A 56,905-nucleotide genomic window follows, 5' to 3' on the forward strand; every position below is an offset into this window, starting at 1 on the left:
TGGCGGGCCCTACTCGACGATCCGGCCGCGGTCGAGGAAGACGACGTGGTCGGCGACCTCGCGGGCGAAGCCGATCTCGTGGGTGACGACGACGAGCGTCGTCCCGCCGGTCGCCAGGTCCCGGATCACCGACAGCACCTCGCCGACCAGTTCGGGGTCGAGCGCCGAGGTGGGCTCGTCGAAGAGGATGATCCCGGGCTTGAGCGCGAGGGTGCGGGCGATCGCGACCCGCTGCTGCTGGCCGCCGGACAACTGCCGCGGGTAGGCGCCGGCCTTGTCGGCCAGCCCCACCCGGTCCAGCAGGCCGAGGGCCAGCTTCTGCGCCTCCTTGGCGGCCAGTTGGCCGGTGGCCACCGGTGCCGCGGCGACGTTCTCCAGCACCGTCAGATGCGGGAAGAGGTGGAACGCCTGGAAGACGAAGCCGATCCGGCGGCGCTGCGCCAGGATCGCCCGCTCGCTCAGCTCCTTCAGCCGGGTGCCGTGCCGCCGCACCCCGATGAGCTCGCCGTTGAGGCTGACATGGCCGGCGTCCGGCTTCTCCAGGTGGTTGATCACCCGCAGCAGCGTGGACTTGCCCGAGCCGGAGGGCCCGAGTATCACCGTGACCTGCCCGGGGCGCAGCGCCAGGTCGATGCCGTCGAGCACCCGGTGCGCCCCGTACGCCTTGTGGACGCCGCGGACGTCGACGGCGGCGGGTGATGTGTCGGTGAGGGTCACAGCGCGGCCTCCTTGCGTATCCGGACCCGCAGATCGCGTACGCCGGCCCGCAGCCGTTGCAGCGGTGTCGGCGGCACCGCGCGCAGGGCGCCGCGCGAGTAGTGGCGTTCGACGTAGAACTGGACGACGGAGACGGCGCTGGTGAGGATCACGTACCAGACGGTGGCGACCAGCAGCAGCGGCACGATGTCGCCGGGGTAGGTGCTGCCCATGCTCTGCACGGTGCCGAACAGGTCGAGCAGCGAGACGTAGAAGACCAGCGATGTGCTCTTGACTAGGCCGATCAGCTGGTTGACGTAGGCCGGGACGATGGCGCGCAGCGCCTGCGGGAAGACGATCCGGGTGAACTGGTAGCGCCGCGGCAGCCCCAGGGAGGCGGCGGCCTCGTGCTGGCCCTGGTCGACCGACAGCAGGCCGGCGCGTACCACCTCGGCGGCGTAGGCGGCCTCGTTGAGGGTCAGGCCGACGACGGCCACGACGGTGTCGGTGGCCAGCCGCGACTCCCCGAAGCTGACGAAGGACGGCCCGAAGGGGACGCCGAGGCTCAGGCTCTGGTACAGGGCGCTGAAGTTGTACAGGAACAGCAGCACCACGATCAGCGGCACCGACCGGAAGAGCCACACGTACACCCAGCTGACGATCCGCAGCACGGGGCTGCGGGAAAGCCGGGCGAGCGCCAGCAGGACACCGAGGACCAGGCCCGCGACGGCGCTGTAGGCGGTCACTTCGAGGGTGATCTGCAGGCCGTCGAGCACCACCGGGCGGAAGAACCAGTAGCCGAAGCGGTCCCACTGGTAGAAGCGGTTGGTGGCCAGGCCGTGCACGATCTGGGCGACCAGGACGAGGACGGCGGCGGTGGCGACCCACCGCCACGGGTGGCGCAGCGGGATCACCGGCGGCGCGGCGGGGGCCGCTGCTGCGACGGCGGCGGGGCCGGTCGCGGCGGCGGGGTCGGGGTCCGGCGGGGGCTCGTCGGCCGGCGGCGGGGACGCGCCGGTGGCCAGGGCGGGGGGCTGGGGCTCGGGCATGGGGACTCCAGGCGGACGCGCCGCCCCGCGGCGCGCCGCACCGCCGCGGGTCGGGTCGCGGCAGCACGGAGCGTCGTCCGGGTGGGGGCGCGCGGGCAGGCGCGCCGGGGCGGGGGCGGGGAGGACGAACGGGGCGGGACGGCCTCGGCGGGCCGTCAGGGCGCGGGCGTGCGGGGCGCCGGGCTCGGGAACCGGCGGGACCTCGCCGGGGGCGGGTCCTGCGGGGGCGCGCCGTCAGGCGGAGCAGCGGGGGGCGCGGTCCGCGCCCGTACACAGGGCGCTGCAGACGCGGAGCAGGTCGATGTGCCGGGCCAGGTACGCCGCGACGCGGCCGTGACGCCGCCACGCGGTCATCCCGGGGCCTGCGTACATCGCGCCACCGTTCCCATTCCGGCTCGCGCTGGAGCCTCGTTCACACGTATGACCGTATCTAGCGCCGAACCGTAGAGGGCCTGCGGGAATGCTGTCAACGTCTCCGGCCTGCGAGCGCGCTCCCCGGCGTGCGCGCGTCCGGTGCCGGCGGGGGCGGCCTCCGCGCGGGCGAACATCGGATGACATCCGGCGTTTTCGCTCGGCAAGGGCCCGACGGTGGCCGGTTTCCCGCGGCCCGATTTCGCCCAATGTCGGCGCGCTGAGCGCTCGGCTGCTCGCCCATCGCTGAACATTCCTCCCTTTATGGGAAGTTGCTGTCGGCTCGTTCGCCGCCGGCTCGCCGGGCCGTCCGGTGCGGCTTTGCACGCCTGTCGAACAAACGACGGCATCACATGCCCCAAACAGACCTCATACGGACATAGTTTCGAGAAACGTCGGAGGTATTGACCCCTCCGAGCTTCGGTAGTTGAATCGCCGCGCGCTGACGCCCCGTCCGCCGGGGCCCGGCGCCGCGGCCGGGAGCGCCGCGGACTTCCCCCCACCGCAGCCCCGCGTATCGGAGTCTTCCCCATGGATGTGTCTCGTCGTAGGTTCCTCAGCACCGTCGTCGCGGGTGGCTCGGCCACCGCGGGCCTGGCCGCGCTCGGGGCGAACGCCCAGAGCGCGCGGGCCAGTTCGGCGGTGGCCGCGCCACAGGCCGCCGTCCCGGCCGCGAGCGGCGCCGGCGACGTGGTCGGCAAGGTCAGCGTCGGCTACCAGGGCTGGTTCGCCTGCGCGGGCGACGGCGCGCCCATCAACGGCTGGTGGCACTGGAGCCAGAACTGGGGCCAGGCGCCGTCCCCGTCGAACAACGCGATCAAGGCGTGGCCGGACATGCGCGAGTACAGCAGGACGTACCCGACCGCGTACCCCAACTTCAACGGCGGTGGCGCGGCGACGCTGTTCTCCTCGTACGACCAGCAGACGGTGGACACCCACTTCGGGTGGATGAAGACCTACGGCTGCGACACCGCGGCCCTCCAGCGCTTCAACCCCAACAGCTCCGAGGGCCCGACCCGGGACGCGATGGCCCAGAAGGTCCGCAACTCCGCGGAGGCCAAGGGCGTCAAGTTCTACATCATGTACGACATCTCCGGATGGTCGAACATGCAGTCGGAGATCAAGACCGACTGGACCAACAAGATGAAGGCCCACACGGCGAGTTCGGCCTACGCCAAGCAGAACGGCAAGCCGGTGGTGTGCATATGGGGCTTCGGCTTCAACGACAACAACCACACCTTCTCCGCCGCGGCGTGCCTCGACGTCATCAACTGGTTCAAGGGGCAGGGCTGTTACGTCATCGGCGGGGTGCCGCGCGAGTGGCGCACCGGCACCGGCGGCTCGCGCGCCGGCTACGGCGACGTCTACCACGCGCTCAACATGATCTCGCCGTGGATGGTCGGCGCCATCGGTAACGCCGGTGACTCCGACAACGCGTACACCACCTACACCGTCCCCGACCAGGCCGACTGCAACGCGCACGGCATCGACTACCAGCCCTGCGTGCTGCCCGGTGACGTCTCGGCCCGGCAGCGCGCCCACGGCGACTTCATGTGGCGGCAGTTCTACAACGTGGTGCGGGCCGGCGTCCAAGGCGTCTACATCTCGATGTTCGACGAGTACGGCGAGGGCAACCAGATCGCCAAGACCGCCGAGAACGCCTCGCAGGTCCCCGCCGGTTCGGGCCTGTACGCGCTGGATGAGGACGGCACGCCCTGCTCCTCGGACTACTATCTGCGGCTGACCGGCGACGGCGGCCGGATGCTCAAGGGCCAGCTGGCCCTGACCGCCACCCGCCCGACCCAGCCCGTGGTGGGCGCCCCGCCCAGCGGCGGCAGCGGCACGGTGGTCAGCTTCCGCTCCCGCGCCAACAGCCAGTACGTCACCGCGGACGACGCCGGCGCCTCGCCGCTGATCGCCAACCGGGCCGCCGTCGGCGGCTGGGAGCAGTTCGACCTGATCGACGCCGGCGGCGGCAACGTGAACCTGCGGGCCCACGCCAACAACCAGTTCGTCTGCGCCGACAACGCCGGGGCGTCCCCGCTGATCGCCAACCGGGCCGCCGCCGGGCAGTGGGAGACCTTCCAGCTCGTCCACAACTCCGGCGGCACCGTCAGCCTGAAGTCCCTGGCCAACAACCTCTACGTCACGGCCGAGAACGCCGGCGCCGCCCCGCTGGTGGCCAACCGCACGAGCATCGGCCCCTGGGAGCAGTTCGACCTCATCACCTCCTGAGCGGCTCGGGGCGGGGCAGCCGTCCGCCGTCCACGAAGAGGTCGACGTGCTCGTTGTAGAAGGCCACCAGGCCTGCGATGGGCGCCAGTTGGCGGGTCGGGAAGTCGTAGGCCCATGCGAGGTCGCGGTGGACGGCGGTGTCGGTGCGCACCGACCAGTAGCCGCTGGTCGTGCCCTTGTAGGGGCATGCGGTGACGGTGTCGGTGGCGGCCATCCGGGTCCAGTCGACGTGGACGCGGTCGAGGTAGTAGCGCGTGGGCAGCCCGGTCTCGAAGACCATCACGGTGGACGGCGCGTCCGCGACGACCGCGCCGTCCACTTCGACCCGGACCGGGCGGCCCGACCGCAGGGCGTCCACCCGCGTGTACGGATTGCGCGGGTGGACGAAGACCTGCTCGTCCTCCTCGAACCAGGCGTCGAGCGCCTCCCAGCGGAAGCCGGCGTGTCCGCGGATCTGCTCGGGCGCGGTGTCGTCCCACACCCAGCCGGCGCCCGGCCGGGTGACGTCGCCGACGGCGAGGTCCTGCCGCCGCCCGCCGCCGATGCCCAGCGGCATCGTCGCGCCCCCGTCGGTCAGCAGCCCCTCGGCGACGTCCCGCAGCGGGATGCAGTACTGCGGGTAGCCCGGCCAGGACCAGACGTACTTCGCCCGCGTGGTGTCGAAGACGTAGCGGCCCGCCACGAGCCCGCGCAGCCGGCGGGGCACCGGTTCGACGTGCCCCACCGGCACGATCATGCCGGGGTAGTTCCTGCTGGCGTCGTCCATGGCCGGGGCTCCCGCCGTCCTGCGGGGCGCCCGTGCGCGCCCCCGCTCGTCCCAGACCACCACACCGGGCCGCCCGCCGCACCCACAGGCCGGCCGGGCGGCGGCCCCGCGGCCCGGCTCAGAGGTCCACCACCAGCTCCGGCGTACGCGAGCGGCTGCAGCACAGGGTGACGGCGGTGTTGGCGCGCTGCTGGGCGGGCGACTGGAAGACGTCGCGGTGGTCGGGCTCGCCGCGCAGCACGGCCGTCAGGCAGGTGCCGCACACGCCCGTCCCGCAGGAGGTGCGGACCGCCACCCCGTGGTCGCGCAGGGTCTCGGCGATGGTGCGGTCGGCCTCGACGCGCGCGGTCACCTTGCTGCGGGCGGCGACGACGGTGAACGGCGTGCCGGTGAGGTCCACGTCGTTGGTGAAGTTCTCCTCGTGCAGCAGCTCGGCCGGCACCCCGGCGCGGCCGGCGGCTGCCGCGACGTGGTCCATGAACCCGCGCGGCCCGCACATGTAGACGTGCGCGCCCGGGCCGGCGCGGCGGATCACGGCCTCCGCGTCGAAGTCCGCCGCGCCGCCGGCCGCGTCGTCGGTGTAGCAGGTGACGCGGCCGGGCCCGGCCAGCTCGGTGAGCTCCGGCGCGAAGGCCAGCCGGCCCCGGTCCCTGGCCCGGTAGTGGACCTCGAAGGAGCGGTCGAGCCGGGCGAGTTCGCGTGCCATGGCCAGCAGCGGGGTGACGCCGATGCCCCCGGCGAACAGCACGCTGCGGGGTGCGTCGGCGACCAGCGGGAAGTTGTTCTTCGGCGGGCTCATCAGCAGGAACAGGCCCTCGCGGATCCGGGTGTGCACATGCCGTGAGCCGCCCCGGGAGTCCGCGGTGCGCAGGATGCCGAGCCGGTAGCGGGAGGTGTCCGCGGGGTCGCCGCACAGCGAGTACTGCCGCACCTGGCCGTTGCCGAGGTGGAGGTCCACATGGCTGCCGGGCCGGTACGGCGGCAGCGGGCGCCCGTCGATCCTGGCCAGTTCCAGCGCGAGGACGCCGTCGGCGACGGGGGTTCGCCGGGCGACCACGACCTCCAGCAGCCCCGCCTCGCCGTCCAGGCCTGCGAGGCCGTCCGGCAGCGCCGGCCCGCGCGCCTCGGCGGCCTGCGCCGCCGCTCCCGGCTGCGCCGCCGCTCCCGCCCGCGCGGCTCCGTCCGCCTGCGCCGCTCCGTCCGCCGTCCGTGTGCCCACGCTCACCGTCCACCTCGTTCCCGGGCCGAGCCCGCCATCGCGTACCGGTCCGGGTCCGCCGCGGCCGTGCCGCCGTCCGCGGTCTCCGGGACCAGCCGTACCTGCGCCGCGGCGATCGACAGCCGCACCGCCGTCCCGTCGGGCAGCGCCAGGTGCCGCTGGGCGTGGCACTCCACCGTCAGGGCGCCCACCCGGATCTGCTGCCGGACCCGCTCGCCCTCGAAGGCCGTCGCGACGACGACCCCGTCGAAGGTGTTGTGCCCGGCGCCGCCATCGGCCGGGGCGCGGTCGGCCGCGGCGACGGTGAAGTCCTCCGGCCGCATCAGCACCCGCACCCGCTCCCCCGCCGCGAGCCCGCACCGGGCCACCGCGATGGCGCCGGCGTCCGAGGCGACCCGCGCCGCGCCGTCCGCGACATGCTCCACGACGCCCCGCACCAGGTTCGGCGCGCCGACGAACTCGGCGACGAAGAGCGAGGCCGGCTGGTCGTAGACGTCCTGCGGGGGCGCGCTCTGCTCGATGCGGCCCTGCGACATGACGGTGACGACGTCGGACAGCGCCAGCGCCTCGGCCTGGTCGTGGGTGACATACACCATCGTCACCCCGGTCTCGCGCTGGAGCCGCTTGAGCTCGAACCGCATCGACTCGCGCAGCCGCGCGTCGAGGTTGGACAGCGGCTCGTCGAGCAGCACCAGCGCGGGGCGGGTCACCAGGGCGCGGGCGACGGCCAGGCGCTGCTGCTGGCCGCCGGAGAGGTTGGTGGCCTGGCGTCCCGCGTAGTCGGCGAGCCCCACCGCGGCGAGCGCCTCCTCGACCCGTGCGCGCTGCTCGGCGCGGGTCAGCCTGGGCGCCGTCCGCCCGGGTCTGCGGACGGTGAGCGGGAAGGCGACGTTCTTGAAGACGTCCATGTGCGGCCAGATGGCGTAGGACTGGAAGACCATGCCGAGGTCGCGCCGGTCGGGCGTGACGTCGATGCCCTGGTCGGAGGAGAACATGGTGGTGCCGGACAGGGTGATGGTGCCGCTGTCGGGGCGCTCCAGGCCGGCGATGGAGCGCAGCAGCGTGGTCTTCCCGCAGCCGGACGGGCCGAGCAGGGTGTGGAACTGCCCCTGCTCCACCTCCAGGTCGATACCGCGCAGCGCGGGCGCGGTGACGGGCCCGCCGTCGGCGGCGCCGGGCCCCGGGGCGGGGGGTTTTCTTCCGGCGGGGATCTTGGGGGTACGGCCGCCCGGGGCGGTGTAGTCCTTGGTGACCTTCGCAATCGACAGCACGACTGCCTCCTCAGGGTTACGGGGTGGTGCGGGACGCGCGGTGGGGGTGGCCGTGGGGCCGGGTCACTGCAGCCGCACCCCCCTCCGGCCGCCGATCAGCGTGGCGAGCCCGACGAAGACGCACAGGATGAGCACCATCAGCACGCCGATCGCGGCCACCGACGACAGCCCGCCGTCCTGGTACTCCTCCCACACCAGCACCGAGACGGTCTCCTTGCCGGGGCTGTAGAGCAGGATGGTGCTCTGCAGTTCCCGGAAGCTGACGATGAGGACGTAGATGAAGCCGGCGACCATGCCGGGGCTGGTGAGCGGGAGCAGGATCCGCCGGATCGTGGTGAGCCAGCCGGCGCCGGAGACGTACGCCGACTCCTCCAGCTCGGCCGAGATCGACGTCATCGCCGAGGAGGCGTACCGCATGCCGTACGGCAGGAAGCGGGTCAGGTACGCGATGAGGATGATCCACAGCGTGGCGTAGATCGGCAGCCGTACGTGCAGGTAGACGAAGCTGATGGCCAGGCCCAGTACGAGCCCGGGCACGATCACCGGGGAGAAGGCGAGGGTGTCCAGCAGGCCGCGCCCGCGCATCCGGGTGCGCACCACGAACCACGAGGTGACGGCGGACAGGATCATCACGCCGAGGGCCGCGCCGACCGCGACGAAGACGGTGTTCTTGAAGGCGCTGATCACCGTGGGGTCGTCGAGGATCCGGAAGTAGTTGTCGAAGGACATCTGGGAGAAGGCGTGCGCGCTCGGCGTCTGGTAGAAGGGCAGCAGCGAGGCGTACAGGAGGATCGCCAGCGGCAGGACGACGACCGTCAGGAAGTACAGGACGATGAACGCCCCCGCCCACGGCCGGCCCTTGCGCAGCGCGACCCGGCGCGGCCGGAACGCCTTGCCGGAGACGGTCGCGGTCTGCTTGAGCGAGCCGCCGGCCCGGCCCACCAGCAGCACCCCGAGCGAGGCGACCACCAGCAGCAGGACGCCGAGCGCGCCCACGGCGTGGAAGTCGATCGGGTAGGTCTGGAAGAGCTGGTAGATCTGGCTGGTCACGACGTTGATGTGGGCCGGCATGCCGAGCAGGGCGGGGATCTCGAAGACCTCCAGGCTCTGCACGAACAGGATCAGCCCGGCGCTGGCCAGGGCCGGCTTGGCGAGCGGCACCGTGACCCGGGCGAGGACGGCCAGCCGCCCGGCGCCCGAGGTGCGGGCGGCCTCCTCCAGCGACGGATCGCTGTTGCGGAAGGCGGAGTTCATGAACAGGAACGCGATCGGCGCCACATGCAGGCCCTGCACCCACACCATGCCGCCCATGCTGTAGACGTCGAAGGGCCGGGCGCCGACGAGGTGGTCGGTGATCTCGTTGAGCAGCCCGATGTCCTTGCTGGCCAGGAAGACCCACGCGGGGGCGTACAGGATGCTCGGCACGATCAGCGGGATCACCGAGGAGACCTGCACCAGCCGCCCGAGCGGCGCGTCGGTGCGGGTGGCGAGGTAGGCCAGGACCGAGCCGAGGACGAGCCCGAGGGCGGCCGAACCCACCGCGAACAGCAGGGTGTTGCCGAGGGTGGCGCCGATGCCGGACTCGCCGAAGGCGCGCCGGAAGCCGCCGAGGGACAGGCCCGTGCCGTCGTCGGTGAAGGCGTCCCGCAGCAGGTACACCAGCGGCGCGCCCACCAGGTAGACGACGACCACCGCGGTGGCCAGCAGGACCAGGGTGCGCGGCCGGGGCACCCGCAGGGCGCGGGGGCGGCGGGCGGGCCGGGGCGGCGGGGTGAGGGCGCTGTCGCGCCGGGTGTCGATGGCGGTCATGACGCTCCCTTGGGGAGGACGGGCCCCTTGCCCGAGAGCAGGTTGTCGTAGGCGGCCGACCAGGCAGGGCCCGAGGTGAGCAGGGTCTGCCAGTCCTCGACGACCTCGTCGTCCGCGGCCAGCGGTGCGCGGTAGCCGGGGATGGCCGAGGGGTTGGTGGGGATGCCGCTGACGTTGTTCAGCAGCGGCTGCGCGTCGGTGAGGTAGAAGTCGGACCAGAGGGTGGCGGCGGCCGGGTGCTCGGCGCCGCGCATCGGGACCGCGCCGAGGACCTGGAGGTTGACCGGGCCGACGGCCGGCTTGTAGTCGACGGCGCCGGGGGCCTGGCCGGTGACGTAGTGCAGGAAGTCGGTGACGAACACCGCGTACTGCCCGGACTTGAGCAGGTCGTGCGAGGTGAGGTGGCCGCTGACGGGGCGGGCGTTGGCGGCGATGCCCTTCATCATGGTGGTGAAGTCGGCGTCGCTCATGCCGTGTTGGTGGAAGTAGCGGTAGACGCTCAGATACCAGTTGTCGTCGTTCTGCTCCAGCGCGATCTTCCCCTTCCAGCGGGGGTCGGCCAGGTCGCTCAACTGCCGTGGCGCGTCGGCGGACTTGACCAGCCGGCTGTTGTGCACCGGCAGGGTGGCGATGAAGTAGGCGCCGGTCATGAACGGCAGCCGGGCCCGTGTGTCGACGCCGGGGACGTCGGGCCGGTAGGCGCCGAGCAGGTGCTTCTGGTTGAGGATCGCCATCTCGATGTCGTTGGTCTCGACGACGTCGTTGAGCGGCCGGCCGGCGTCGGCCTCCTGGAGGATGCGCTGGCGCAGGGTCTCGGTGGTCGCGCGGTAGACGGAGACGGTGATGCCGTACTTCTTCTCGAAGGCGGGCGCGACGATGTCGGAGACGGCGTCGCTGGTGGTGTAGACGATGACGCTGCCCTCCTTCTTCGCCTCCCGCACCAGCGTGTCGTGCCTGCTCTGGCCGCTCATGGCGTTGAAGCGCGCGTACGCCGCCGAGTTGTCGATGGGGTCGAGCGAGGAGGGGCGCCCGCACGACACGACCAGGACGAGCGCGGCGAGGGCGCCCACGAGCGCGGTGACCCGTCGTGCGGTCCGCAGGGCAGGGGCCGGCACGCGTCAGCCCGCCGCGGCGAGTTGGTTCTTCACGACCTGCCAGGCGGACAGCGCCAGCAGGGGGTGCGCGCCCAGTTCCACCAACCGGTCGAAGCCCTCGGCGGCCAGCGCCTCGCGTTCGGCGGCGCCCAGGCCGCTGGCGGCGATGGCGGCGTCCCGGTCGGTGACGAAGGCGTCGCGGGCGTCGGCGCGGGTGATGATCTCCCGCAGGAAGCGGTTGAGCGGCAGGCTGTGCGGTTCGGGGAAGCGGTAGTAGACGAAGTCGTCCTGGGTGAAGGTGTGTCCGCCGTAGCGCGGCAGCAACTCCCCGGCCTGCTCGGCGGTCTCGGCCGGCTGCTCGGCCTGCTCCGGCCGCGGCAGGAACTGGATGACCCCGTGCCCGTGGTGGGACAGCTCCTGGTACGACAGCAGCTCGCCGGGCAGTTCGCCGCCGGTCATGCCCAGCAGCACGCACCAGGTGAGCAGTTCGCTCTCGCCGACCTCGTCGAGGTTGACCGGGGTGAGGTCCAGCAGGTCCTGGTAGCGGCCGGCCGCGGTCTCCTGGATGAGCCACTTGTCGAAGGCGTAGTTGGGCGCGGTGTAGCGGGCGGTGCCGGGGAAGTGCGACATGCCGCCGCTGGCGATGACCGCGATCTTCTCGGGGCGGTCGGCGAGCGCCTCGGCGATCGCCCGGCCGAGCGCGTAGCAGCGGCGGGGGCTGGGGATCGGCGGCAGGTAGGTGTTGACCAGCAGCGGTATGACGGGCACGTCGCTGTCGCCGAGGATGTGCTCGAACGGCGTGAGGAAGGCGTGGCCGAGCTCGGCGTCCTGCGAGTAGGTCAGGTCGAAGTCCTGGGCGATGACGCCCTTGAGCAGGTCCACCGCCAGCGAGGTGTGCACCTTCTTGCGCTTGCGCCAGCGGGTGTAGGCGGCCTCGCACTCCTCGGAGATGACCAGGGTGAAGGTGGGGACCGCCTCCAGCCAGAAGGTCTCCAGGTGGTCGATGCCGACGACGATCACGGCGTCGGGGCGGGCCTCCTGCAGCACCCGGCCGAAGGCGTGCAGCGCGTCGGTGCTGCTGTCGAGCTTGTCCAGCTCCTCGTACGGCGGCCGGCTCAGCAGCTGCGGGGCGTGAACCGCGGCAGCCGCGGCGACGATCTCAGCCATCTCACTACTCCTCTTCGTTGAGGTATCAGAGGTCTTTGCGGTGTCTTTCGCCCGGCGTGTGCCGGTCGCCGGGGCCGCCCGGCTCGTCGACGTACGTCACGCCGAGCGCGGCGAGCTGCTCGCGCAGCCCGTACATGTCGAGGCCGAGGATCCCGTCGCGCAGTTGGGCGCGCTTGCCCTCCTCCAGCGCCTCGCGGCGGGCGGACGCCTCGACGGTCCGCTCCAGTTCGGCGTACGGCACGACGACCACGCCGTCGTCGTCGGCCAGCACCACGTCGGCGGGGTGGACGTGCGCGCCGGCGGCGACCACGGGGACGTTCACCGAGCCGGGGGTGGCCTTCACGGTGCCCTGCGCGGACACCGCCCCCGCCCACACGGGGAAGTCCATGGCGTTGAGCTCGGCGACGTCCCGGACGCCCGCCTCGGTGACGAGCCCGGCGACCCCGCGGCTGCGCAGCGAGGTGGCCAGCAGCTCGCCGAACATCCCGTCGGTGGACGGTGACGTGGTGGTCACGACCAGGACGTCCCCGGGGCCGCACTGCTCGACGGCGGCGTGCAGCATGAGGTTGTCGCCGGGGTGGCTCAGCACGGTGACGGCGGGCCCGCACAGCCGGGCGCCGGGCCGGATGCCGCGGACGCACGGCCGCATCAGGCCGCGCCTGCCCATGGCCTCGTGCACGGTGGCGACCCCGAACTCGCTGAGCCTGGCGACGAGTTCGGCGGGCGGGCGGCGGCGCACCCGTACCACGACGTGGTTCATACCAGCTCCTTCGCGGTGACCGGGAAGACCCGCTGGTAGGCCTCGGCGTGCACCGCGCCGCGGTCGCCGCCGTTGCGGACGTACTGCACGCCGCGCCGCCGGGCGAGGTCGGTGTAGTAGTCGACGAGGTGGCCCTGGGCGCCCATGATCTGCATCGCCTTGAGCTTCGTCTCGGCGACGGGCGTGATGTCCAGCAGCAACTGCGGGACGAAGCCGCACTGCTCGGGCTGGTGCGGCTCGAACAGCAGCACCTGCGGGGCGCCGATCGGCGGGTGCGCGGACGGATATCCCGCGGCCTGCGCGATCATCCGGCAGCGCAGCACGAACTCATGGGTGAGCTGGTGGTCGAGGTTGTACGGGTCGCGGGCGGCGTGGGTGAGGATCACGTCGGGCTGCAGCGCCCGCATGTCCTGCACCAGGCGCTCCTGGAGCTGCTCGGTGACGACCAGCGGGTAGTCGCCGGCGTCGTAGAAGTCGATGTCGAGGGATTCACCGAGGGCGGCGGCGGCGCGGGCAGCCTCCTCGCGCCTGACCTCCTTGACGGTGCCGATGTCCATGCCGGGCTGCTTCCACAGGCCCTGGGACTCGCCGCGCTCGCCGAAGCTGAGGCAGCGCACATGGACGGCGTCGCCGCGGGCGGCGTACAGCGCGGCGGCCCCGCCGGCCCGCCACACGAAGTCGGCGGCGTGCGCGCTGACGATCAGGACCGTCCGGGGGGCGGGCCCGGGGGGCGGTGTTCCGGTCATCGAGGTGTGCCTCCTTGCGGTCACAGGTCGTGGGTGCGGTCGGCGAACAGCTCGCCGGGGTCGACCAGGCGGTGGGTGACGCCCTGCTCGTGGGCGTAGCGGCACAGGGTGCCGAGCATGTCCCGCTGCCCGGCCACGCCGCTGGGCCAGGGGTCGGTGCCGGCGAGGTCGGCGGCGAGCCCGGCGGCGCCCGGCAGCACCGCCGACCAGGGCGCGAGCGCGGTACGGGCCCGCTCGGCGACCAGGCGCTTGGCGCGCTCGAAGGCCGCGTAGAGGTTGAGCACGAGCCAGGGGTGCGCGTCGGCCAGCGCGGCGCGCACGACGACGCAGTGCGTGGCGTGCCGGAAGCCGGCGGTGGCCGCGTAGCGCTCGGCCTCGGCGGCGGGGTCGAAGAGCCGGCGGACCCGGGTGCCGAGGGTGTCGCGGCCGGGTGAGCGGTCGATGAGGTTGTCGTCGGACAGGTAGAGCAGCGAGGCGTCGAGGGTGCCGGCGGCCAGCAGGGAGCCGATGCTCTGCGACGGCGGCACGGCCTCGACCCGTACGTCGGGCGGCGGGGTGAAGCCGGTGCCGGCGGCGTGGCTGGTGGCGCCGTCCCGCTCCATGAGCCAGGTGATGTCGCGCGGCTGGACGCCGTGGTCGTCGGCGAGCACGCCGCGGCTCCACACGGCCGAGGTCTGCTGGTATTCGGGCACGCCGACCCGGCGGCCGGTCAGGTCGGCGGGTGCGGTGATGCCGGCGTCGGTGCGGACGATGATGTCGGTGTGGCACAGGGTCCGGGTGGTGAAGACCGGCAGGCCCACCCAGGTGCGCTCGCCCTTGGCGACGGCCTGGAGCAGCGAGGACAGCGACATCTCGGAGATGTCGAAGTCGGCGAAGTGCAGCTGCCGCCAGAACATCTCGGAGGGGTGCAGCGCGCTGGCGGTCCAGGACACGCCCTGCGCGGTCACCTCGCCGTCCAGCAGCGGCCGGGTCAGCGGCCCGGGGTTGAGGGCCATCGAGACATGGAGGCCGGGCACGGTCAGGCACGCTCCCCGTCGAGGCCGTCTCCGCGGCCGGGCGCGCCGGTGTCCTCACCGTTCTCCCGGTCGAGGAGGATCAGGAAGTAGCCGGTCGTGGACGAGTTGTAGATGATCGGGCGGGTGTCGCGGTACGTCCAGCCCTGCGCGGACGCCTCGTTGAGCGCCCGCTCCAGGTCGGCGCCGACGGCCTCGGGCGCCCGGCCTGTGGCCCGCACGTCGACGACCTTGTACTCCAGCATCTGTGCTTCTCCTCCGCTGCTCGGGGTTGCTCGCCGGCCGGTGCCGGTCAGAACCGGGCCTGCCGTACGTCCTTGGACATCTCGCGCCAGTCGTCGCCCTCGGCCATCAGCAGGTCGCCGGCGCGCATGGCGCGGTGGTCCTCGGGGGTGCTGCCGCGCGGGGTGCGGTCGGCGGCGACGTCGTCGGCGGCCTCCAGCAGCAGCCGGCGGGCGGTGGAGATGGCCAGGTCGGTGCTGCCCAGGGCCTCGCGGCTGCGGTCGACGATGCGGCCCATGCCGGTCTGGATGGCGTAGTCCTGCGTGTTGACGCCCTCGATACCGGTGAAGGTGCGGGTGCGCTGCACCTCGCGGTCGATGAGGAAGTCGTTGTCCGGGGTGCGCTTGAGCCAGTGCGTGCCCTCGACGAAGTGGTCGGCGCCGCGGCCCATTTCCTCCTCGTGGTCGGTGAACCACCGCGGGTCCATGGGCTGTCCGGGGTCGGCGGAGTAGGCGAAGTTGTAGATCGCGGTGTTCTCGTCGTCGATCGGCACCCACACGTGCCCGTGCAGCACCGGGTAGTCGGCGGGTTCGCCCTGCCAGCTGATGAGCCCGCCGCGGAACTGCATGAAGGGCATCGCGAACTGGTAGGTGCGCAGGTAGATCCGGCCGCCGCCGATCCGCCGCAGGCTCGCGTAGGTGAAGCCGTGGTCGGCGACGTCCACTTCGAGGCGCGGGTGGGTGTCCAGCGCCCGCAGGTGCGAGGTGTTGCTGAGGTCGTTGTTGTGCGCGAAGGAGGAGTGCGCGGTGTCGATACCGCCCTCGACGGCCTGGAGGTAGTTGCAGGGCTCGTTGCTCTGCGAGACGCCGAGGTGGCCGGCCGGGGCGCGCAGCCACTCGTAGTCGGGCGGGTCGGGCATCCGGTCGACCGGGCCCATGTACGTCCAGACGATGCCGCCGGCCTCGTGCGTGGGGTAGGACAGGGTGCCGACCCGGAACCTGAACTGCGACTCGGGCGGTTCGGAGGGCGCGTCGACGCAGTTGCCGTGCACGTCGAACTTCCAGCCGTGGTACACGCAGCGCAGTCCGCACTCCTCGTTGCGGCCGAAGAACAGCGGGGCGCGGCGGTGCGGGCAGTGCGCGTCGAGCAGTCCCACGTCGCCGGCGGAGTCGCGGAAGGCGACGAGGTCCTCGCCGAGCAGCCGTACCCGTACCGGGGGGCTGTCGGGCTCCGCGATGTCGGAGGCGAGCAGCGCCGGGATCCAGTAGCGCCGGAAGACCTCTCCCATGGCCGTGCCGGGGCCGACGCGGGTGAGCCGTTCGTTCAGCTCCGTCGTGATGCGCATGGTGCTCCTTTCTGGGCTCTGTGCTCGGTAGGTGAGCGCGGGTGCGCGCAGGTGCGCGGTGCGCGGTGCGCGCGGGTGCGCCTCAGACGGGCTCGGGCGGTGCGTCGGTGACGCCCTGCCAGGGCAGGACGGTGGCGTGGATGACCGGGCGGTCGTACGCGCCGGCGGTCGCGCGGATGGCGGTGTGGACGCCGTCGAGGCCGACGGTCAGCGACGACATCGCCTCGACCGGGTAGCGCCCGCAGGCCATCAGCGCCAGCGCGTGCTCGACCGCCTCGAAGCTGTGCCCGCGCACCCCCCGTACGGTCAGGTACTTGCGGGAGAGCAGGCCGAAGTCCAATCCGTCCAGGGGCACTCCGGCGCTGACCGCGCTGACCAGGGTGCCGCGCTTGCGGGCCATCGCGATGGCCTGGTTGACGACGGCGGCGGTGCCGGCCGCGACGTCGATCACGACGTCGGCCATCGCGCCGCCGGTGATCCGGGCGACCTCGGCGACGGGGTCGGTCTCGTCGGCGTACAGGGTGTGGGTGGCGCCGAGCCGGCGGGCCACCTCCAGCCGGTGGGCGTCGGCGCGCAGGCCGACGCAGACGATGACCGGCGCGCCGGCGGCGTGCGCGCCGAGCACGCAGCCCAGGCCCTGCTGCCCCGGGCCGATCACGACGACGGTCTTGCCGGGGCCGGCGCCGCCCTCCCGGAAGGCCCATTCGTAGCCGTTGGCGATCGGCAGGGCCATCGCCGCGTGCGTGTCGGGCACGGCGTCGGGGACCCGGTGCAGCACGGAGCGCTCATGCAGCCGCAGGTACTGGCTGAAGCCGCCCCACAGGCCCGGGGCCCTGGTCAGCGGGGTGCTGCCGTAGCGCAGCGCGTCGGGATCGTGGGAGGGGTCGGAGCCCAGGCACAGCCGGAATTCCGAGGTGCGGCAGAAGTGGCAGTGCCCGCAGGGCAGGTACTCCTCCACCACCACCCGCTCGCCGACGCCGACGCCCCACCGCCGGGCCGCGGCCTCGCCGAGCGCGACGATCCGGCCGACGTTCTCGTGGCCCATGACGCGTGCGGGCAGCCCCTCCTTGTCGTACGCGACCACGTCGGAGCCGCACACCCCGGCCGCGTCGACCCGCAGCAGGCCCTCGGCCGGGCCGACCGGCGGCACCGGCAGGGTGCGCAGCTCGGTGCTGCGCCGGCCGGTGGTGACGGCGGCGAGCGTGGCGGTGGGGAGCGGGGCGGGGCGAGCGGGGTGCGTCGCCGCGGTGGACAGACTGCGGGAGGAGGCGGAGGACGTCATCGTCGGGTGATCTCCACGAGGTGCGCTGTCGGCTGACCTCGGGCACGCTAATCGTTAACGATTTTGTCGTCAAGAAGAAAAACCCGATGAACTTGCCGCCCGTTGAACGAGCTTTTCCTTCCTCGATGCCTGATTTATCCCGCAGTTCCGCCCTGGACAACCGCCAACAGGATTGGCAACAATGTTGTGCGCGTGGCGCCCCGACGTGCGTCACCGAAGGGATGCGAACTGTGGAATACGTGTTGGTCCCCGGCGCCTGGCACGGCGGCTGGTGCTGGGATCGCGTCGCGCCCCTGCTGCGCGCCGCAGGACACGGGGTGCACACCCCGACGCTCACCGGCGTGAGCGACCGCGCCCACGCCCTCACCCCCCAGGTGGGGCTCGGCACGCACGTCGAGGACGTGGTGCGGCTGCTGGACGCCCACGACCTCACCGACGTGTGCCTGGTCGGGCACAGCTACGCCGGCCAGGTCGTCGCCGCCGTCGCCCAGTTGCGCCCGGAGCGGCTGGCGTGGCGCGTCCACCTCGACGCCTTCGTGCCGGACGACGGCGACGCCGCCATCGACCTGCTGCCGGCCGAGGTCGCGCACCACTACCACGAGTCGGTGCGCGAGGCCGGCTTCGGCTGGCTCATACCGCCGCGCTCGCTGACCACGCTCGGCGTGACCGCCGAGGCCGACCTCGCCTGGCTCACCCCGCGCCTGACCCCGCACCCGTGGCGCGCCTACACCGAGCCGGTGCGCACCGGCCCCGAGGCCGCCGCCGTCCCGGCCCGCTACATCGACTGCACCGACTGGCTGGGGGTGTTCGCCCCGTACGCCGACAAGGCCCGCCGGCTCGGCTGGGACGTCAGCCGGCTGGCCACCGGGCACGAGGCGATGGTGACCGCGCCCCGCGAACTGGCCGCGCTGCTGCTCGCCTGCTGAAGTCCCGTGATCAAAAGCCCTACTGACACCCCGTTAGCCTTTTGTCCCCCCGTTTCCCGCGACAGACAAGGACCCCGCGATGGAATGGCTCGTGCGCACGCACAACCGGCTCCCGGCCGACACGCCCGCCGCAGAACGCGAGCGGCTGCGCGCCGCCGAGCGCGGGCGCGCCATGGAGTTGCGGGCCGAGGGAGTCCTGAGAAAACTGTGGCGGACACCCGGGAGCACGGGCACAGTAGCCCTCTACGAATGCCGGGACGCCACGCATCTGCACGACGTCCTGTCCTCGCTACCGGTCTTCCCGTGGCTGGAGGTGAGCGTCGAACCGCTGGCCACCCACCCGCAAGAGGCACACGCGGCGGCCCTCGCCGCGGCACACGGCTCCCACGACCACAGCGAAGGGTACGATGACCAGCCCGTCTGAAGCGGCCTCGTCCTCCGTCGACCTCGTCGACCGCGTCCGGCTCGCCATCGCCCACGGCGAACTCCTGCCGGGGCAGCACCTGGTGGAGACCGACCTCGCCGCCATGTTCAGCGCCTCACGCGGCGCGGTGCGCTCCGCCCTGACCGTGCTGGACGCCGACGGCCTGGTCACCCGCACTCCCAACCGGGGCGCCCGGGTGCGGCCGATCTCGCTCGCCGAGGCGGTGGAGATCACCGAACTGCGGGCCGTCATCGAGGGGTTGTGCGCGGCGAAGGCCGCCCAGCGCGCCACCGCCCAGGAGCGCGCCGACCTGCGCCGTACCGACGACCTGATGCGTGCCGCCGTCGAGGCCGGCGACTCGGCCGCGTACAGCCGGCTCAGCGAGACCGTGCACGAGACCATCCGGCGGATCGCCGCGCAGGCCACGGCGGTCGACGTGCTCGACCGGCTGCGCTACCGCAGCGTGCGCTACCAGTTCAGCGTGGCGCGGCTGCCGGGCCGGCCGCAGCAGGGCGCCGAGGAGCATTCGGCGGTCGTCCGGGCGGTGGTCGCCGGCAAGGCCGACGACGCGGAGCGGGAGATGCGGGCCCATCTCCAGAGCGTGATCGGCGCGCTGTACGACCTCCAGGCCCAGGGCGGCCTCTACGCCATCCCGGCCGCCTCCCGGCCGGCGACGATGAGCCCCGCGCCCGGCGCGTGAGCGTCATGGCGCCCCGGCGGGCGGCCCGCCGGCGGCGTCCGCCGCGGCCTTGCGCAGCCGCTCGCGCTGCGGGACGACGGTGTACTTCGGGTCGTCGGCCGACGCGAGTCCGGCGTGGAAGACGCCGAAGCGGGTGCACGCCGAGGCCGCCAGCAGCGCGGCGCCGCTGACCGCGGCGGCGGTACGGCTGCGGCGGCCGGCGAGCACCGCGCCGGCCGCGCCCGCCACCGTCAGGCCCTCGGCCAGGCGCATCAGGCGGCCGGCCCTGCCCTGCCGGTAGGGCTCGGCGACCATGCCGAGCCGGTGCTCCATCAGCTTGACCGCACCGGTCTCCAGCACCGCGCCGAAGACCGCGGCGCTGACGGCCGGGCCGTTCTCCGCGACCGGCGAGGCCGCCAGCGCCATCCCCGCGGCGGCCGTGGTCGCCGAGCCGGTGAAGACGAACGGCAGCTCGCGGTGGCCGTCGTGCCAGGCCGGCACCGCGGTGTTCGCCGCCAGCACGGCGGTGTAGGCGGCGACGGCCGGGCCGAGCAGCGCGGCCCCGGCGGTCGCGGCACGGCCGATCCGCGGCAGCCGGCCGCCGACGTCGAGGACCGCGGCGGCGCCGGCGGCCGGCGCGTACGCGGACAGCAGCCACGTACCGACGCTCATCGGCGAGGTGGGCCGGAAGACCCGCAGCATGTTCACGAACCGCTCGGGGCGGCCGAGGTCGTGGATGAGCGCGGCGGTCGAGGCGCTGATGGCGGTGAGCGAGGAGATCTTCAGGGCCCGGGCCATCACCGGCCGCCCGGTGGCCTGCGCGCCCGCGGCCAGCACGGATCCGGCGCCGGCCAGGCCGCCGAGGAAGAAGTAGCCGGCGATGTCCAGCGGCTGCCAGGTGGGCCGGTTGAGCACGGGCCTGCCGTAGTAGGAGGTGAACTCCGCCTCGGGGACCATGAGTTGCTCGCCCCTGCGCCCGCGCCTGCGCCGGCGTGCGCCACCGCCGCGCCCGCGGTCGTCGAGCCCGCGGTCGTCGAGCCCCGCGCCGACCTGGGCCTCGCGGCCCGGCCGTTCACCGGTGATGCCGTCCTTGCCGACGTTCGACGTGCTCATCGCAGACCCTTCCGCAGGGCGCCGTGGGCGGCGAAGACGGCGGCGATCCCGCCGAGGACGGTGGCGGCGGCTGCGCCGGCGTGCCGCCACATCGACGGCAGGTCGCGCGTCGTGACGACCGGGGCCGGCGGCAGCCCGTAGACCTCGGGCTCGTCCAGCAGCAGGAAGAAGGCGCCGTCGCCGCCGACCCCGTCGTCCGGGCTCTCGCCGTACAGCCGCGCGTCGGTGACGCCGCCGGCGTGCAGCTGCTCGACGCGGGCCGCCGCGCGCTCGCGCAGCTCGTCGAGCGGGCCGAACTGGATCGAGTCGGTCGGGCACGCCTTCGCGCAGGCCGGTTCCCCGCCCGCGCCGAGCCGGTCGTAGCACAGGGTGCACTTCCACACCCGGCCGTCGTCCTTGCGCTGGTCGATGACGCCGTACGGGCAGGCCGGCACGCAGTAGCCGCAGCCGTTGCAGACGTCCTCCTGGACGACGACGGTGCCGTACTCGGTGCGGAACAGCGCGCCGGTCGGGCAGACGTCCAGGCATGCGGCGTGGGTGCAGTGCTTGCACACGTCGGAGGCCATCAGCCAGCGCAGTTCGGTACGGCCGTCCGGTGACGGCGGGCCGGGGGTGGTGGGGGTGACCGCGGCTTCGGCGGGCGGGGTGCCGGAGCCCCGGGCGGCCAGCGCGAAGACGTCGACGGTGCTGTGGTCGACGCCGGCCTGCGCGCGGCCGAGCGGTTTGCCCTGCTCGATGAAGGCGACATGCCGCCAGGTGTCGGCGCCGAGCCCCTGGGTGTTGTCGTAGGACATGCCGGTGAGCTCCAGGCCGTCCTCGGGGATCGCGTTCCACTCCTTGCAGGCCACCTCGCACGCCTTGCAGCCGATGCACACCGACGTGTCGGTGAAGAAGCCGACCCGCGGCGGGTGGTCCGGGCCGTGCCCGGCGTCGCCCGCCGGGTCGGGTTCGGCCCCCGCGAGCAGGTTCCGGCCGATGAGCGAGGTCATCCGCGTACCTCCGTCCCGGTGTTCTCGGTGATGCCGGCGCGCCGCCGGTAGCCGGCGATCAGGTCGAGCAGCGCGGGGCCGCGCGGGCGGCGGCCGGGCCGGATGTCGGCGGTGAGCGCCTTGACCTCCTGGATGTGCACGTTCGGGTCCAGCGCGATCGCGGACAGCTCGTTGGCCGCGTCCCCGGTGGTGTAGCCGTTGGGGCCCCAGTGGTAGGGCAGCCCGATCTGGTGGATCGTGCGCCCGCCGGCGCGCACCGGGCTCATCCGGGTGGTGACCAGCACCCGTACCTCGATCGCGCCGCGGGCGGTCACCAGGGTGGCCCAGCCGGTGTGGTCCAGGCCGCGCTCGGCGGCCAGCTCCGGTGAGACCTCGCAGAACATCTCCGGCTGCAGCTCGGCCAGGTAGGGCGACCAGCGGGTCATGCCGCCTGCGGTGAAGTGCTCGGTGAGGCGGTAGGTGGTCACCACGTACGGGAAGACGTCCGCGCCGGGCTCGGCGCCGCTGGGGTGGAAGCGGTTGTGCTCGCGGGAGAAGATCTGCCGTACGGGGCTGCGCTGCTGGCTGCCGTAGAGCGGGTTGCTGACCGGCGAGTCCTGCGGCTCGTAGTGGGTGGGCAGCGGGCCGTCGACCAGCCCGGCCGGGGCGTACAGCCAGCCCTTCCCGTCGGCCTGCATGATGAAGGGGTCCACGCCGCTGAGCGCGTCCGGTCCGGTGGCGCCCTGCGGCGGGCGGTAGGACGGCGGGCGGTCGGGGACGAAGTCGGGCACGTCGTGGCCGGTCCAGCGCTGTGCGCCGGCGTCCCACCACACGAGCGCCTTGCGGTCGCTCCAGGGGTTGCCGTCGGGGTCGGCGGAGCAGCGGTTGTACAGCACGCGGCGGTTGGCCGGCCACGCCCAGCCCCATTCGGGGGCGACCCAGTCCTGCTCGGTGTGGGGCTTGCGGCGGGCGGCCTGGTTGACGCCGTCGGCGTAGACGCCGCAGTAGATCCAGCAGCCGCACGCCGTGGAGCCGTCGTCCTTCAGCTCGGTGTAGGCGCTCAGCGGCTGCCCGCCGGCGGTGCGGCCGTTGATCTCGGCGAGGACCGCCTCCGCGTTCGGCTCCTGGATCGTGCCCTCGGTGGGGTAGTCCCACGTCAGGTCCTGCACGGGGCGGTCCATGGGGTCGGTGGAGTCCGCGAGGCGCTGCTTGACGCGCCGGCCCAGGTGGTACATGAACCACAGGTCGCTGCGGGCGTCGCCGTCGGGTTCCTTGGCGGCGAAGTGCCACTGCAGGGTGCGGTTGGTGTTGGTGAAGGAGCCGGCCTTCTCCACATGGGCGGCGGCCGGGAAGAAGAACACCTCGGTGCCGATGTCGGCGGTGCGCAGCTCGCCGGTGGCGATCTCCGGCCCGTCCTTCCACCATGTCGCGGACTCGATGAGCGAGAAGTCCCGTACCACCAGCCATTCCAGGTTCGCCATGCCGAGCCGCTGCATCTTGGCGTTGGCCGAGCCGACCGCGGGGTTCTCGCCCATGAGGAAGTAGCCCTTGCACAGCCCGTCGAGCTGGGCCAGCACCGTCTCGTAGGTGCTGTGCGAGCCGGTCAGCCGCGGCAGGTGGTCAAAGCAGAAGTCGTTGCCGGCGGTCGCCGCGTCGCCGTAGTAGGACTTGAGCAGGCTCACCATGTAGGAGCGCATGTTGCCCCAGAAGCCCTTGTCGGTCTTCACCGCGTCGATGAAGGTGTCGAGGTCCTGGTGGGTGTGCGCGTGCGGCATCGGCAGATAGCCCGGCAGCAGGTTGAACAGCGTCGGGATGTCGCTGGAGCCCTGGATGCTGGCGTGACCGCGCAGCGCCTGGATGCCGCCGCCGGGCCGGCCCATGTTGCCCAGCAGCAGTTGCAGCACGCAGGCCGCGCGGATGTACTGCGCGCCGACGGTGTGCTGCGTCCAGCCCACCGCGTAGACGAACTCGCTCGTGCGGTCGCGGCCGGAGTTCTCGACCAGGGTGCGGCACACCTGGAGGAAGGTCTCGGGCGGGATGCCGCACACCTCCTGCACCATCTCCGGGGTGTAGCGGGCGTAGTGGCGCTTGAGGACCTGGTAGACGCAGCGCGGGTGCTGGAGGGTCGGGTCGCGGCGCGGCTCGCCGCCGATCGCGGCGCCGCCCGAGCCGTGCGACTCCGAGCGGCCGGAGGCGGACACCGACTGGCCGCCGTGCGAACGCTCGTCGTAGAGCTTGTCGCGCTCCCCCGAGGCCGCCTGGACGTCGCTGCCGTCGTACTGCCAGCTCGCGACGTCGTAGTGGCCGGTCTCCTCGTTGAGCCCGGAGAACACGCCGTCGAGGTCCTCGGTGTCCCGGAAGTCCTCGCCGACGAGGGTGGCGGCGTTGGTGTAGGCCACGACGAACTCGCGGAAGTCCGCCTCGTTGCCCAGGACGTAGTTGATGATCCCACCGAGGAAGGCGATGTCGCTGCCGGCCCGGATGGGCACATGGAGGTCCGCGAGCGCGCTGGTGCGGGTGAAGCGCGGGTCGATGTGGATCACCTTGGCGCCGCGGGCCTTGGCCTCCATCACCCACTGGAAGCCCACCGGGTGGGCCTCGGCGAAGTTGGAGCCCTCGATGACGATGCAGTCGGCGTTCTGCAGGTCCTGCAGGAAGGTGGTGGCGCCGCCGCGGCCGAAGGACGTGCCGAGGCCGGCGACGGTGGAGCTGTGGCACACCCGGGCCTGGTTCTCCACCTGCACGATGCCCAGGCCCGTGAGCAGCTTCTTGATGAGGTAGTTCTCCTCGTTGTCCAGCGTGGCCCCGCCGAGGCTGGCGATACCGAGGGTGCGGTTGACCCGGGCGCCGTCCTGCTCCCACTCCCAGGTCTCCCGGCGGGTGCGGATCACCCGTTCGGCGACCATGTCCATCGCCGTCTCCAGGTCCAGCGGCTCCCAGTCGGCGCCGTGCGGCGGCCGGTAGAGCACCTGGTGGCGGCGGGCGTCGCCGGTGGTGAGCTGGAGCGTCGCCGAGCCCTTGGGGCACAGCCGGCCGCGGCTGACGGGCGAGTCCGGATCGCCCTCGATCTGCACGATCCGGTCGTCCTTGACGTACACGTCCTGCGCGCAGCCCACCGCGCAGTAGGGGCACACCGACTTCACGACCTTGTCCGCGGTCTCGGTGCGGGCCCGCAGGCTCCTGCTGACCGGCGACTGGACGGCGGCGCCGCGGCCCAGCGGGTCGTCGCCGGTGAGCTGCCGGTACACCGGCCACTTCTCGATCCAGGTGCGCACGCCCATGCTCGTCCCTCTCAGCCGCGCGGTGGCCCGCGGGAACGGTTCACAGCCGAGTGTCCGCAAACGCGCGTTCCACACCTGGCGGACCCGGGCCGGCCCCTGTGACCACCCAACACCCGGGAGCCCGGACCCGCCTGCCGAGGCCCGCCCCGGCTCACCCGTCCGGCCCAGCGCGGCGGGCGCCCGGGGTCAGTCCGCCGCGGGGTGGGGGTTGCCGAGGTAGGGGAAGACGGTCAGGGTGTCGGTGTGCGGCGACAGGCCGGTGGGCGGGATGTCGCCCTTGGACAGGAACGCCAGGCGGTGGTTGATGACGTCGTCGGTGAAGACCCGGCCGTTGGGATAGCGGGCCGGCTTCGAGGGGTCGTACGTCAGCATGTCGGGCAGCAGGCCCTCGGCGTCGATCGCGGCGATGGCCTCCTCGCGCGAGTAGTCGCCGGTGTGGCCCATGAGGTGGACGAACTGGTCGGTCCACCGCTCGCGGTCGTGGACCGGCTCGCTGGCGTTGTACTCCACCTTCGTCTCGTCGGTGTTGAAGAAGCTGCTGACCGAGGGGTGGCCGGCCCGGTCGACGTGCTCCAGCCGGCCGTCCTTGCGGACGCTGCACCGGCCCCAGATCCGGATGTCGGGGTCGGCGCCGAGGTCGGCGGTCGGCAGCTCCATCACCGTCGAGAAGACGTTGGCCGACACGTTGGAGTCCACACCGGTCCACGGCGAGTCGCCGCCGAGGTGCGGGGCGGTGAAGTTGCGACCGCCGCTGGTGTCGTAGAGCTTCTGGATGCCGTCGAAGTCGAAGAAGAAGGCGTCGCTGCGGGCGCCGGCGAAGAAGGTGGCCGAGCCGGCGCGTACCGCCTTGGCCTGGGGGCCGAAGGAGACCTCCGCGTCCGTGACGACCTGCTCGCCGACCGCCTCGGGCGAGCGGGCCTGCTCGCCGCGCGCGACGAAGACGCTGAAGGTCTGCCGGCCGTCCTTCGGCGGTGCGAAGACGTAGCTGACCGCGATGTCGGTGAGGGCGTCCCCGTCGTTGTCGATGTTCACCCGGTAGATGGCGTCGGGGTGCAGCGCGTCGGCGTTGGGGTTCGCGTTGAGGATGATCACCGTACGCGTCGGGTCGCCGGGCGCCTGGAAGGCGTACAGGTCGCACAGGTCGAGGCGCTGGTCCCCCAGCGGCGGGCCGAGGCTCAGTCCGGTGAAGTGGTTCGACATCCCGCTTGTCCTTTCGGCGTTCGCTGAGGGGAGGTTCACCCCGGGGGACACTCAACCACAAAAGGGATCAAACGGGCGCGAGGCGCGGCCAGGTGGGCGGTCGCGGCGGCAACTCGGGGGCGGCGTCCCGGGGTTTCGGCGGCGGGGGCGGCCCGGCGCGCTTCGCCGGCCGGCCGGGTTTCCGTTATCCCGCGCACGGCGCCGCGGTCTCCTGTGCACAAGCCGCCGCAGAAGCTGTCAAGGGGTGCTCGCATTGCCAGGAAGCCGGGCGTCGCGCCATCGCGGACGACGCAGGAGCGCACGATCGGCGGCCGTGGCCACGGCCGCCGTGCTCGTCACATGTCTGGCCGTGCTCGCGGCGGTGCTGTTGACCCGTGGCGGCCCCACCGCTCCGGAGCGCGCGGCCGGCGTCCCGTCGCCGGCCGCGCCCGCCACGACGGCCGGCGTCACCACTCCCCCGGCCGCCCCGCCGTCCGCCACCTCGGCCCCGCCCTCCGCGACGAAGCCCCCGACCCGCTCGGCAACGCCGACCGCGCGGCCGTCGGCCACCGCCCGCAGTAAGTCGGGCTCCGCGGCGGCGCCCGCGGGCAAGCGGACGATCACCCTGGTCAACCGGCTCTCCCAGACCATCTGGCCGGCCGTCGCCGCGGACCCCAAGCACCCCGTCGAGGCGACCGGATGGGTCCTCAAGCCCGGCGCGAGCCTGAGCTTCAGCATCCCCGACCACTGGGACGTCAGGCTCTGGGCCCGCACCGGCTGCTCCTTCGACGCCGCCGGCAACGGCCACTGCCTCACCGGCGACTGCGGGCACTTCCAGTGCGGCTCCACGTGGGGCGAATTCCCCTCCACCCTCGCCGAGTTCAACCTCAACGCCTGGCAGGGCATGGACTTCTACGACGTGAGCCTGGTCGAGGGCAACAACCTGCCGATGTGGATCAACAGTTACGGCGGCTCCTCGCGCGACAAGCTCGACGCGAACGGGTGCTCCGCCGCGGGCTGCACCCGGGACGCCAACGCGACCTGCCCCGCCAAGCTCCAGCGCATCCGCGGCGGCCATGTGGTGGCGTGCCTGAGCGCGTGCCTGGTCTTCAAGACCGACCAGACCTGCTGCACCGGGCCCTACGCGGCCCGCCCCCAGTGCGTGCCGTCGTCCTGGCCGGTCGACTCGGCGGCCGTCTTCAAGAAGGCCGAGCCCTTCGCCTACTCCTACGTCAACGACGACGCGACCAGCGTCCTGACCTGCTCGGGCGAGTGCGGCTACCGCGTCACCTGGGGCGTCAGCCCCTAGCCGGGCCCCGGATCGGGGCTCGTCAGATCGCCGGCCGCGAGGCCGCCCGCCCACCCGTAGCAAGGAAGAGACGCAGCAATGGCAAGTGGACGCAGAAGGCGCGGCGCAAGGCCCGTACGACGTCGCCTGTGGTACGTGGCGACGACCGCCGTCACGGCGGCGGTCGCGATCCTGGTCGGGTACGCCCTGTGGTCGCCGTCCGGTTCCGGCTCCGGTTCCGGGCGCACGACGGGCGCGGAGCACCGCCTCACCGCCGGGCCCGGGCCCTCCAGCGCGCCGGCCGCCTCCTCGCCGGCGCCGGCCGCGCCGAGCAGCAGCGCGTCGGCGTCGCCCTCGCCCTCCGCTTCCCCCTCGGCCTCCGCCTCGGCCAAGCCGGGCGCCACGGCGAAGGGCACGCCGAAGCCGCCCGGCAGGCCGGCGGCCGGCCCGACCAGCGCGCCCGCGGGCAAGCGCCTGATCACGGTCGTCAACCGGACCTCGAAGACGGTCTGGGCGGTCGTCACCAATACACCGGTCTATCCGGCCGGCCACAAGCTGGCCCCCGGCCAGAGCGTGTCCGTGACCGTCGCGAACAACTGGGGCGGCCGTATCTGGGGCCGCACCGGCTGCGCCACCACCGCGGCGAGCCACTGCGCCTCCGGCGACTGCACCAGCGTCTGCGACGGCGCCAACCCGCCCACCACGCTGGGCGAGTTCACCTTCGACGCCTACGCCGGGATGGACTTCTACGACGTGAGCATGGTGGACGGCTCGAACCTCCCCATGTACATCAACGTCTCCCACACCACGACCACCGACCCGGTCAGCGCCGCCGGCTGCTACAAGGGCGTCTGCACCACCGCGATCGACTGCCCGAGCGCCATGCGGCAGATGTCCGGCGGCCAGGAGATCGGCTGCAAACCGCCCTGCGCGGCCTTCGGCGGCGACACCTACTGCTGCCGCGGCGCCTGGGCGGGCCGCGAGCACTGCGTCCCGTCGAAGTGGCCGGTCGACTACACCCAGGTCTTCAAGCGCGCCGAGCCGTACGCGTACTCCTACGCCTTCGACGACTCCGCGACCATGGCCTGCAAGGGCGCCTGCTACTACAAGGTGACCTTCGGCACGACAGCCGGCACCTGACGCCCGTACGGCCGGCCGCTCACGTCCACGGCATGGCCGAGCGGCGGGTCCAGTACGCCTCGGGGTCCACGGCCAGGGGCGCGTAGTCGTCGGGGGCGGGCGGTGGCGTCGTCAGGGCGGCGAGGTTGGCGTGGAGCTGGCGGACGGTCACGGCGCCGGACAGCACGACGTCGGCCCAGGGCTGGGCCAGGGCGGCGGCGAGGGCCGGCCCGGCGGGGTCCTCGCCGAGCGGCGCGGTGGCCGGGCCCGGCGTGGCGAGCAGGCCGTTGGCCAGGGCCTCCTTGACGATCACCGTCCAGCCGGCCGCCTTGGCCTCGGCCAGGGCGGGGCCCGCGGAGGGCTCCAGGACGTTCCAGGTGGCCTGCACGGCGGAGAAGACGGGCCGCCCGCCGACCCGTACGGCCAGCGCCTTGCGCAGCGTACGGGCCTGGTGCGGGCCGCTGAGGCTCAGGCCCACCGGGACGCCGAGGCCGGCGAGGTCGTGCAGGACCGCCTCGTCGTCGAGGACGCCGGACTCCTCGGTCGCCGAGTGGATCTGGTAGAGGTCGAGCCAGCGCCCGAGCAGCGCCCGGGACTGCGGCCACTGGCGGGCCAGCGCGGCGGCGGTGTGGTCCTTCACCTCCTGGACCGGCGCGCCGGGCTGCCAGTCGGCGGTGTAGGTGTAGCCCCACTTCGACGAGACGGTGACGTCCTGCGCCCCGATGCCCCGGCCGCGCAGCCACCCGGCCAGGAACTCCTCGGCCAGGCCGTACGAGCGGGCCGCGTCGAACCACCGGATCCCGCCCGCCCAGGCGGCGTCGCACACCTCCTCGCAGCGTCCGCGCAGACCCGCGACGGAGCGGTCGGCGCCCAGGGACGGGCCGTGACCCACGGTCAGGTACTCCGGCCGGCCCAGCGCCGCCAACCCCAGTCCGAGCACGGCCACCGGCGTTCCTTCCCTCGTCCCGTCCGCCTTCCCGTGCCGGATTCTCCCCCACCCGGCCCCGCCCCGCGCTCCCGGCGCGCCCTGACCCGGCGGCGGCGCCGTCGCGGGCGGTGCGCCGTCCGGGCAGCGCACCGCTTTCCGCGCATCCGGGAGCTTCTACGCAGATTGTCGTATGGATCGCGCCCGGGCATCGGCGCAGGCTTGCCCCCACCCCCGCAGGGCGCCCCGCTGGGATCCCGCCGGACTCCCCTCACCGGCGCGGCGACGGCGCCCCCGCCGAGGGGCGCGCTCCCTTGCTGCGCCGCGCGCCCCTCGGCGCGTCCCCGCGCCGGCCACCCGGGCCCGCCGTCCGGGCACGGCTCCCACCGCCCGCCGGCTCGCCCTGCCGTGGTGCGCGCCCTCGTTCTGCGCCGCGGTGCTTCATCGCGCCGTCCGATACAGTCCGTGGGGGTGCGGCTCCATCGTGCAACTGGTGCTGCTGGGACGACCATCGACCCGTGGAGGGCCTTCATGGACGGCGAGCACGCGAAGGACGGGCCACCGCTGGAGGAGGGCACGCCCCCGCCGGGCAACACCGACGGCCAGGTGCCGCCGGCTCCGGAGCCGGAAGGCGCGCACAAGAAGTGACGCCCGCGGTCATCGCCGAGCAGCGCACCCTCCAGTGCGAGGACATGGAGCGACGGGGCCTGTGGCCCGAGCGGTCACCGTGGCTGCGCGCCGCCGTGGACGCGTTGCCGCGCGAGGACTTCGCGCCGGACCGGCTGTGGCGCTGGGACGGCCACGCCTACGTACCCGTCGACCGCGCCGCGGACCCGCGCCGGTGGGCCGACCAGGTCTACGGCGATCCCTTCGAGGCCGCGGTCACCCAGGTCAGCGGCGGCTTGCCGACGTCGAGCCTGTCGTGCACCGCGGTCGTGGTGGACATGCTCGACTCGCTGCTGCTCGAACCCGGCGAGCGGGTGCTGGAGTTGGGCAGCGGCACCGGGTGGAACGCCGCGTTGCTGGCCTGGCGCGCCGGGAACGGCAAGGTGCTCAGCATCGAGGTGGACGCCGGCCTCGCCGAGCAGGCCCGGTCCCGCCTGCGCGCGGCCGGCGCCGCGGCGGACGTCCACGTCGGGGACGGCGCCCGCGGCCGGCCCGGCGAGGGGCCGTTCGACCGGGTGATCGCGACCTACGCCGTGGACGAGGTGCCGTGGGCGTGGGTCGCCGGGACCCGGCCGGGCGGCCGGATCGTCGCCCCCTGGGGGCGGCTCGGCCACATCGCGCTGACCGTCGCCGACGACGGGCAGCGCGCGCAGGGCTGGTTCCAGGGCCTGGCCCAGTTCATGCCCGCGCGCGGCACGGCCGGCCCCGAGCGCACTTTCGCGCAGGTCCGCGGCGGCGAGCCCGTGCAGGACGAGCGGGTGGTCGCCCGGGACCTCGCGCCGCTGCGCGACAGCCGGCACCTGCTGTTCGCGCTGCGGGTCGCCGTACCGGACGTACGGATCACCACCAGGACCGACCAGGACGGCGTCAACGCCTGGCTCCACGACGGCCGCTCGTCGTGGGCCGCCCTGTCGGCGGCCGGCACGGGCCGGACCATCGCCTACCAGGCCGGGCCCCGGCGCCTGGCCGACGAGGTCGAGGCCGCCTGGGACACCTGGGCGCAGGCCGGCTCCCCCACCGTCCACGACTTCGGGATGACCGTGACCGCCGGTGGCCAGGTGGTGTGGGCCAACGACCCGGTCACCGGCCCCCACTGGCCCGCAACGCCGGCGTCCGTTCCGGGGGGTTCGTCTTGCGGGCGTCCCCTTCCGTGAGCCACCGAAACAGGTCGCCCCGCTCGTTCCGCGCCACGTGAGCAGTCCCCGGGGGCCGGACGCACCGCGTGGTCCCACCTGGTGGGCCCGGAGCTTACGGCCGCCCTGTGAGGGGACTCCCGGCCACCTGCCCCGGGCAGCTGCCGTAAGCGCCCGCCCCGAGGCCCGGGACGACGACGAACGCGCCGGCGTACACGGCGTACACCGCGCGGTGCGGGAGCATGAGCCCAGCGCGGCGTGTCCCCCCCGGGGGCGGTGACCTCCCGGCGCCCCACGGGAGGCGTACGCGTGCGAATCCCGCCAACGACGCCTTGACTTCCGGCCCACCGTGGCTGAATCTTGGCAACGTTGTCACGCCGGTTCCCCCTCGTACGCGTCACTGCCGCAAGCGGCGGGTGGCCGGTGAAGCCATGGGCAGACAACGTTGTCACCCGATGGGTGCAGGCGGACGCGGTGGTCAGGGCCGCGTCCGCCGCCCATCCCGCTCCCGATGGGATTCCCGCATGGCACGCAGGCCGGACCAGCCCCAACGCCCTTCCCGACGCGCGGTCGTGACCGCCGGGTCGTCCCTGCTCGCCGGCTTCGGGCTGAGTGCCGCGCTGCCCGCCGTCGCGTCCGCCTCGGCCCCCACCGCCCCGGGGTCCGCGCCGCACGCGCCCGCAGCCGCGGATCTGGCCGCGTACCGGCCGGTGCATGTCTCGTCGACCGCCTACGCGCCCACCCCCGGCGAGTTCGTCGTCGACAAGGTCGCCACCCGCGGTGTCCGCGGCACCGGTTGGCGGGCGGCGGACGGCGATCCGCAGTGGGTGTCGGTCGACCTCCAGGCGGTGTGCGAGGTCGCCCTCGTGACGCTGACGTTCGAAGCCGCCGCCGGCGACCCGGTGTTCGTGCCGAGCCCGACCGGCAACTGGTCGGACGGCACCACCGGGCAGGAGATCCTGTCCAGTTACGCCACCGCGTTCACCGTCGAGACGTCGCTGGACGGCAGGTCCTGGACGAGCCTGTACCGCACGACGTCCGGCACCGGCGGTACCGTGCGGATCACGCCGCCCGCCCCGGTGCGGGCGCGCTTCGTACGGATGACCGCGACCAAGCGCTCGTCGGCCAATCCGCTCGGCCTCAACGGCTTCGAGGTCCACGGCACCGGGCCCGCGCACCGCCCCGCGGCCACCGGCTGGACCGACTGGGGCCGCCACGACGCCCGTCCCCCGAAGCTCGCCGTCGCGGCCGACGGCACCGTGCCGCTGGAGTCCGGGTGGGTGCTCACCATGGACGACTGGGCGGAAGGCGACGGCGCCGACCTGTCGCGTACCGGCGTGGACACCGGCGGCTGGCTGCCGGCGGTGGTGCCGGGCACCGTGCACGGCGCGCTCGTCGCGCAGGGCAAGCTGCCCGACCCGGTCGCGGGGTTCGGCAACATGCACGCGCCCGAGGCGCTGTCGCGCCACTCCTGGTGGTACAAGCGGGACTTCGCGCTCCCGCCGGGCCTGGACACCGGCCGTGGCCGCCATGTGTGGCTGGAGTTCGACGGCGTGAACCACCAGGCCGAGGTGTGGCTGAACGGCGCGAAGACGGGCACCCTCACCTATCCCTTCGCCCGCGCCGCCTACGACGTGACCGGCCATCTCGCCTCCGGCACACAGGCGTTGGCCGTCAAGATCACCCCCATGCCGGTGCCCGGCAGCCCCGGCGACAAGGGGCCCGCGGGGCAGTCGTGGGTGGACGCGGGCGCCCAGCAGATGAACCTCAACTCCCCCACCTACCTTGCCTCGTCGGGCTGGGACTGGATGCCCGCGGTACGCGACCGGGCGGCCGGCATCTGGAACCACGTGCGGCTGCGCTCGACCGGGCACGCCGTGATCGGTGACCCGCGAGTGGACACCGAACTGCCCGGCCTGCCCGACACCTCGGTCGCCGAGGTCACGATCGTCGTGCCGGTGCGCAACGCCGACACCGCCGACCAACGGGTCACCGTCACCGCGCAGTTCGACCGGGTACGGGTCAGCACCGAGGTGACGGTGCCGGCCGGCGCGTCCGCCGATGTCGTCTTCTCCCCCGCCGACCACCCCGCGCTGCGGCTGCGCAACCCGCGGTTGTGGTGGCCCAACGGCTACGGCGACCCCGTGCTGCACGACCTCACCCTCACCGCGGCGGTCGCCGGCCGCACGAGCGACCGCCGCACCACCCGGTTCGGCATCCGGAAGTTCGGCTACGAGTACGCCACCCCGCTGCCCTTCACCGCCTCCGCCGACTCCTACGTGCAGTCCGTCGCGCTGCCCGAGGCCGTGCAGGCCCGCTTCGTGCGCATCAAGTGCGCTGAGCGCGCGACCGGTTGGGGCTTCTCGATGTGGGCCCTCTCCGTCGTGGACAGCGCGCACCCGGACACCGACCTCGCCCTGCACGGCAAGGCCACCGCCTCCAGCGCCGCCGACGGCACCGACCCGTCCGCCGTGACGGACGGCGACGCGGGCACCCGCTGGACCTCCGACTACGCCGACGACCAGTGGGTCCAGATCGATCTCGGCTCGCTGCGGTCCTTCGACCGGGTCGACGTCACCTGGGAGCAGGCGTACGCGAGAACCTATGTCGTGCAGGTCTCGCCGGACGGCTCGGCGTGGACGGACGCGCAGTCCGTCGACAACACCGCGATACCGCTGCCCTTCAACGGCGGTGACGCGAGCCTGCGGCTGGAGAGCGTGCCGGCCACCACCGCGCGCTATGTGCGGCTCACGTGCGGCCTGCGCAACACCAGTTGGGGCAACTCGCTGTGGACGTTCTCGGTGATCGACAGCGCCCGGCCGGGCACCGACCTGGCGCTGCACGCCAAGGTGGCCGCCTCGACGGAGGATTCGTCCTACCCCGCGTCGAACGCCACCGACGGCAACCCGAACTCCCGCTGGTCCTCGGCCTACGAGGACGACCAGTGGATCACCGTCGACCTCGGCTCGGCCCAACGCTTCGACCAGGTCGCGGTGTTGTGGGAGGCGGCGTACCCGAAGACGTATGTCATCCAGTCCTCCGACGACAACGCCACGTGGCAGGACCTGAAGTCGGTGGACAACACACCGGAGGCGCTGAAGATCAGCGTCAACGGGGTGCGGGTGCTGGCCCGCGGCGGCAACTGGGGCTGGGACGAGCTGATCCGCCGGATGCCGGTGGAGCGCATGGACACCGCCGTGCGGATGCACCGCGACATGAACTTCACGATGATCCGCAACTGGGTCGGCTCCAGCAACCGCGAGGAGTTCTTCGCCAAGTGCGACGAGTACGGGCTGCTGGTGTGGAACGACTTCCCCAACGCGTGGGGCATGGACCCGCCGGACCACGACGCGTACAACTCCCTCGCCCGCGACACGGTGTTGCGCTACCGCATCCACCCGTCGGTCGTGGTGTGGTGCGGCGCCAACGAGGGCGATCCGCCGCAGGCGATCGACGACGGCATGCGCGAGGCCGTGCAGGCGCAGGCGCCCGGCGTCCTCTACCAGAACAACTCGGCCGGCGGGAACGTCACCGGTGGCGGCCCGTACTACTGGGTGGAGCCGTCCCGCTACCACGACCCCGCGCTGTACGGCAGCCACAGCTTCGGCTTCCACACCGAGATCGGCATGCCGGTCGTCTCGACCGCCGAGAGCCTGCGCAACATGGTCGGTGACGCTCCCGAGTGGCCCATCGGCGGCCCGTGGTACTACCACGACTGGAGCGAGAACGGTAACCAGGCGCCGCAGCAGTACGTGGCGGCGATCGAGGCCCGGCTCGGCACGGCGACCGGCCTCGACGACCTCGCCCGCAAGGCGCAGTTCGTCAACTTCGAGAACACCCGGGCGATGTTCGAGGCGTGGAACGCGCACCTGTGGGACGACGCCAGCGGGTTGATGCTGTGGATGTCGCACCCGGCGTGGCACAGCACCGTGTGGCAGACGTACGACTACGACTTCGACGTCAACGGCACGTATTACGGGGCGCGTTCGGCGTGCGAGCGCTACCACGTGCAGGCCGGCCCGGCGGACGGCAAGGTGTCGGCGGTCAACCACACGCCGGGTGCGCTCAAGGGGGCGGTCGTCACCGCCGAGGTGTACGACCTGGGCGGCGGGCGGCTGGCGAAGCAGCGGCGGGCCAGGGTGGACGTCGCGCCGTCCGCCACCGCGGATGCCTTCGCGGTGCCCTTCGACGAGGACCTGCCGGACCTGCACCTGCTGTGGCTGACGCTCACGTCGGCGGGCGGCGCGGTGCTGTCGCGCAACGTCTACTGGCGCTACCGCGAGCCGTCGGCGATGAAGGCGCTCAACTTGGCCCGCCGGACGACGCTTTCGCTCTCGTCGTGCCGTACGGCGCACTCCGGCGGGCGCGGGCAGGTCACCGCGACATTGCGCAACTCCGGTTCCGCGGTGGCCGCGATGGTGCAGCTGTCGCTGCGGGACGAGCGCGGCGAGCGGATCCTGCCGGCGGAGTACGGCGACAACTACGTGTGGCTGCTGCCGGGTGAGTCCCGTACGGTCACGGCGTCGTGGCCGGCCGCGGCGCTGCGTTCCGGCGGGCGCGCGGTGCTGCGGGCGGAGGGGTACAACACCAAGGCGGTGAGCGCCAAGGGGTGAGGTCACCCCGGCGGGGGGGGGCGGCCGGTCTTGTGCGTCGGCCGCCCCCTTGCGGTGTCCGGCGGGACTGCCGTCCGCGTCAAGGGAGTTGAACGGGGCGGTGCCGCGCCGCTAGGGTCGTCGCGGATCGTGAAGTCGTCGTAGGAGGTGAGACCCGTGAACGCAGTCACCCATGGGTGCTCCCTCATCCCGCCACGGTCCGGCGGCTGACCTCCGGTGTCGCCAGGAGCGCCTGAGATCGAGGCTCTCCTGGAAGGAACTCCGATGAGCACTGAGCCTTTCGTTTCCGGCCCGAGCGCGTCCGCGGTGCGTGTCGCCGAGCAGCGCCGCGGCACCGCCTGGAGCGAGGTCCACGAGTCCGGCACGGCGGCCACCGCCCTCGTCGAGGGCATCGGCGCCCGCCGGTCCGGCGGCAACCTGGAGCTGGTGCGATGACCAAGCACAAGAACGTCATCGAGGTCGAGGGCAGGGTCGTGGAGTGCCTGCGCAGCGCCATGTTCACCGTGGAGCTGGAGAACGGCCACCGGGTCCTCGCCCACATCAGCGGCAAGATGCGCAAGCACTACATTCGCATCAACCTCGAAGACCGCGTCCTGGTCGAGCTCCCCCCGTACGACCTGACCCGCGGGCGCATCACCTTCCGCTACCGCAACTAGCCCGTTTCGCCCGGCCCCGCCCCCCCCGGGGGGCGGGGCCGGGTCCCGTGGCAGGGGCGGGCCCGTCAGTGGGCGGCGAGGCGTTCCATCAGGGCGGCGCTGCGGGCGAGGGTCTCGCGTTCCTCGGGGGTGAGCTCGGTGGCGATGGCCTGGGCGAGCCAGCCGGCCCGGCGGCCACGTTCGGCTTCGAGGGCCGCGCGGCCGGCCGCGGAGAGCTCGACCAGGGTCTTGCGGCCGTCGGTGGGGTGGGCGCGGCGGGCGACGAGGCCCTGCTCCATGAGCAGGCCGACCGCGCGGGCCATGGACTGCGGGCGTACGCGCTGGTCGGCGGCGAGGTCGCTGGTGGTCATGGCGCCGTCGCGGTCCAGGGTGCCGAGGACGGCGACCTGGCCGAGCGGGATCCGGTCCTCGTGCTTCACGCGCCGGGTGAGCTTCCCCATCGCGGTACGCAGTTCGGTGGCGACGGTGGCGGGTTCCGGGGTGGGCATAGAGCACTTTAACGTCCGCCGGCGGGCGGTTCCGCATGCCGTGACGTGCGTGAATGAACTGCACAGCGTAAGTGAACAGCAATGCTGTGCAGTTTTGCTGTAGAGTCGGCGGCACCGCGGCACGCGCCAGTGCTGTCGCAGCAGGGCCGCGGCATGCCAGAACGGGAAGGAACTCCCCTCATGCGCAAGGCAGTCGATGCCACCGCCATCCGCTCCGTCACCGCCCGGGCGGTCCTGGACAGCCGCGGCAACCCCACCGTCGAGGCCGACGTCCTGCTCGCCGACGGCTCCTTCGGCACCGCCGCCGTACCGTCGGGCGCCTCCACCGGCGCACGGGAAGCCGTCGAGCTGCGGGACGCGGACCCGGCGCGCTGGCACGGCAAGGGCGTGGACCGCGCCGTCGCGCACGTGGCCGGCGAGATCGCGCGGGCGGTCGTGGGCCGCGACGCCGACGACCAGGCCGGCCTCGACGCCGTGCTCGTCGCGCTCGACGGCACGCCCGACAAGTCCCGGCTCGGCGCCAACGCGCTGCTCGGCGTCTCGCTCGCCACCGCGAAGGCCGCCGCAGCCGCCCACGGCCAGCCGCTCTACCGCTACCTCGGCGGCGCCGACGCGCGGCTGCTCCCGCTGCCGATGATGAACATCGTCAACGGCGGCGCCCACGCCGACAACCCGCTGGACTTCCAGGAGTTCATGATCGCGCCGGTGGGCGCGCCGACCTTCGCGGAAGCCGTCCGCATGGGGTCCGAGGTCTTCCACACCCTGCGCCGCGACCTGCTGGCGGCCGGGCACTCCACCGGCGTCGGCGACGAGGGCGGCTTCGCACCCGCGCTGCGCACCGCCGAGGAGGCGCTGGACTTCGTCCTGGCGGCCGTCGAGCGCACCGGCTACCGCCCCGGCACCGACATCGCCCTGATCATGGACCCGGCGTCCTCGGAGTTCTTCCGGGACGGCGGGTACGTGTACGCGGGCGAGGGCGTACGGCGTACGCCCGCCGAGCAGGCGGACTACCTCGCCAAGCTGATCGACGCGTACCCGATCGTCTCGATCGAGGACCCGATGGCCGAGGACGACCTCGACGGCTGGCGCGAGCTGACCGCCCGTGTCGGCGACCGCTGCCAGCTCACCGGCGACGACGTCTTCTGCACGAACGTGGACCTGCTGCGGGAGGGGATCCGTACCGGCGTCGGCAACTCGGTCCTGGTGAAGGTGAACCAGATCGGCACGCTGACCGAGGCGCTGGACGCGGTCGGCGCCGCGCACCGCGCGGGCTGGACGGTCGTGATGTCGCACCGCTCCGGCGAGACGGAGGACACCACGATCGCGGACCTGGCGGTGGCGACGGGCTGCGGCCAGATCAAGACCGGCTCGCTGTCCCGCTCGGACCGCACCGCGAAGTACAACCGGCTCATCAGGATCGAGGAGGAGCTGGGCGCCTCGGCGCGGTACGCGGGCGGGTCGGTGCTGCGCCGCGCCTGATCCCGCGGGCGGCCGGCAGGCGATCACGCCGGGCGCCGCCGGGGCGACACAAGTGGCCGAGTCCGGCGGGGCGTGAGATTTTCCCGTCAGGGGGCGGGGTCGCGGCCCGGGGGGCACGGACGTCGTCATGGAGGGACGCGGGATGGGCGCTGCCGCAGGTCCCCGGGGGCCGGCATGAGCGCGGAGAGCGTCCTGGAGGACGCGCTCCGGGTGATCGTGCCGGTGGTGGAGGCGTGCGGTGCGGCGGTGATCGCCTTCGGGGCGGTGTTCTCGTTCGCGCGCCTGGTGGTGCGCAGGGCGCGCGGGGCCGGCCCGGAGTCCTTCGTCTCGGTGCGGCTGGACCTGGGCACGTATCTTGCCCTGGGCCTGGAGTTCCAGCTCGCCTCGGACGTGCTGCGGACGGCGGTGTCGCCGACGTTCGAGCAGATCGGGCAGCTGGCGGCGATCGCGGCGATCAGGACGGCGCTCAACTATTTCCTGTCCCGCGAGATCGCGGCGGAACGCACCCAGGTCGCCGCCCGTCCCGCGAGCCCGGCACCGGTGCCGGACGCCCCACACGGCGGCGCCAAGGACGACGACGCGAAACGGCCACCCGGCCCGACATGAGGCGAGCGCCCGCCGGCTACCCGGCCCGCACCAGGCACACCATGGTCCGGGCCGCCCTCATGCGACCGCGATCCCGCCCGGGCGTGGCCGTACCGCCGAAGGAGTGAGGGCCATCACCCTTCCGGCGGTACGGGCCCGGTCCCGCGGTTCAGGCCAGCTGGTCGGCGACTGCTGCAGGCGGGCTGGCTGGGTCCTGGCAGGATGCCTGAGTGCAGATCTTGAGAGCGGTGGGCTGCGTCGGCCTGCTGGTTGCGCTCGTGGGCTGTGGTGGTGCCGGTGGCGGTGCCGCGCCCTCGGGCGAAACGAAGAATGTGGAGGTGACGGCTTCGATGGACCCGACTTCGATCTCTGTTCTGGTGACCTTCGTCGGTGGGCCGGCCGACGGTCGGACGGAGTATCTGACGCTGCCCGAGGCGTCGGGCAAGGTCACGATCGATGGTGTGACCTACTGGAGCAACCCGGGGCCGCCGCCGGAGGTGAAGGACACTCCCGAGGGCGCGGCCCAGGTGATGCGACCCGTCTGAGGCGGGACGAGCGGGAGGCCGTCTTACAGGCGCGTGGTCTCCGGGTGGATCATGCGGCGCGAACGGGGACGGGCGGCGGGCAGGTCGTCCTGGGTCTCCGTCGCCTGGGCGGAAGGCGGGACGGCGCCGGGGGTTGTCAGTGGTGGGTGCCAGACTGGGCGGGTCCGGTGTCGGGGGCGTGTGCCAGGGGGTGGGGGGCGGTGGAGCTGGTGATCGAGAGCCGGCCGTCGCAGCTGCCGTACGTCGAGCGGGTGTGGCGCAGCCGCAGCGCGGAGGCCGGGCGGATGATGTCGGTCGCGACGGCGCATTGGGAGCTGGTCGTCTGGGAGCAGCGCGGTCGGGTGCAGGCGGCCGTGCTGGGGCCGGAGGCGGCGGCTTCGTGGGCGCCGGTCCCGGCGGACGCCGTCTTCTTCGGGATCAGCTTCGCGCTGGGCACGTCGATGCCGCACATCCCGGTCAGCCGGCTCGTCGGCGGCAACGCGGTGATCCCCGACGTGACGCGCCGCTCGCTGTGGCTGAAGGGGTCGGCCTGGCATGTCCCCGGCTACGACAACGCCGAGGCGTTCGTGCTGCGGATGGTCCGGGAGGGCATCGTGGACCTGGACCCGGTCGTCCCCGCGGTGCTGGGCGGCGCCGGCGCGGGGGTGTCCGCGCGTACGTTGCAGCGCCGCTTCGTCGCGGCGACGGGGCTGCCGCAGGGCGCCGTCCGGCAGATCCACCGGGCCCGCCAGGCGGCGGTGCTGCTCCAGGAGGGGATACCGGCCCAGGAGGTCGTGCACCGGCAAGGGTATTTCGACCAGCCGCATCTGGCCCGGTCGCTGAAGCGGTACGTGGGGCGGACCGCGACCGAGCTGGCGGCGCCGGACACGCCGGAGCCGCTGTCGCTTCTGTACAAGACCGCGCCCCTGGGGCCTGCCTAGGCTTCGGGCACAGCCGACGGGATCGGCCCGTCCCTGCCGGGGCGGGGCCCAGGTCCCGAGTCCCGAACCCCGGAATCATCGTGGAGAGATCATGCGCAAGGTCGTTTCAGGTCTGTTCGTCTCGCTCGACGGCGTCGCCCAGGCGCCGAACGAGTGGCAGTTCGCGTTCGACGAGGAAATGGGTGCGGCGCTGGGGGACACGCTGGAGAAGGCGGACACCATCCTGCTCGGCAGGGTGACGTTCAGCGAGTGGGCCGGCTACTGGCCGACGGTGACCAGCGGTGAGGACGCCGCCTTCGCGAAGTGGATCAACGAGTCGCCCAAGTACGTCGTCTCCTCGACACTGGACAGCGTGGACGACTGGGCGAACAGCACCCTCGTCAAGGGTGACCTGGCCGACGCGGTGGCCGAGCTCAAGGCGGGTGAGGGCAAGGACATCACCGTCGCGGGCAGCCCCACCCTGGTGCGCTCCCTGCTGGCCGCGGGGCTGCTGGACGAGCTGGTGCTGCTGATCCACCCGGTGGTCGCCGGCCAGGGACGCCGCAAGCTGTTCGCCGACGACGCGGAGCTGCAGAAGCTGGAGCTGCTGAGCGCCCGGCCGACCAGCAGCGGCGTGATCATCGCGACCTACCGCCCGGCCGCCTGAGCCGGCCGCCCGGCGGTGCCGGGCCCCGGGTCCCGCGGGGGGTGTGTTCAGCGCAGCAGCCAGGTCAGTGCGGTTGTCAGCGCGAAGAGGGCGACCGCCGCGGTCCACACCGCCAGGCGGGTCCGCCGGGCGGGCGGGCGGTGCGCCCAGCGCGTGCTGTCCGGTGACAGCAGCGCGTCCGCGAACTCCCGTGCGGTGCACGGCCGGTGGGCCGGGTCGACGGACAACGCCGCGCGCAAGACCGCGTCTACGCCGGGCGGGACCGCCAACTCCCCGGGCAGGCGCGGCGGTACGGACGCGGCGGCCTCCTCGGGCGTCAGCGTCGTGCGGCCCCCGAGCCCGAAGGGCTTGCGGCCGGTGAGGAGCTCGAACGCCACGACGCCGAGGGCGTAGACGTCGGCCCGCCCGTCGAACCCGCCGGCGCCGAACGCCTGTTCCGGCGCCATGTACGCGGGGGTGCCCGTGGTGACGGTCAGGCCCGAGGCGTCGGCGAGCTGCTTGGCGCTGCCGAGGTCGGCGACGAGCACGCCGGGGGGCGTACGGGCGGTGTCCAGGAGCAGGTTGGACGGCTTGACGTCGCGGTGGACCACGCCCGCGCCGTGCAGCACCTCGACGGCGTACGCGGCCTCGGCGGCCAGCCGGAGCGCTTCGCCGGGGCCGCAGCGCCCGATCCGCTCGGCCAGTGTGCCGCCCCGCACGTAGTCCATGACGAAGAACGGCCGGCCCTCCTGCACGCCGACGTCGTGCACGCGCACGACCCGCGGGCTGGCGATCCTCCGCAGCAGCCGCGCCTCGGCGAGGAAGCGCTCGCGTACGTCGGCGTTCGCCGCCCAGTTGTCGGCCAGCACCTTGACCGCGACGTCCGTGTCGAGCCCGGCGTCGTACGCTTTCCAGACGGTGGCGAACGAACCGGCTCCCAGCATGTCCGCGAGGACGTAACGGCCCAGCTTCTGCATGCGGCAGCATTCTGCCGCAAGGCGCCGGGGCCGCCGGCGGGGGGCCGGTACGGGGTTCGGGCGCAAGGTACGGGGGCGGGGGCGGCGGATGGCCGGGGACGGCGAGTGGGCGGAGCTGGTGGCGGCGGCCCGGGCGGGTGACCCGGCGGCGCTGGAGCGGCTGCTGCTGCGGCTGCGGCCGGTCGTGATGCGCCGCTGCTCCCGCTTCCTGCCGCATCACGCCGACGCCGAAGAGGCAGCGCAGGACGCCCTGTTGTCCATCGCCACGCATCTGCGCGAGTACGCCGGGCGCGGCTCGTTCCTCGGGTGGGTGACGGTGATCGCCTCGAACGCCGCGCGGTCCACGTATCGTTCGATGCGCCGCCGCGCGGAGGACAGCCACGCGGCCGTCCCCGAGAGCGCCGATCCGCGGACGACCAGCGTCATCGCCGGCACCCGGCTGGACCTCATGGAGGCGCTGGCCGCCCTGGAGGCGCGGCATCCGGCGCCGGCCGAGGCGTTCGTGCTGCGTGACCTCGGCGACCTGACGTATCTGCAGGTCGCCGAGATCACCGGCGCTCCGCTGGGCACGGTCAAGGACCGCATCCACCAGGCCCGCCGGTTCATGCGGGAGCGCCTGGGCGACGGCTTCCGGCCCGATCCGCCGCGGCCGGACGTGCGGGACGGCAACGCCCCGGGCACGGGCAGGTAGGGGTACGGGCGTGCGGACGCGGACCATCGTCGCCGTCCTGGCGGCGGCCGTGGTGCTGGGCGTGCTGACCGGCCGCTTCGTGCTGCCCGCGCGCCCGCACGCCGCGCCGCCGGCCGCCGCCCCGGCCGCTCCCCCGCCGCAGCCCGCGAGCGGCCCGGTCACGGAGCGGAACCTGGTGACGGCGGCCGATGTCGCGGCGGCCGGGGTCACCCGCCGCGTCTACGTACGGGACCGGGTCGGCGACGGCGGCTACGCCAACGCGGCCTGCGCCGGGGAGAAGACACTCGGCGAGACCCTGGGCGGCCCGGGCGCGCACTTCCGCGGGCTGCTGGCGACGGCCGGCGCCGGCCCGGCCGACCCCACGCTGGCGGCGGACAGCGCGGACCAGGTCGCCCGCGAGGTCGCGGCGGACACCCTGAACCCGGCGCTGGCGCGGAATTTCACCGAGCGCCTGCTGCTGGAGGAGGTGCCGTGCCAGAGCGAGCCGGCCGGCCACTGGGTCTACGGGCCGACGCACACGGTCGCGGTCGCCGCGGACGTCTCCGCGAGCTGGCTGGGCACGTACGCGGGGGGCCTGAACACCGCCGGGGCGGCGCCGCGGGGCGTGGAGCCGTGCGGGGGCATCGCCGTACTGCGCAGCGGCACGCACTACGGGGTGCTGGAGGTGACCGCCTGCCTGGGCACGGCGGCGATGACGCGCCTGGTCCGTACGGCCGTCACGCGGCTGTGAGCCCGAGGCGCCGGGCCGGGACGGACGGGGCTCCAACTTTTCCGCCGCCGCCGGCATCTCCCCGGGTGTACGGCGACGCGCACCGCGTCGCGACCCACGGAGGGGATGAGATGTCCGGCAACCGAGCAACCAGGAAGACGTGTCCGCGGCGCGGCCGAAGCGCCGGATGGGCGGCGGCGGTCGGTGCCGCCCTGCTCACGGCGGGCCTCGCGCTGCACCCGGCGGCGGCCGGCGCGCAGCCGGGCGCCGCGAGCCGCCCGGCCCTCGCCGGGCCCGGCCCCGGCTCAAGCAACCTGATCCAGAGCGGTGACTTCTCCCAGCAGGGCCTGGCCCCGGTCGGCGCGACGATCGGCCTGGCCGGCGCGCAGGCCCTCTCGGCGTGCTCGGGCGAGGAGACGATGCGGGTGCTGACGGGCGCGAGCGCCACCGCTTACGCCGAGGTGACCTGGACCTTCGACACCGGCGGCAGCCTGCTGACCGAGTCGCTCGCCGGCGCCCCGACCGGCGCCGCGGCGGCCTCGTACGGCAAGCGGCTGAACGCGCTGGTGCGCGACTGCCGCCACGAGCCGGCCGGCCACTGGTACTACGGCCCGGGCCGCACCCTCACCGTGCCGGCCGGCGAGGCCACGTGGTATCCGGCCTTCGGCGGCGACGGCACGGCCGCCGGCGGGGTCGCCGTCCTCCGCAGCGGTGAGCGGGTCGGCATCGTCGAGCTCACCGGCCAGCCGTCCGACGACCCGGCCTACATCGCGGGCCTCACCGCCGCGGCCCTCGCCCGCCTGGCGTCCTGACCCGCGTCGCGCCCGGGCCGCGGGGCCACGCACCGCGCCCGGGCGTGCAGCTAGCGGCTAGCGGCTAGGCGAACCGCTCGGTGGATCCGGCGCCTTGGCGCAGGATCTCCACGTCGCCGCCGGAGAAGTCGACGACGGTGGTCGGCTCCGTGCCGCAGTCGCCGGAGTCGACGACGGCGTCCACGAGGTCGTCGAGCCGGTCCTTGATCTCCCAGCCCTGGGTGAGCGGTTCGGCCTCGTCGGGGAGCAACAGGGTGCTGGAGACCAGCGGTTCGCCGAGTTCGGCGAGCAGCGCCTGCGTCACGACGTGGTCGGGGATGCGGACGCCGACGGTCTTCTTCTTCGGGTGCAGCAGCTGGCGCGGCACTTCCTTCGTCGCGGGCAGGATGAAGGTGTAACTGCCCGGTGTCGCCGCCTTGATCGTACGGAAGACGTCGTTGTCGATCTGCACGAACTGGCCGAGTTGCGCGAAGTTCTGGCAGACCAGGGTGAAGTGGTGCCGGTCGTCGAGCCGGCGGATCGACCGGATCCGCTCGATGCCGTCGCGGTTGCCCAGCCGGCAGCCCAGCGCGTAGCAGGAGTCCGTGGGATACGCGACGAGCCCGCCGGACCTGATGCCGTCGGCCACACCGCTGATCAGGCGGGGCTGGGGGTTGTCGGGGTGTACGTCGAAGTAGCGTGCCATCGGCCTACCCTATGGCGCCTCCCCCGCCCCGTCCCCCCGCGGCACCCCATCGAGTGGCTCACCCCTCCTCCGCCTCCTGCTCAAGGCGACAGCGTTGCGCGTAGGCGGCCAGGCCGCACTTCTCGTGGAGCCCGGCTGCGCGGGCCCAGTGTCCAGCCGAGTCCGCCCGCTGCCCGAGAGCGGAGCACACCGCAGCAAGGCCCTCGTGGCACAAGGCGACGCCGTAGTCGCTGCCCACCGAGGAGTAGTGGTCGGCTGCTTCCGCGAAACAGCGCTCAGCTTCCTCGTGGTCGCCGAGGGCGGTCGCGCTGCGTCCCAGGCCCAGCAGGGCCGATGCCTGGCCGAACCTGTCGTCGGCTGACACGAAGTGCCGGAGCGCGGACGTGTCGTCCCTGACGGCGCGGGCGTAGTCGGCGCGTGCCCGGGCAAGGGTGGCCAGCGCCTGGCGCACGAGGCCCTGGCCCACAACACGTCTGCTGCGCTCGTGCAGGACCAGGGCTTCCTCAAGATGGCGCCGGGCCTCATCGTGCTCGCCCAAGTCCACCAGGGCTTCGCCGAGGTTGAAGTGACTGTTGGCTTGTCCGTACGCGTCGTCTGCTGACTCGTAGAGACGCAGCGCGTGTTCGTGGTGGATCCGGGACCAGCTCGGCTCCTCCAGCACACGTTCGCAGGATCCCAGCCTGTTGAGTGTCTGCGCTTCGCCCAGCGTGTCGCCCAACAGGCCGTAACCGACCAGTGCGTGGGCGAAATGCCGGTGTGCCAGGCGAAAGGCGCCGCGGCCCTCCTCCTCCTCGCCGAGGCGGAAATCGGCTGTCACCAGGGCCGGCAAGTTGCCCATCCGCCAGTAGACATCTCGGGCGGCTTCGAGGGGATCGATGTAGGCCGGGCTGCCCGCGGTCGCCTCGGCGGCGCAGTGTGCCACGCCGAGGGCGGCGTACGCCGTCCCGAGCCGGTCGCCGATGGCGGCGCATAGTTCCATTGCCTCCACGAAGGAGGCGCGTGCGAGGTCCCGTTGGGCATGGGCCTGGCGGGCGGTGGCGATGTGCAGCAGCGCTGCCGCTTCACCGACGCGATCCTGGAGTTCCCGGCACAGGTGCAGGCCGAGCTCGGAAGACGTGATGTTCCGGTGCGAGGCGTTTTCCAGGGCGGGGCGCGACATCCCCGCGAAGTGCCGTGCCAGGCCGAGGCGGTCGCCGGCCTGCTCGTACAACTCCGATGTACCGTCCGGGCTTTCCAGTGCTGTCGCGTACGCGAGGAGCCGCAGATTTCCTGCGGCCTGTGCCGCTCGCAGCGCCTCCATCTGGTGCTCCGACACCTGGCGCGCGGCGAGCGCGGTCTCTCCGCGCCGTACCACCAGGGGCATCGACTCACCAGCGTCCGCGGCGTCGTCACCGAGAACCGTGCCCCGCAGTCGCGGGACGGCGGTGGATTCCGCGGCGGAATCGAGCCAGCGGCTTCGCTGACGACTGTACCGGGCGCGGACGACCAGTGCCGCCGCCCGGGTCGGGCCCGGACCGCACATCTCGGCTTCGGCGGACATCGCGCCGACTTCGTCGCGGGCCTCGTTCATGCGCCAGTGGAACAGGGCGGTCCGCGCCTTTACCCGGTGTATGTGGCAGCGCTCCTCCGGGCCGGGAGAGGTCCCGGCGGCACGCTGCAGGAAGTCCGCACTGCGCTCCCACTGTGCCCGGTCCGCCGCGACCTCGGCCAGACGTCGCAGGACGTGGGAGCGTACCCGGTCGGGGGACAGGCCGTCCGCGAGTGCGATCTCGGCGTCAAGGCCGGTCGCCGGAGTACGGTCGGTGGCAGGCGGATCGGTGGGCCGGTCGAAGGCCTGGAGCAGATTCTCCGCCCTCGGTAGATCCCCGGTGTCGTGCACCGCGCAGGCCAGCGGAAGGGCGAGCATGTCACCGGCTCGCGGATCGCGTTCCAGCGCGTTCTCCCACCACCGCAGCGCGTCACCCGGACGCCCGGCGGTCCAGGCGGCCTGTCCGGCGACCCGCGCGGCCAAGGCGGCACTCCGCTGCTGGCCGGCCCGCGTGTAGTCCTCGACGGCCGCCTCCGCCTCCGCCGTCGCCCGGGCGCAGTCGCGGCGCGCGAGCCACACCCGGGACCGGGCCAGGTGCGCGTCGGCTGCGCACTGCGGCACGGATGCCGCGACCACAGCACCGGCCGGCGGTTCGAGGGCCAGGGCGGACCAGACGAGGACGAGGTCGGATCGCCCTGCCCGCAGTGCGTCTGAAAGAGCCTCGCGCCAGCGCCCCACGCAGGTGGTGTCCCCCACCGCGAACCGGTGGCGGGCCTCCTCCGCGAGCCCGTCGGACCGTAGGGCGTAGTACGCGGCGGCACGCCGGTGCCAGGAGTCGAGCCGCTCCCGGTCCGGGCGCTCGGGATCGGACAGGTACGCGTGGACGGCCGCGCGCAGCAGGGGGTGCACTCGCCACATGCCCGCGCTGCGCCTGCCCGGACGGCGAGCCGCCGGAAGCAGGAGGCCACGGGCGGCGAGTTGCTTGACCATGCGGCCGGCTTCCCTGCCCTCTGCGACGAGCGCGGCCAGCGCGGCCTCGGTGACGGTGGCCAGGACGCATGACGCCTGGAATGCGTCCCGCTCCGGTTCCGGGAGCCGCTCCAGCAGCCGGGCGGTGAGCCAGCCGTGCGCCTGATCGCGTGAGACTGCCTCCGCCAGTTCGTCCGCGTCCGTCCCGTCGCGCAGTGCGCGGGTGGCGACCTCTGCCCACAGCGCCACTCCGCGGCAGGCCGCCACCGCGCCGTCCACGGCGCCCTCCGTCACGCCCCGTGCCCGCAGGAACCGCCGGGTTGCGGCCGCGCCCCAGGGCGGCAACTCGTCCTGGCGGGCGCGTGCGGCCAAAGTCTCAGGCAGGTCCAGCCTGGCGCGTCCGGCCAGCACGACGCGCAGGCCCCGTACGTCGCCCAGCAGTCTCGGCAGTCCGAGGCCCAGCAGCCACGACGCGTCGGCCCAGGTGCCCGGATGCGGCACCAGGTACTCGCTGTTGTCGACCAGTACCACGGCCACCCGGCGCCGCCCGAGCCCGGCCCCTACTGACACGGCCGCGTCGGTCAATACGTCCCGGGCGGCCTCCACGGCCAGGGGCCCCGGCTCCGCCAGCGCCGTCTGCCGGATTCCGCTGACCGTCGATCCCCCGGACACCGTGAGCGCGGTGGAGGCACTGCCGGCACGCAGCAGTGACGTGGCGCGCCGCCTTGCCTTGTTCCAGCGCAGCCGGTCCCACCACACACGCCACCACGGCACCGCGCGCACCAGTGCCGCGCCCACGGCCTGGACGAAGGCGGTCTGAGGATCGGCGGACGCGCCCAGTGCCTCGGCGTCCAGCCGGTACAGGGCCCGGCCGCCGGACGCGCTGACCGCCAGCGAGTCCAGCAGTGTGCTCTTGCCTATTCCGGGCGCTCCCCACAGCGCCCATACCCGCCACGGCGCCGAGTCCCGGCACAGTTCCGCGAAGCGGCGGTGCTGCGCCAGTCTGATCGTCCTGGTCGACTCCATCCGATCCACAGGCACGGGCGTGCCTCCTTCGGCGTGCCGGGTACGGTTCAAGGAGCGGAGGCGCGGACGCAACCGGCCGGCCCGCGCGGGCTGTCCCTTCAGGCAGGGATCCTGGTGGGACGGGAAGGAGTGCGATCGTGAGCGCATGGCCTGCGAGCGTGCGGATCGGGGCGTCGCTGGTGCTCGGCACCGTCACCGCGGTGCTGACCAACCTCGCGACGACCTCGTGGAATCCGGCATTGACGCTCGGTCTCGTCGCCTCCGTCGCGGCGGGCGGGGTTCTGGAATGGTGGACGCGCCGCACCGGGCCCGAGACGTCGCGTACCGCCCGGGTCGGCGTCGACGTCGGTTCGGGCTCCGAAGTGAGCGGCGGCGCCGCCCGGGCGAGCGCCGGGGGAACCGTGCAGGTGACGGCCACCGACCGGTCCGTCGTCCGTGACAGCACGCAGCGCGCCGCAGGAGGGAGCATCGAAGTGCACGTCAGTGAGGGCAGTACGGTGACGGGCCACGAGGCGACGACACACGAGTGACGCGCCGGCTGTCGTGCAGGTCTGCCCCGCCCGCCCGCACGACGCGGCCCCCTCACCCCGAGCAGCGCGCCCACCTGGTCCCCATGTGTCCGGTCGGCATCCTCGCCCTCCCCCGGGGAGGATGCGCGTCTCCAGTGTGAGGTCTCAGGGCCTTTCCGGCAGCCGGTCGGCGAATCCCGTGCCGCGGACCTCGCGCCGGCGCGGCCTCGCGAGCACCTGTGCGCCCTCGGCGGGGCGCACCGGGGCGGGTCGCCGCCGGTGACATCGTGGGGGGATGACGCTTCCGTCGAAGGGCGGCACCGCACCGGACGGCCCGGGCAAGGGCGCAGCCGCCGCGCCCCGTGGTGCGCCGTTGCAGCGGCTGCTGTTCGGCGGCGTGTACGGGACCGTCCTGGCCAGCGCGCTGGCCTCGGCTCTGGACGAGGAGCACGGCACGCCGAACGCGGGCTACGACGCGCTGTGGATCCTGGTGGCCGCGCTGGCCGCAGCCGCGGCGCACGGCTACGCACACGCGATCTCGCACTGGACGGCCGACGGCCGCAGGGCCACCGCGGAGAGCGTCCGCGCGGTGCTGGCCGAGTGGCCGCTGGTCGTCGCGGTCCTGCCGACGGTGGCCGCGCTGCTCGGTGCCGCCGCCGGCTGGTGGGCCGAGGAGAGCGCGGTCGATGTCATACTCACCGTCAACACCGCGGCCCTCTTCGGCTGGGGCCTGCTGGCGGCCCGCGCGGCGGGCCAGCGCTGGCCGTCCGCCTGCCGGGTCGGCGCCGTCGACGTCCTGCTGGGCCTGTTCATCGTGAGCGCGAACGCCCTGACGCACTGAGCCCGCGGGCGGTGCCGGTGAGGGGGCCGGCACCGCCCTGCCACGGGGGGTCAGCGGTGCTGGAGGGACTTCACGTTGTCGCCGAAGGTCCAGCTCTTGGAGCCGTCCCAATTGACCGACCACGTCATGAGGCCCTTGAGGGCGCCGCCGAAGGCGTTCCAGGACTGGCTGACCAGGCTGGGGGCCATGTAGCCGCCGCCCGCGCCGGGTTGGGCGGGCAGGCCCGGGACCTGCTTGTCGTAGGGCACCTTGATCGTGGTGCCCTGGATGACCAGGCCGTTGTTGAGGCAGGTGGTCTGCGCGGTGAAGCCCGCGACGGTGCCGGCCTCGTAGGAGTCGCCGGAGCAGCCGTACATGCTGCCGTTGTAGTACTGCATGTTGAGCCACCACAGGCGGCCGTTGTCCGCGTACTTCTTCACGATGGGCAGGTACGCGCCCCAGATCGAGCCGTAGGTGACGCTGCCGCCGGTGACGTACGCGGTCTCGGGGGCCATCGTCAGGCCGAAGCCGGCGGGCATCTGCGCCAGCACGCCGTCGATGATGCGCTCCAGGTTGGCCTGCGAGGCGGACAGCGTGTTGATGTTGCCGCTGCCGGACAGGCCCGTCTCGATGTCGATGTCGATGCCGTCGAAGTTGTACTGCTTGAGGATCGGCACGACGGTCGCCACGAAGCGGTCGGCGACCGCGCTGGAGGACAGGTCGATGCCGGCGGTCGCGCCGCCGATCGACATCAGGATCGTGGCGCCGGCCGCCTTGGCCTGGCACATCTCGGCGGGGGTGGCGACCTTGACGCCGCTGTCCATGCCGTCCTGCCACTCGACGGTGCCGTCGGAGAGGATCACCGGGAAGGCGGCGTTGATGACGTTGTAGCCGTGCTGGGCGATCCGGCTGTCGGTGATCGGTATCCACCCCAGGCCCGGGTGGACGCCGTTGGCGGCGCCGTCCCAGTTCTCCCAGTAGCCCTGGAGCACCTTGCCGGACGGCTTGGGCTTGGTGGCGCAGGTGCTGCCGCCCGGCGGGGCCGTGGTCGGGGTCGTCGGCGGGGTCGTCGTGGGTGAGGTGGGCGGCGTGGTCGGTGGCGTGGTCGGCGGCTTCGTGGTCGGCGAGGTCGGCGGTGTGGTGGGCGGCGTGGTGGTGGTGCCGCCGGGGCCGGTGAGCGAGACGTCGTCCGCGTAGTAGGTGGGCTGCCCGTACCAGCCGTGCAGGTAGACCGTCACGGAGGTGGCGTTCGCGCCGGTGGTGAAGGTGAGGCTGAGCTGCGTGTACGACGAGGCGCCCGGCGTCCAGGTGGACGGGTCGCTCGCGGCGCCGGTGCCGGTGGCGCCCAGGTAGACGTAGCTGCCCTGGACGTAAGCGCTCAGCGTGTACTGCGAGTTGGGCCGGACGCTGACCGTCTGCGCGCACTGGGCGTCGTCCTGGCCGTTGGGCGTGCCCTTGAGCGCCGAAGTGCCGGAGTGGACGGGGCTGCTGACGACCGCGCCGGACCCGCCGGAGCAGGTCCACTGCGAAAGCCCGCTCTCGAACCCGGAGTTGGCGACCAGGTTGACGGTGGCGGCCCCCGCCGCACCGGACCCGACCAGCCCCACCCCGGCGATGACGACGGCCGCGGAACTCGCCGCGGCAAGACTGCGCTTGAGGACGGTCGACCTGCGCCTGGCACGGCTCGACGGATCCGCGTTCGGGGCACGTTCCACGGCTGCCTCCTGGGGGGCAACGAGCGACGAGTGGGGGGATGGGCGCAGCCATGCGCGCTGTGACCGACCGTAGGAGCGCTGCCCAGGACACGTCAATAGGTCTGGACCAAAGAGGTCTGGACCAGACGGAGGTGTGGCGCTGACGGGACGTCAGCGGGAGGCGCGGCGGAGGGGGAGGAGGGTTTCGGGGGTGGGGTGGGTGAGGTGGTCGAGGATCAGGCGGTGGACGAGGTCCGGGTGTTCGAGGGGGGCCAGGTGGGAGGCGGCGGGGAGGACGGCCAGGGTGGAGGGGGCGATCGCGCGGTAGAGGGCGGCGGTGTGCTCCAGGGAGATCATGTCGTCGTCGCCGGCCATCACGAGGGTGGGGGCCTGGATACGGGCCAGGTCCGCGGGGGTGAGGGTGGGCTGGGTGCGCCACATCCGGAGGACCTTCGCGGCGGCCACCGGCCAGTGCGCCGGGCCGTCCGGCGACGTGGACTCGTACAGCTCGCGGAAGAAGGCGAGGTCGGGGCCGTCCGGGGTCATCGCGTCCAGCATCGCGGGGTCGGCGAAGGATTCCGGCGCGGGGCGGAAGTTGGTGCCGATCACCACGGCCTTGCGCACCAGGTCGGGCCGGGCGAGCGCCACGAGGAGGGCGACGACACCGCCGTCGCTCCAGCCCACCAGGTGCGCGGGGCCGCCCACGACGGTCTCCAGGAAGGCCGCCGTGTCGCCGGCCATGTCCTCGTACGTGAGCGGGCCCGCGACGTCGGGCGTGTGGCCGTGCGCGCGCCGCTCGGGCAGGAAGACCCGGTGGTCGGCGGCGAGAGCGGCCCGCAGCGCGCCCCAGGTCCCGTTGGTGGACAGGCCGCCGTGCAGCAGGAGCAGCGGGTCGCCGCCGCCCTCGGTCTCGTACCACGTCCTGACGCCGGGGAGTTCCGCGTATGCGCCCATCGCTCCAGACCCTTCCGGACGGCGTCGTCCCCCCAGTCTTGGCGCGCCCGGGGCACCCCGCAACGCGACCGGCCCCGTACGGCCGCTCGCAGCACACCCCCGGGGGCGAAGCGGGGGAAAATGGACGGGACCCCGCGGGATCCGGAGGAGGTGCGTTCATGGTCGGCAGGGACGCCGTGCTGGACATGACGCAGCGGTTCCTGCGGCGCGGGCACATCACGGGCTTCGACGAGCTGCCCGCGCTGGTGGAGGAGTGCGGGGCGGCGGCCGGGCTCACCCGGGCCCGGGTGTTCGTGGCGGACCTGCGCGACGACGTGCTGTGCGAGCTGACCGGCCGCGGCCCGGACGCCGGGGCGGGCGGGAAGCGGTACTCGATCGACCATTCGCTGCCCGGCACGGCCTTCCGGGAGAACAGCCCGCTGTCGGGGATGGCGCGCGACGACTCCGCCGACCGCTGGTGGGTGCCGATCCTGGACGGTACGGAGCGGCTGGGGGTGCTGCGGGTCGATCTCGCCATACGGCCCGGGGCGGCCGGCTCCGGGAACACCGACGGGCCCAGGGACAGCCCCCGGGACAGCCGCGGCGGGGCGTGGGACGGCATGCAGGCCGCGCGGGTGCTCGCCTCGCTGGTGGGCCTGCACCTGGTGAGCAAGCGGCCCAGCAGCGACGCCTACTCCCGGCTGACCCGCCGGGGGCGCATGTCCGTGGCGGCCGAGCTGGAGTGGAACCTGATGCCGCCGCTGTCCTTCGCCAACCCGGACGTCGTCATCGCCGCGGCGGCCGAGCCCGCGTACGACATCGGCGGCGACGCCTTCGACTACGGCGTGGCCGGCGGGAAGGCGCATGTGGCGGTCTTCGACGCGATGGGTCACGACAGCTTCGCGGGGCTCACCGCGAGCGTGGCGGTCGCGGCGTTCCGCAACGAGCGGCGGCAGGACGCCGGCCTGGTCGCCATCGCCGAGGGCATCGAGCGGGCCCTCGTCGACCACTTCCAGGGCAGCCGCTACGCCACCGCGGTGCTGGCGGACCTGGACCTGGCCTCGGGCGTGTTCTCCTGGGTCAGCCGCGGCCACCCCCCGCCGATCATCATCCGCGGTGGGCGCTGGGTGAGCGGCCTGGAGTGCGACCCGGCCCACCCGCTCGGCATGGCGCTGGACCTGAAGGCGACGGTGTGCCGGGAGCAGCTGGAGGCGGGCGACCGCATCGTGCTCTACACCGACGGCATCACCGAGGCCAGGGACCGTACGGGTGACGAGTTCGGCATCGCGCGCTTCATCGAGTTCATCAACCGCCACCACGCGGAGGGCCTTCCGGTGCCGGAGACCCTGCGGCGGCTGATGCGCGCGATCCTGGCCCACAACCAGGGCAAGCTCGCCGACGACGCGACCGTGCTGTGCCTGGAGTGGCACGGTTCGAGCCGCAACCCGGCGCTGCGCCCCACCCGGCCGGACGGCTGACCCGGCGCGAGGGTGGACCCGGCCGGGGGCCCGCCGGCCGGACCGGCTCAGCGGCGGCGCAGCCGCTTGTCGGTCATGGGCGGGGTGGGGTCGACGTAGAAGTCGCCGGGGTTGACGTCCACGCCCGGCGGCACGATCGCGTCGATACGGTCCATGAGATCGTCGTCCAGCGTGACGTCGGCGCCGGCGAGCAGGTCCGCCAGGTGCTCGGGCCGGCGCGGCCCGATCAGCACGGAGGTGACCGCCGGATGGGCGCGGACGAAGGCGGTCGCCAGGTGCGGCAGCGGCATCCCGGCCTCGGCGGCCAGCGCCGCCAGCTCCCGTACGGCGTCGGCCTTGGCCCGCACGCCCGGCTGGGAGAGGTCGAACATCTTCGCGCCGGCGCCGGCGTTGCGGTGGCCGGCGGTGGGGTCCGCGCGGCCCGACAGCCAGCCGGAGTTGAGCGGGCCGAAGGTGAGCACGCCCATGCCGTAGCGCTGCGCGGTGGGCAGCACGCGCTGCTCGACGCCCCGGGTGAGGACCGAGTACGGCGGCTGCTCGGTGCGCAGGCGGTGGTGGCCGCGCCGCTCGGCGGTCCACTGCGCCGCCACGATCTCCTCCGGGGCGAAGAAGGACCCGCCGAGCGCCCTGATCTTCCCGGCCCGCACCAGGTCCGACAGCGCCCCCAGCGTCTCGTCGATGTCGGTGTACGGGTCGGGGCGGTGCATCTGGTAGAGGTCGACATGGTCGGTGCCCAGGCGGCGCAGGCTGTCCTCCAGCGCCTGCCGGACCCAGCGGGCCGACCCGCCGCGGCGGCCGGGGTCCTCCCCCATCGGCAGCCCGAACTTCGTGGCGAGCACGACCTCGTCCCGGCGCCCCTGGAGCGCCTTGCCGACGATCACCTCGGACTCGCCGCCGGAGTAGACGTCGGCGGTGTCCACGAGGTTGACGCCCGCGTCCAGTGCCGTGCGGATCATCCGGACCGACTCCTCGTGGTCGGTGTTGCCCATCGCGCCGAACATCATCGCGCCGAGGGCGTACTCGCTCACCGACATGCCGGTGCCGCCGAGGATCCTGCGTTTCATGGGGTGTGCCTCCTGCTCGTGGTACGGGCGGCGCCCGCCGCGCGGGGACGCCCGGGCGCCGTGCCGCCAGCCAAGCACCCGGGCGCGGCGGACCGGGAGACCCGCGCGGACCGGGGGTCCGGCAGGCCCCCTTTGGCGGCGGCCACCCGGTCGGCGGCCGATCTACGGTGGAGGCATGGGTCAGGAGCCGAACACGGAGCTGCGGGACTTCCTGCGCACGCGCCGCGCGAAGATCACCCCGCGGGAGGCGGGGCCGGTCCCGCAGGCCGGCGCCCGCCGGGTGCCGGGGCTGCGCCGCGAGGAGGTCGCGCAGCTGGCCGGGGTGAGCGTGGACTACTACGTGCGCCTGGAGCGGGGCCGGCATCTGAACGTGTCCGCGTCCGTGCTGGACGCGATCGCCCGGGCGCTGCGCCTGGACGACCTGGAGCGCGCCCATCTCTTCCGGATCGCCCGCCCCTCCCGGTCCCGGCCCCGTCCGCTGCCGCCGCAGCGGGTGCGCCCGGGCCTGCGGCTGCTGCTGGACAGCCTCACCGAGGTGCCCGCGCTGGTCTACGGCCGGCGGATGGACGTCCTGGCGAGCAACCACCTGGCCCGGGCGCTCTACACCGACTTCGAGGCGCTGCCGGTGCGCGAGCGCAACATGGCGCGGCTGGTCTTCCTCGACGACGGCTTCCGGGCCCTCTACGCCGACTGGGAGGGCGCCGCGCGCGGCATCGTCGCCTCGCTGCGGCTGTACGCGGGGCGCCATCCGCACGATCCGGCGCTGGCCGCGCTGGTGGGTGAGCTGTCCGTCCAGGACGAGGACTTCCGCCGCTGGTGGGCCGATCACGACGTCTTCCGGCGCACGCACGGGACGAAGCACTTCCGCCATCCCGTCGTCGGCGAGCTCGTGCTGGGCTACGAGGCGTTCACGCCCACCGACGACCCGGACCAGACGCTCGGCGTCTCCACGGCGGAGCCGGGGTCGGCCTCGGCGCAGGCGCTGCGGCTGCTGGCGAGCGCGGCGGCGCCGGCGTGGGAGGGGCGGCCGGCGCGCTGAGGGGGCGGCGGCGTGCCGTGCGGTCAGCCGGCGGGCGCGGGCTGCGGCCGTACGGCTGCCGCGGGGCCGGGGCCGGCCGCGGGGGCCTCGGCGCCGGGGGGCCCGGCCGCCGGGACCTCGGCGGTGTCGCGCCGGGCGGCCAGCCGGGTGGCCGGGCCGATCGCGTACGCCGCGGCGGCCATGAGCGCGCCGAGCAGCAGCCAGCCCGGGGTGCCCCAGTCCAGCAGCAGGGTGGTGAGCGCCAGCGGGCCGAGCGTGCGGGCGACGGTCGTGCCGGTGCCGAAGAAGCCCTGGTACTCGCCGATCCGGTCCGCCGGGGCCAGGTCGAAGGAGAGCTGCCACGCGCCCGCCGACTGCTGCATCTCGGCGACCACCTGCAGCACGGCGCCCAGCACCAGGGCCACCGCGGCGGGGCCCGCCGACCGCCCGGCCGACAGCGCGAACACCGCGCAGCAGGCGAGCATGACCAGCCCCGACAGCCGCAGCGCGCGCACCGCGCTGCCCTGGCCGGTGACCGAGCGCGCCGACCGTACCTGGAACAGCGTGACCGCGAGGGTGTTGAGCACGAACAGCCCGGATGCCAGCCATGCCGGGGCGCCGGTGCGTTCGGTGATCCACAGCGGCAGCACCAGGCTGAGCAGGGGCAGCCGCAGCATCAGGACCGCGTTGAGCGCGGCGACCAGGACGTACGGCCGGTCCCGCAGGACGCCCGGGCGCGCCGCTCCGGCCGCGTCGGGTGCCGGGACCGCCTGCGCCGGCGCCACGCGGGGAAGCCGCAGCAGGAGCAGCGCGCAGCCGAGGAAGCACACCGCGTCGAGGGCGAGCGCGCCGCGGTAGGCCGCGGGCGTGCCGACGCCGAGCGCGAGGCCGCCGAGGGCCGCGCCGACCGCGAGCCCGCCGTTGAGCGTGGACTGGAGCCGGGCGAGCAGCCCCGTGCGCTCGCCGGCCGGCACCAGGCGGGCCAGCAGCGACTGCCGGGAGGCCGCCAGCCCCGACTGCGCGGAGGTGTAGGCGCACGCGGCCACGACGAAGGCGGCGAAGTCCCCCCGCACCACCAGGAACGAGCCGACCGCCGCCGAGGTGGCCAGCGCCAGCAGCACCGAGGTGCCGCGCGGCCCGCGCCGGTCGGCCAGCCGCCCGAGCGGCACCCCGACGAGCGATCCCGCCGCCCAGGCGAGCGTCAGCCCGAGCCCGACCCACGCGGCGGACAATCCGGCCACCCGGGTGAAATACAGCGCCGACGTCGTGTAGAAGGCGCCGTCGCCGACGGAGTT

The 56,905-nt window shown here is 73.6% G+C and carries 49 protein-coding genes (1 of these 49 cut by a window edge); 22 read left to right on the plus strand and 27 right to left on the minus strand.

The window, feature by feature from the left end:
• Window positions 1-9 precede the first annotated feature (9 nt).
• Both HCN08_RS31650 and HCN08_RS31655 read right to left on the minus strand, forming a co-directional pair.
• A complete protein-coding gene (locus tag HCN08_RS31650; RefSeq protein ID WP_167986760.1) occupies window positions 10-717 on the minus strand; it encodes an amino acid ABC transporter ATP-binding protein in 708 nt (235 codons plus the stop codon).
• Window positions 714-1,745 (minus strand): amino acid ABC transporter permease, encoded by a 1,032-nt coding sequence (locus HCN08_RS31655; protein WP_167986761.1) that lies wholly within the window; start codon window positions 1,743-1,745, stop codon window positions 714-716. Before HCN08_RS31655 ends, HCN08_RS31650 begins: the two co-directional genes overlap by 4 nt.
• A gap of 942 nt (window positions 1,746-2,687) precedes the next feature.
• Here HCN08_RS31655 and HCN08_RS31660 point away from each other — a divergent pair.
• On the plus strand, window positions 2,688-4,391 hold the full coding sequence (locus tag HCN08_RS31660) for a DUF7910 domain-containing protein (protein ID WP_167986762.1): 1,704 nt from the start codon (window positions 2,688-2,690) through the stop codon (window positions 4,389-4,391).
• On the opposite strand, the gene HCN08_RS31665 is transcribed toward HCN08_RS31660, so the two are convergent.
• The 12 genes from HCN08_RS31665 to HCN08_RS31720 all read right to left on the minus strand — a co-directional run bounded on the left by HCN08_RS31665 (window position 4,381) and on the right by HCN08_RS31720 (window position 17,085).
• Window positions 4,381-5,157 carry a DUF427 domain-containing protein gene (locus tag HCN08_RS31665; protein ID WP_167986763.1) on the minus strand — a complete coding sequence of 259 codons (777 nt, stop codon included), beginning with the start codon at window positions 5,155-5,157 and terminating at the stop codon, window positions 4,381-4,383. The two genes, HCN08_RS31660 and HCN08_RS31665, sit on opposite strands and share 11 nt — an antisense overlap.
• Window positions 5,158-5,275: 118 nt before the next feature.
• Window positions 5,276-6,376: a PDR/VanB family oxidoreductase gene (locus HCN08_RS36790; protein ID WP_167986764.1), complete on the minus strand. Its 1,101-nt coding sequence runs from the start codon at window positions 6,374-6,376 to the stop codon at window positions 5,276-5,278.
• A gap of 2 nt (window positions 6,377-6,378) precedes the next feature.
• On the minus strand, window positions 6,379-7,647 hold the full coding sequence (locus HCN08_RS31675) for an ABC transporter ATP-binding protein (RefSeq protein WP_167986765.1): 1,269 nt from the start codon (window positions 7,645-7,647) through the stop codon (window positions 6,379-6,381).
• Window positions 7,648-7,710: 63 nt separating this feature from the next.
• Window positions 7,711-9,456: an ABC transporter permease gene (locus HCN08_RS31680; protein ID WP_167986766.1), complete on the minus strand. Its 1,746-nt coding sequence runs from the start codon at window positions 9,454-9,456 to the stop codon at window positions 7,711-7,713.
• Window positions 9,453-10,571 carry an ABC transporter substrate-binding protein gene (locus HCN08_RS31685; protein WP_167986767.1) on the minus strand — a complete coding sequence of 373 codons (1,119 nt, stop codon included), beginning with the start codon at window positions 10,569-10,571 and terminating at the stop codon, window positions 9,453-9,455. Before HCN08_RS31685 ends, HCN08_RS31680 begins: the two co-directional genes overlap by 4 nt.
• 3 nt (window positions 10,572-10,574) lie before the next feature.
• Window positions 10,575-11,717, minus strand: a complete 1,143-nt coding sequence (locus tag HCN08_RS31690) for a DODA-type extradiol aromatic ring-opening family dioxygenase (RefSeq protein ID WP_167986768.1) — start codon at window positions 11,715-11,717, stop codon at window positions 10,575-10,577.
• Between the two features lie 25 nt (window positions 11,718-11,742).
• The gene (locus tag HCN08_RS31695) at window positions 11,743-12,477 is read right to left on the minus strand and encodes a 4-carboxy-4-hydroxy-2-oxoadipate aldolase/oxaloacetate decarboxylase (protein ID WP_167986769.1); all 735 of its coding nucleotides are present in this window, start codon (window positions 12,475-12,477) and stop codon (window positions 11,743-11,745) included.
• A complete protein-coding gene (locus HCN08_RS31700; RefSeq protein WP_167986770.1) occupies window positions 12,474-13,223 on the minus strand; it encodes a PIG-L deacetylase family protein in 750 nt (249 codons plus the stop codon). Before HCN08_RS31700 ends, HCN08_RS31695 begins: the two co-directional genes overlap by 4 nt.
• A 20-nt stretch (window positions 13,224-13,243) precedes the next feature.
• Complete coding sequence (locus tag HCN08_RS31705; protein WP_167986771.1) at window positions 13,244-14,239, minus strand: ABC transporter substrate-binding protein; 996 nt, start codon at window positions 14,237-14,239, stop codon at window positions 13,244-13,246.
• A 2-nt stretch (window positions 14,240-14,241) separates the two neighbouring features.
• Complete coding sequence (locus HCN08_RS31710; RefSeq protein WP_167986772.1) at window positions 14,242-14,481, minus strand: hypothetical protein; 240 nt, start codon at window positions 14,479-14,481, stop codon at window positions 14,242-14,244.
• Between the two features lie 47 nt (window positions 14,482-14,528).
• Window positions 14,529-15,803, minus strand: a complete 1,275-nt coding sequence (locus tag HCN08_RS31715) for a Rieske 2Fe-2S domain-containing protein (protein WP_167986773.1) — start codon at window positions 15,801-15,803, stop codon at window positions 14,529-14,531.
• An 82-nt stretch (window positions 15,804-15,885) separates the two neighbouring features.
• Window positions 15,886-17,085, minus strand: a complete 1,200-nt coding sequence (locus HCN08_RS31720) for a zinc-dependent alcohol dehydrogenase (protein ID WP_167986774.1) — start codon at window positions 17,083-17,085, stop codon at window positions 15,886-15,888.
• Window positions 17,086-17,306: 221 nt separating this feature from the next.
• Between HCN08_RS31720 and HCN08_RS31725 the strand changes: the two genes are divergently transcribed.
• The 3 genes from HCN08_RS31725 (at window position 17,307) to HCN08_RS31735 (ending at window position 19,135) form a co-directional block, all read left to right on the plus strand.
• A complete protein-coding gene (locus HCN08_RS31725; protein ID WP_167986775.1) occupies window positions 17,307-18,011 on the plus strand; it encodes an alpha/beta hydrolase in 705 nt (234 codons plus the stop codon).
• 79 nt (window positions 18,012-18,090) lie between these two features.
• The gene (locus HCN08_RS31730) at window positions 18,091-18,435 is read left to right on the plus strand and encodes a muconolactone Delta-isomerase (protein WP_167986776.1); all 345 of its coding nucleotides are present in this window, start codon (window positions 18,091-18,093) and stop codon (window positions 18,433-18,435) included.
• Complete coding sequence (locus HCN08_RS31735; protein ID WP_167986777.1) at window positions 18,419-19,135, plus strand: GntR family transcriptional regulator; 717 nt, start codon at window positions 18,419-18,421, stop codon at window positions 19,133-19,135. The genes HCN08_RS31730 and HCN08_RS31735 overlap by 17 nt, the downstream gene beginning before the upstream one ends.
• A gap of 3 nt (window positions 19,136-19,138) precedes the next feature.
• On the opposite strand, the gene nrfD is transcribed toward HCN08_RS31735, so the two are convergent.
• The 4 genes from nrfD to HCN08_RS31755 form a co-directional block, all read right to left on the minus strand.
• On the minus strand, window positions 19,139-20,227 hold the full coding sequence (gene nrfD, locus HCN08_RS31740; RefSeq protein WP_167986778.1) for an NrfD/PsrC family molybdoenzyme membrane anchor subunit: 1,089 nt from the start codon (window positions 20,225-20,227) through the stop codon (window positions 19,139-19,141).
• Window positions 20,224-21,216 (minus strand): 4Fe-4S dicluster domain-containing protein, encoded by a 993-nt coding sequence (locus tag HCN08_RS31745; RefSeq protein ID WP_167986779.1) that lies wholly within the window; start codon window positions 21,214-21,216, stop codon window positions 20,224-20,226. The genes nrfD and HCN08_RS31745 overlap by 4 nt, the downstream gene beginning before the upstream one ends.
• Entirely contained in the window at window positions 21,213-24,476 is a 3,264-nt protein-coding gene (fdh, locus tag HCN08_RS31750) for a formate dehydrogenase (protein ID WP_167986780.1), read from the minus strand. Before fdh ends, HCN08_RS31745 begins: the two co-directional genes overlap by 4 nt.
• A gap of 186 nt (window positions 24,477-24,662) precedes the next feature.
• A complete protein-coding gene (locus HCN08_RS31755; protein WP_167986781.1) occupies window positions 24,663-25,676 on the minus strand; it encodes a DUF4331 family protein in 1,014 nt (337 codons plus the stop codon).
• A 313-nt stretch (window positions 25,677-25,989) separates the two neighbouring features.
• On the opposite strand from HCN08_RS31755, the gene HCN08_RS31760 reads away from it, so the two are divergent.
• Both HCN08_RS31760 and HCN08_RS31765 read left to right on the plus strand, forming a co-directional pair.
• Window positions 25,990-26,964, plus strand: a complete 975-nt coding sequence (locus HCN08_RS31760; RefSeq protein ID WP_167986782.1) for a thaumatin family protein — start codon at window positions 25,990-25,992, stop codon at window positions 26,962-26,964.
• A 135-nt stretch (window positions 26,965-27,099) separates the two neighbouring features.
• Window positions 27,100-28,083 carry a thaumatin family protein gene (locus HCN08_RS31765; RefSeq protein WP_322974803.1) on the plus strand — a complete coding sequence of 328 codons (984 nt, stop codon included), beginning with the start codon at window positions 27,100-27,102 and terminating at the stop codon, window positions 28,081-28,083.
• A gap of 19 nt (window positions 28,084-28,102) precedes the next feature.
• Here HCN08_RS31765 and HCN08_RS31770 read toward each other — a convergent pair whose 3' ends face one another.
• A complete protein-coding gene (locus tag HCN08_RS31770) occupies window positions 28,103-29,008 on the minus strand; it encodes an aldo/keto reductase (RefSeq protein WP_322974804.1) in 906 nt (301 codons plus the stop codon).
• Between the two features lie 623 nt (window positions 29,009-29,631).
• On the opposite strand from HCN08_RS31770, the gene HCN08_RS31775 reads away from it, so the two are divergent.
• The 4 genes from HCN08_RS31775 (at window position 29,632) to infA (ending at window position 36,055) form a co-directional block, all read left to right on the plus strand.
• Window positions 29,632-30,807 (plus strand): methyltransferase domain-containing protein, encoded by a 1,176-nt coding sequence (locus HCN08_RS31775; RefSeq protein WP_322974805.1) that lies wholly within the window; start codon window positions 29,632-29,634, stop codon window positions 30,805-30,807.
• A 503-nt stretch (window positions 30,808-31,310) separates the two neighbouring features.
• Entirely contained in the window at window positions 31,311-35,399 is a 4,089-nt protein-coding gene (locus HCN08_RS31780; protein ID WP_167986783.1) for a discoidin domain-containing protein, read from the plus strand.
• A gap of 264 nt (window positions 35,400-35,663) precedes the next feature.
• On the plus strand, window positions 35,664-35,834 hold the full coding sequence (locus HCN08_RS37010; protein WP_407648919.1) for a hypothetical protein: 171 nt from the start codon (window positions 35,664-35,666) through the stop codon (window positions 35,832-35,834).
• A complete protein-coding gene (infA, locus tag HCN08_RS31790; RefSeq protein ID WP_167986784.1) occupies window positions 35,831-36,055 on the plus strand; it encodes a translation initiation factor IF-1 in 225 nt (74 codons plus the stop codon). The genes HCN08_RS37010 and infA overlap by 4 nt, the downstream gene beginning before the upstream one ends.
• Window positions 36,056-36,120: 65 nt before the next feature.
• On the opposite strand, the gene HCN08_RS31795 is transcribed toward infA, so the two are convergent.
• The gene (locus HCN08_RS31795; RefSeq protein ID WP_167986785.1) at window positions 36,121-36,543 is read right to left on the minus strand and encodes a MarR family winged helix-turn-helix transcriptional regulator; all 423 of its coding nucleotides are present in this window, start codon (window positions 36,541-36,543) and stop codon (window positions 36,121-36,123) included.
• 180 nt (window positions 36,544-36,723) lie between these two features.
• Between HCN08_RS31795 and eno the strand changes: the two genes are divergently transcribed.
• The 5 genes from eno to HCN08_RS31820 all read left to right on the plus strand — a co-directional run bounded on the left by eno (window position 36,724) and on the right by HCN08_RS31820 (window position 40,718).
• A complete protein-coding gene (eno, locus tag HCN08_RS31800; RefSeq protein WP_240970625.1) occupies window positions 36,724-38,022 on the plus strand; it encodes a phosphopyruvate hydratase in 1,299 nt (432 codons plus the stop codon).
• Between the two features lie 174 nt (window positions 38,023-38,196).
• A complete protein-coding gene (locus HCN08_RS31805; RefSeq protein ID WP_167986787.1) occupies window positions 38,197-38,628 on the plus strand; it encodes a DUF1622 domain-containing protein in 432 nt (143 codons plus the stop codon).
• A 209-nt stretch (window positions 38,629-38,837) separates the two neighbouring features.
• Complete coding sequence (locus tag HCN08_RS35895) at window positions 38,838-39,152, plus strand: hypothetical protein (RefSeq protein WP_240970626.1); 315 nt, start codon at window positions 38,838-38,840, stop codon at window positions 39,150-39,152.
• Between the two features lie 200 nt (window positions 39,153-39,352).
• Window positions 39,353-40,072, plus strand: a complete 720-nt coding sequence (locus tag HCN08_RS31815) for a helix-turn-helix domain-containing protein (RefSeq protein ID WP_167986788.1) — start codon at window positions 39,353-39,355, stop codon at window positions 40,070-40,072.
• A 91-nt stretch (window positions 40,073-40,163) separates the two neighbouring features.
• Entirely contained in the window at window positions 40,164-40,718 is a 555-nt protein-coding gene (locus HCN08_RS31820) for a dihydrofolate reductase family protein (RefSeq protein ID WP_167986789.1), read from the plus strand.
• 47 nt (window positions 40,719-40,765) lie between these two features.
• Here the strand turns inward: HCN08_RS31820 and HCN08_RS31825 are convergent, their stop codons facing one another.
• Complete coding sequence (locus tag HCN08_RS31825; RefSeq protein WP_167986790.1) at window positions 40,766-41,674, minus strand: serine/threonine-protein kinase; 909 nt, start codon at window positions 41,672-41,674, stop codon at window positions 40,766-40,768.
• A gap of 88 nt (window positions 41,675-41,762) precedes the next feature.
• On the opposite strand from HCN08_RS31825, the gene HCN08_RS31830 reads away from it, so the two are divergent.
• From HCN08_RS31830 to HCN08_RS31840, 3 genes are all read left to right on the plus strand, one after another.
• On the plus strand, window positions 41,763-42,365 hold the full coding sequence (locus HCN08_RS31830; RefSeq protein WP_167986791.1) for an RNA polymerase sigma factor: 603 nt from the start codon (window positions 41,763-41,765) through the stop codon (window positions 42,363-42,365).
• Window positions 42,366-42,375: 10 nt separating this feature from the next.
• A complete protein-coding gene (locus HCN08_RS31835) occupies window positions 42,376-43,095 on the plus strand; it encodes a hypothetical protein (RefSeq protein ID WP_167986792.1) in 720 nt (239 codons plus the stop codon).
• Window positions 43,096-43,205: 110 nt separating this feature from the next.
• Entirely contained in the window at window positions 43,206-43,886 is a 681-nt protein-coding gene (locus HCN08_RS31840) for a hypothetical protein (protein WP_167986793.1), read from the plus strand.
• Between the two features lie 64 nt (window positions 43,887-43,950).
• On the opposite strand, the gene HCN08_RS31845 is transcribed toward HCN08_RS31840, so the two are convergent.
• Both HCN08_RS31845 and HCN08_RS36795 read right to left on the minus strand, forming a co-directional pair.
• Entirely contained in the window at window positions 43,951-44,571 is a 621-nt protein-coding gene (locus tag HCN08_RS31845; protein ID WP_167986794.1) for an L-threonylcarbamoyladenylate synthase, read from the minus strand.
• A gap of 58 nt (window positions 44,572-44,629) precedes the next feature.
• Window positions 44,630-48,109, minus strand: coding sequence for a tetratricopeptide repeat protein (locus HCN08_RS36795; protein WP_167986795.1), 3,480 nt, complete (start codon window positions 48,107-48,109; stop codon window positions 44,630-44,632).
• A gap of 122 nt (window positions 48,110-48,231) precedes the next feature.
• Between HCN08_RS36795 and HCN08_RS31855 the strand changes: the two genes are divergently transcribed.
• Entirely contained in the window at window positions 48,232-48,624 is a 393-nt protein-coding gene (locus HCN08_RS31855) for a hypothetical protein (protein WP_167986796.1), read from the plus strand.
• 274 nt (window positions 48,625-48,898) lie between these two features.
• Window positions 48,899-49,444 (plus strand): hypothetical protein, encoded by a 546-nt coding sequence (locus HCN08_RS31860; RefSeq protein ID WP_167986797.1) that lies wholly within the window; start codon window positions 48,899-48,901, stop codon window positions 49,442-49,444.
• A 50-nt stretch (window positions 49,445-49,494) separates the two neighbouring features.
• Here HCN08_RS31860 and HCN08_RS31865 read toward each other — a convergent pair whose 3' ends face one another.
• Window positions 49,495-51,138, minus strand: coding sequence for a carbohydrate binding domain-containing protein (locus HCN08_RS31865; RefSeq protein WP_167986798.1), 1,644 nt, complete (start codon window positions 51,136-51,138; stop codon window positions 49,495-49,497).
• A 150-nt stretch (window positions 51,139-51,288) separates the two neighbouring features.
• Window positions 51,289-52,071, minus strand: a complete 783-nt coding sequence (locus HCN08_RS31870; protein ID WP_167986799.1) for an alpha/beta fold hydrolase — start codon at window positions 52,069-52,071, stop codon at window positions 51,289-51,291.
• Between the two features lie 158 nt (window positions 52,072-52,229).
• Here HCN08_RS31870 and HCN08_RS31875 point away from each other — a divergent pair, with 158 nt between their 5' ends.
• Window positions 52,230-53,528 carry a PP2C family protein-serine/threonine phosphatase gene (locus HCN08_RS31875; RefSeq protein WP_240970627.1) on the plus strand — a complete coding sequence of 433 codons (1,299 nt, stop codon included), beginning with the start codon at window positions 52,230-52,232 and terminating at the stop codon, window positions 53,526-53,528.
• Between the two features lie 47 nt (window positions 53,529-53,575).
• Here HCN08_RS31875 and HCN08_RS31880 read toward each other — a convergent pair whose 3' ends face one another.
• Window positions 53,576-54,592 (minus strand): aldo/keto reductase, encoded by a 1,017-nt coding sequence (locus tag HCN08_RS31880; protein WP_167986800.1) that lies wholly within the window; start codon window positions 54,590-54,592, stop codon window positions 53,576-53,578.
• Between the two features lie 175 nt (window positions 54,593-54,767).
• Here HCN08_RS31880 and HCN08_RS31885 point away from each other — a divergent pair, with 175 nt between their 5' ends.
• A complete protein-coding gene (locus HCN08_RS31885; RefSeq protein ID WP_167986801.1) occupies window positions 54,768-55,631 on the plus strand; it encodes a helix-turn-helix domain-containing protein in 864 nt (287 codons plus the stop codon).
• Between the two features lie 23 nt (window positions 55,632-55,654).
• On the opposite strand, the gene HCN08_RS31890 is transcribed toward HCN08_RS31885, so the two are convergent.
• Window positions 55,655-56,905, minus strand: partial view of an MFS transporter gene (locus HCN08_RS31890; RefSeq protein ID WP_167986802.1) — the 3' portion only. It continues 45 nt past the right edge of the window; the window shows 1,251 of its 1,296 coding nt (coding positions 46-1,296); its start codon lies beyond the right edge, outside the window; it ends in the stop codon at window positions 55,655-55,657.

The sequence above is a fragment of the Actinacidiphila epipremni genome (assembly GCF_012034175.1).
Classification (GTDB): domain Bacteria; phylum Actinomycetota; class Actinomycetes; order Streptomycetales; family Streptomycetaceae; genus Actinacidiphila; species Actinacidiphila epipremni.

Coding starts and splice junctions, on each gene's coding strand:
- HCN08_RS31655 (WP_167986761.1), bottom strand. CDS start 1,745: ATGCCCGAGCCCCAGCCCCCCGCCCTGGCCACCGGCGCGTCCCCGCCG.
- HCN08_RS31660 (WP_167986762.1), top strand. CDS start 2,688: ATGGATGTGTCTCGTCGTAGGTTCCTCAGCACCGTCGTCGCGGGTGGC.
- HCN08_RS31665 (WP_167986763.1), bottom strand. CDS start 5,157: ATGGACGACGCCAGCAGGAACTACCCCGGCATGATCGTGCCGGTGGGG.
- HCN08_RS31680 (WP_167986766.1), bottom strand. CDS start 9,456: ATGACCGCCATCGACACCCGGCGCGACAGCGCCCTCACCCCGCCGCCC.
- HCN08_RS31690 (WP_167986768.1), bottom strand. CDS start 11,717: ATGGCTGAGATCGTCGCCGCGGCTGCCGCGGTTCACGCCCCGCAGCTG.
- HCN08_RS31695 (WP_167986769.1), bottom strand. CDS start 12,477: ATGAACCACGTCGTGGTACGGGTGCGCCGCCGCCCGCCCGCCGAACTC.
- HCN08_RS31700 (WP_167986770.1), bottom strand. CDS start 13,223: ATGACCGGAACACCGCCCCCCGGGCCCGCCCCCCGGACGGTCCTGATC.
- HCN08_RS31710 (WP_167986772.1), bottom strand. CDS start 14,481: ATGCTGGAGTACAAGGTCGTCGACGTGCGGGCCACAGGCCGGGCGCCC.
- HCN08_RS31715 (WP_167986773.1), bottom strand. CDS start 15,803: ATGCGCATCACGACGGAGCTGAACGAACGGCTCACCCGCGTCGGCCCC.
- HCN08_RS31720 (WP_167986774.1), bottom strand. CDS start 17,085: ATGACGTCCTCCGCCTCCTCCCGCAGTCTGTCCACCGCGGCGACGCAC.
- HCN08_RS31725 (WP_167986775.1), top strand. CDS start 17,307: ATGCGAACTGTGGAATACGTGTTGGTCCCCGGCGCCTGGCACGGCGGC.
- HCN08_RS31730 (WP_167986776.1), top strand. CDS start 18,091: ATGGAATGGCTCGTGCGCACGCACAACCGGCTCCCGGCCGACACGCCC.
- HCN08_RS31735 (WP_167986777.1), top strand. CDS start 18,419: ATGACCAGCCCGTCTGAAGCGGCCTCGTCCTCCGTCGACCTCGTCGAC.
- nrfD (WP_167986778.1), bottom strand. CDS start 20,227: ATGAGCACGTCGAACGTCGGCAAGGACGGCATCACCGGTGAACGGCCG.
- HCN08_RS31745 (WP_167986779.1), bottom strand. CDS start 21,216: ATGACCTCGCTCATCGGCCGGAACCTGCTCGCGGGGGCCGAACCCGAC.
- fdh (WP_167986780.1), bottom strand. CDS start 24,476: ATGGGCGTGCGCACCTGGATCGAGAAGTGGCCGGTGTACCGGCAGCTC.
- HCN08_RS31755 (WP_167986781.1), bottom strand. CDS start 25,676: ATGTCGAACCACTTCACCGGACTGAGCCTCGGCCCGCCGCTGGGGGAC.
- HCN08_RS31780 (WP_167986783.1), top strand. CDS start 31,311: ATGGCACGCAGGCCGGACCAGCCCCAACGCCCTTCCCGACGCGCGGTC.
- HCN08_RS37010 (WP_407648919.1), top strand. CDS start 35,664: ATGAGCACTGAGCCTTTCGTTTCCGGCCCGAGCGCGTCCGCGGTGCGT.
- infA (WP_167986784.1), top strand. CDS start 35,831: ATGACCAAGCACAAGAACGTCATCGAGGTCGAGGGCAGGGTCGTGGAG.
- HCN08_RS31795 (WP_167986785.1), bottom strand. CDS start 36,543: ATGCCCACCCCGGAACCCGCCACCGTCGCCACCGAACTGCGTACCGCG.
- eno (WP_240970625.1), top strand. CDS start 36,724: ATGCGCAAGGCAGTCGATGCCACCGCCATCCGCTCCGTCACCGCCCGG.
- HCN08_RS31805 (WP_167986787.1), top strand. CDS start 38,197: ATGAGCGCGGAGAGCGTCCTGGAGGACGCGCTCCGGGTGATCGTGCCG.
- HCN08_RS31820 (WP_167986789.1), top strand. CDS start 40,164: ATGCGCAAGGTCGTTTCAGGTCTGTTCGTCTCGCTCGACGGCGTCGCC.
- HCN08_RS31825 (WP_167986790.1), bottom strand. CDS start 41,674: ATGCAGAAGCTGGGCCGTTACGTCCTCGCGGACATGCTGGGAGCCGGT.
- HCN08_RS31830 (WP_167986791.1), top strand. CDS start 41,763: ATGGCCGGGGACGGCGAGTGGGCGGAGCTGGTGGCGGCGGCCCGGGCG.
- HCN08_RS31840 (WP_167986793.1), top strand. CDS start 43,206: ATGTCCGGCAACCGAGCAACCAGGAAGACGTGTCCGCGGCGCGGCCGA.
- HCN08_RS31845 (WP_167986794.1), bottom strand. CDS start 44,571: ATGGCACGCTACTTCGACGTACACCCCGACAACCCCCAGCCCCGCCTG.
- HCN08_RS31860 (WP_167986797.1), top strand. CDS start 48,899: ATGACGCTTCCGTCGAAGGGCGGCACCGCACCGGACGGCCCGGGCAAG.
- HCN08_RS31870 (WP_167986799.1), bottom strand. CDS start 52,071: ATGGGCGCATACGCGGAACTCCCCGGCGTCAGGACGTGGTACGAGACC.
- HCN08_RS31875 (WP_240970627.1), top strand. CDS start 52,230: ATGGTCGGCAGGGACGCCGTGCTGGACATGACGCAGCGGTTCCTGCGG.
- HCN08_RS31880 (WP_167986800.1), bottom strand. CDS start 54,592: ATGAAACGCAGGATCCTCGGCGGCACCGGCATGTCGGTGAGCGAGTAC.
- HCN08_RS31885 (WP_167986801.1), top strand. CDS start 54,768: ATGGGTCAGGAGCCGAACACGGAGCTGCGGGACTTCCTGCGCACGCGC.